The following is a 57,671-nucleotide window of genomic DNA, read 5'->3' on the forward strand; positions in this document are numbered from 1 at the left end:
GATCGGCAAAATCATTAAGAACACAAAAGTGATCATTATCGCGTAATTTTCGTGATCAAAGCTTAATGAGAATAAGCGATCAAAGTTAATGCCATTGGGTGATCAAAGCTGGTGAGAATATGCAAATGGTAAAATAGATGCCTGTATTTATGAACTGAGCTAAGAAGAGTGAAACCGTGATTATGTTGACAATGTTCACTTACTGCTGATTTCAATTGGCTTGCTTTTTTATGGCTTAGATAGAAGAGCTGTTAGCGAAAAGTCGTAAGTTTTAAGCCATAAGCTTTAAGTTTGCGCGGTGTTAAATTAAGCTGCGTAGGTAGGGGGCAACTAAACCCAACGAAATAATAGCCTATGAGTCTGCATCAAGGCTTTGCATTATCGGTTTTGTCAAATGTGCCAGAAGTGGTCATTTAGAAAGAATAGAAAAAGTAATATGTACAAGGTCAGGCTTGATCTGACAGTTACCCATCTTATTTATTATCGCAGAGATATTTATTCTGGAAAAATTCGAAAAAATTGAGATTTGATTCTACCAAATTTCAAGCCAACTGATTTATCAATTTTACGCCCCCTAAACTCATGCATATCTAACTCCCGTGCATTTCTTAAAGGTACTTCTACTAATCCTCCTTTATGGATATCAACGTCACCCCATTTATTAATATCAATTTCCATAGAAGAGATAATTATTTGTGAACCAGGGGGCCTATAATCCCAATTAGGAGCGAAGGGCTTTCACTTGGGTTTTCAACCCATTGAGGGATGTACTTATTTAATTGCCAATATTTTTTAACCCTTGCTACTATTGCTGAATCTTTAGGTGGAGTACTAATATCGTAACCAACCCTATCCGAGAAATTAATATTTGATATTCTAACAAACAAAATCTTTTTATTATTAATTAACAAATCTGAAAATTGTAATGGTGTCTCAGCAAGTCGGAATGTTAGTTCGGGCTTTACTCCTATCGGCCTGAAACGCCACTCTTTTTTCTCCTGCTTTTTATTACAAAATGGATCAATAGCAGAAATAAGCGCTGCTTCAACTGTTCGCGCTGTTATTTCATCATAAAAAGGACCTGCAATATGAACACTATAACTACCACTTTCAATTAGTTCTTCTAATGGTTTATTATGTGTTTTAGCTTGATGTGATATGGCGCGTTTTGAGTTTTTTCCATAGCCTACATATTGTATATTCTGCTTTTTATCTTTGTAGATATAAACAAAAAACCCTCCATTCATCTTATCTTTTCCTTATTGAAATTTAATCAATGAGCGTCCTTAGGCGAAGTTCCGCAGCGTGCCATAAACGGACGGTGGCATCATAGTCACTTGTTAGAGCTATTCTAGAGCATACCAGCTTGACGTTTAGCTAACTTAAATTCCATGACTCCTTTAGCTACGCCGTCAACACCAGGAAATAGAGTTGTAGCCGATACGTTGAACTTCATACACCTTAGTAATAATTCACCGGCAGTGTTTGCAGGAAGTGTAAACTTATATACCTTTGCGTTATTAGCCAATAAATTATCAATCAAACTTTTTTCGGTTTCTGGGCAAAACTCATCTGTGTAGAAAGTGCTACTCGGCTCCTTATATAATAAAAACAAACCTTTTTGTGCTGCCAAGTTCTCACTTACACTGCCTGCAGGTGAAACCGTTTCCAAACCGATATTAGCCAGAGTAGTGCTATCTGCATCTAATACCCAAACAGCTAAGCGTTGTTCAGTTTCTACTTTTGAATTCAACACTTGAGAAGCAGCGAAATACATAGCAACAAGAGAACTGCGACTCCAGTCTAATAATCGAGTAGGTATTCCATGATGTTGTGCCATTGCTAATATAGAATGGAATTCTTTATGTGGCCATCCTGCCGTTGAATCAGCATATCGAGCCATCGCTGTCGAATAATCCATTGAACTTCTGAAATCATGGCTATCATACGGGATCGATATTCCTTGCTCATCACAGCCAAATAGGAAACCGTGAAGTAAACTAAACTCAAATTCAATTACCTGCGAGGTTCTCAAATACTCTATTCTTTTTCGATGAAATTTTAAGATAATATCATCTCTAAAAACAGTTGGAGTCAAATTCCATAAGGCGTTTGCATGCCCGCGAAAAATTGGATTCTTTAGTTTATTAGAAAATGTTCCAATTGGTGACAAAAGATCCCAAAGCTCATCAACTCTCGATAGTTCCTGTTCAATGATTGGCACAATTCACCTCATAGTTCTAACAACTTTATCAGATCTGACCTTCCCTATTTTAGCTCGAAAACGTCCTTATTTTATGAACTTACATTAATAGCAAATACTATAAATTATTGCCAGCTATATATTATACCTACTGTAGCTTATTTAAATATGTTGGAAAGGGGAAGTTACCTCTTATTCTTACTAGGCTAATGACGACTTATTTGAACGACTGGTCATCGCTCACAGCCGATCTTCGCAAAAGTGCCATTTGCAGACATTCAAAAAGAAACTGGCAAAAAGCAAGACGCGACCCTTTTGGTTTTCAACTTCCAAGTAACGGCGAACACACAAGTTTATTGTTGTATTTTAATCGATATTCCGAATTTTTTGACTCTTAGTGTGGCTAATAAAGCATTTTTCGTATGAGTTGGAAGTTTCATTGAATCATCTTTGAGTCTTGACATCATATTCGGCGGACAAAATCATTATGCCACTGCAAGTGTCGTTAAGCGAAACAAAGCCAACGTTTTCAATTTGAGGGCTTTGTTACATTTCTTTCTATAGTTTTATAATTTGAGATATCAGAGTTTTAATATCCACATGTATTTCATCTACCTCCATAGCATTTGCAATGTCATATTTAGAAATTCTATACTTTCCAGTTAAGCAATCTGCGCCTTCAGTTAAGATTGGTTTTGAAGGCAACTCTTGATATGCATGAATAATTTTCTCTGGATCATAAGCACTTAAATCAACACCAAAAATTTTAGCACTTTCTATCACGTCATCTTCAGTGCTTTCAGCTGCTCGTGCAATCGCTTTAGGAGAAAGTAAGTAAGACTCAATATACCTAAACCTCCAAGTTCTTGCTAATAATCCATCTTTATTACAACCTACATTATTCTTATCTAATAAAGACTCTGTAATTGTGTCGAATGGCTGTCCATCTCGATCTCTGAGGCTTATACCTTTTAGACCACTAATAACTCTTTTCAATTGGTTAAATAAATGCTGACGTTCTACATGCTTGCCAGGCCAAGCCCAAACGACTATATCTTGAGAGATCGGGGTACCAATTTTTTTTGCAAAAATCTTTATTGTTTCTGCATCAGAGTTATTTTCAACAAACAGAACTTTTTTTGTTCTTTGTAACTTATGCAATTGAGGAGAAAACTCAGAGCCTAGCCCTGTTATTAGAGCTGTTTTTTGAGATTCTTGACTTAATATTCTCACTTCTCCACCTTCAAATTTCATTATATTTTCAGGCGATTGGGATGCTATAAGCTCTGTAGAGTGTGTGGCGAATAATATCTGCTTATGATATTTCTTCGCTAATATATGCAACTCAGCTAAAAGTGAAAATTGTAATGATGGATGCAAGTGCGCATCTGGTTCATCTAAAAATATAATTTGATAAAGAGGATCTAAGGCCAAAGATAAAACATTTAAGAGTTGGAGAAAGCCGCTGCCTTCCACCATAATATCTCGCCTATTAAATCCTGAATGTTTTATAAACTTAGTTCTAGCTTCGTTATATTTACCTTTCCAATATTCAATTTTGATATAGCTATGATAGTCCTCGTTAAAATCGTGAACTACTAATTCGATATCAAAAAGTCTTCGCATAACCTCAAGTAAATGCTCCCAACGGTCAGTTTCACGAAGATTTATAAGATCTGAAGGTGAGATTCTACTCTTACCAACTAATAGCTCTTTTCTTTTTGTTAGGTTTATTTTAAATAGTTCTAATAATGTATTACGCATTACTGAACCACTTAAACCTTGCCCAACAAGACGTGCTCTCATTGCCTTAGTGTGAAATGGCTCTCTGTTTAAAATTCCTGCAAATGGAGGTATGTAGGCGACTTGAGGTAACTTTTCGTTATCAGATATATTCGATCTAGTCGTCTTTACAAATAGTCGCTCGTTAGCTAAAGATAGAGAAAAGCGTAAATAGCGAGGTTCTGCATGTAAACTATTAATCCATTTAACCTCTAGCCATAATGTATAGCCATCAGGTTCTTTATTACCTTGAGGGTCTGTTTCAGGGTTAACTTTTAAGTTAGTCCATAAATGTTTTAATGAGGGAATATTTAAAGGAAGAAAATCTTCGCTATTAACACCTACCCCTTGTTTTTTACCAAGATGAGAATTTAGTAGACCACTGTCCCCGTGTTCTAGCTTTATAAGGTTCTTACAAAATTCCCACAAGGCGAATGCTTGCATAAAAGTGGACTTACCCGAATTATTCGAACCCGCTAATAAACAAAATCCATTAGGTGTACTAATAGTTTTATTTCTATATTTTTTAAAACGGTGTAATTCTATTTCTTGTATTGTAATGACTTCCAATTATCAACCTCTACTATTGGTTCAGACCACGCGAAATGCAACAGTTAAACCAGAGGGCACTTTCCTTGTTTTCGCGGGAATATCTATATTTTACAGGCTCCTATTAATAGCAAATTGTATTAGTTATTGCTAACTATAAATATTTTTCTTGATATAGGCTATTTTGCCACATTGGAAAAAGCAATTTTTTCGTAATGCCAGCAGAGTGATAATGGCTTATATTAACTGAAACTTGTATGTCCGCTAATCGCTCATACCCGAATTTTTTTGTAGCAAGCTAAGCTTAAAACTCCATAAACACCGGAGTACAACTAATGCACCAGTTAACTATATATCAGCCTAAAGAGCCTTGGAATAAAAATAAGCTTGTAGGACAAAAGTTACCTTTAAAATTACAGCAAATATGGGCTATCCGAATACGACTAGAACTTTTTCATAAAATAAGAGATCTAGCACTATTTAACCTAGCCATAGATAGCAAACTAAGAGGGTGTGATTTAGTTTCACTAAAAGTTAATGACATCGCTCATGGTAAAACAATCCAATCAGGGGCAATAGTCGTTCAAAAAAAGACTGGTATGCCTGTTCAATTTGAAATTACTGGAAATACAAGGAAATCAATTGTGGCGCTCATAGAGCAATTTACTCTCAATTCTTATGATTACTTGTTTAAGTCACGAATTCATTCCTCTGAACACCTTTCAACCCGTCAATATGGACGTATAGTTGATTCTTGGGTCACCTCAATTGGATTAGATAAGACTCAATATGGCACTCATTCTATGAGACGTACCAAACCATCACTAATTTACAAAAAAACTAAAAATTTAAGAGCCTGTCAGCTTCTACTTGGCCATAGAAAACTAGAGAGCACTGTCAGGTACTTGGGAATAGAAGTTGATGATGCGTTAGAAGTATCAGAACAGATCGATGCTTAAATTTGGACCTAAGCCAGACTCGAAGTTAGAGTCTGGCACGTATCAATTGTTATCACTCAGCAACGCCTAAATTTAGCGCGAGAATTTGCTCAGAGGGTTAAAGTCACGCCAGCGCTATTTGCTGGCGATAAGATTTGATTGTTAGCTGTATTACTTTACAGGCTACCTGATGACCATCTATTTTTTGCTTAGCTTCAAGTCCGTATTTTGCTCCTTGATCTCAGCGATAAAAATTGAATTATTGGCGACAGCCAGTTCCAGCGCACGCTCAGATGCAATTAACGCATCAGGTAAATTCTTATTCAAACTGTAAGCTGTTGCTAAACTATCCCACAGTATCTCTGAATTAGGAAAAGTCTCAGTACCTTTTTCCAAAATTTCAACGCCCCATGCTGGCTTATCTTCATACGTAGCTTTGAGCCCATAAACATTATACTGATGTGCCGATAAAGGGAATGCATAACCGAACTCTTTAGCTTTATCCTCATAAAATTTTATTAGGTTCGACAGAGGCATGATATCAATCTCAGGTACCGCATTCCAATCAGAAAAAATAGCTTGTAACCCTTTTGCCATTCCTACTACGGGAGTGGTGTCGTGTGTTTCATCGGGGAACCTTGCGTACTTATAATAAAGCCCTGATTTTGATTTTTTTTCCAATGCCAATAACATGCGTTCAAAAGCTTCGGGCATTTCGTTCGGCTCACTTGCCATACTTAGAAACCATCGAAAAGTTTTTGCTCCACTGGTTGAGTGCTTCTTTTCAAAGTCTGTAACTATTGTAGCTTCATCCCACCAAAGACTTGGGCTAATGGATATCGCAGCATTAAATTTAGTATTACCTTTAACTGCAAGGTAACTGGTATATAGACCAGAAAGTGAGTGGCCTGCGATAACATAATAAGGCGCAACTCTATATTGCTTATTAAGTTGGTTTAATAACTCTTCTTGTAGGAAACGCGTGAGTAAGTCAGCTTTACCGGCTCGACCGACAAATGCATCAGGCTCAGTATGAGTAAAAAATGCTAATCTATTTTTTAGACTTACACCTACAACAATCATTTCCGGTATTGCTGCATAAGTGCTGTAAAAATGCGCGCTAGCTGCCGCGTGATTGAATTGAGTGGCGCCATCTAATACAACTAGTACAGGGTATGAAAAGTTATCAGAATGTCGATAAGTGTCTGGTAACGATATCTGAACGGTAACGTCTTTTCCTAGGAACTCAGAATTTATACTCAAGCGGTCATACTGCGCAAGAGCTTGAGTAGAATTTAAAAAAAAATAAAACGATTAATATAAATCTCATTGGATACCTTTAAAGTTAACGGCTTATTCAACACCATTTAGATGGTTTATAACACACGAAAACAGCGGTTAATAATGTTATCAGACAAAATTCGGCTCCTACTCAAAGAAGTAGGAATAAATTTAACTTTTTCAGTGTCTGCTTTTCGCTCGAGGCGGCCTTCGCCAAAGTGCCATGAGCAGACATTACTAACGGCTAGTTAATTAGTGAGTAACGTCACAGTGAAATAATACCATTATGTCGTAAACACTAAATTAAAATCGCACCTCATGAGAACATTTCTTAAACAGTTGCCAGTTTTAACATTAAAGAAAATGAAGCATACATTGAAAAAACCACTGGAATAAATACTTCAATTAACATCCGAATTCTAACTACTGATTTTACTTTAAGTACTGCACGATCTACTTCAACTTCAATATCTTGTATAAAAATATGATTTAAAAGACTTTCCTCTGACCTCTTTTTTTCAGATTCTATAATTTCAGAAATTTCACTAAATTTATAAGTTATTCTTTCTGAATAAATAAAAGTTAAAAAGTTTATTAGGAAGTAAATTACCACAGCACATAATAAGGTTATCAGTGCTGCTTGGTTTGAAGGAGTAAAGCTAATACCGAATGCTGTTATTTTATCAGGGATTAAACCGACGTTTCCGACTAAAACCCCTACGAAAGAGCTAAGCATGAGATATTTTCGAGATAATCTAGTGCTTTCATTTAAAGGTTCTTTCAATTTTTCTTGAATCGTTTTCAACATTAATCCTCATGAAACTGCTATCACCACAAACACGCGACCAATACCAAAGCTTTGTTTTTGTGTGAATATTTATCGCACGAAAACGAAGTGGAGAGTGCTGGGTGCTCCGCAGTGCTTTGTCTTGTTATTCCCTTTAGAATTCTATTTTGGGCTGTATAAATGATTTTCTGTATGGTTTGCATTGACAATTTTTCTCGAACATAGCCTTAGTAGTACTATCTAACTCCAACTCCTTACCAAGTATTGATTTACACCATTCGCAATCTTCGTTTGTTAACGCACTAGACAAGGAAAACTTTTTAACCTCTGCCTTAATGCATTTATATAGATTGTCATCCCACGCTCTGGTTATCGTTGCCTTACAGTAGATTACATTAATAGCAGCATTGATCTTTTGAGCCTGCTCTCTAGGAACTCCAAATATTCGAGATATATCTTCGACTTCAAGCTTACTTTCATGTAGCAGGTGTTGCATTACTATAGAATATTTATCTTTTGATATTAGCTCACTGGCATTAAGTTCTTTGTTGAAGTAAGCCTCTACGCCTTCAACTTCTAGCTTTGGATTCTGTGTATTTTCCTTTGGCTTGCTCTGAAACAGGGATACTATTTTCTTTAACACTGCTCTTCTCCTTTTTAGGCATACGCTGCGTCATTCTATTTTAGGAAAAACGTGATGTCAGATTTAATGCGCTTGTTAGGCTTTTTTCCAAAAATCTAGGTTTTCTTGGTTGAGATAACCTAATTTGTCAAGCCTATCAATAGGTACATTATATTTCGCAAAATAATAATTATGCATAGTATTTTCTATACACAACTTATCGTAGCGCTTAACTGTTGCAGCTAAACGTAATAAATTAAGGTCCGCCAACCCCATAATTTCTTGTCCCTTAACACTAAGCCATTGGTTTTTACCTTCACATTTATCAGTTTTTAAAGGTAAATAATCTTTATACGTAGATGTAAAGAACTCTAGTAACAACAAATCTCGATATTTATATTGGTATTCATCATTAAAAGTGACTGAAATATTGTGCCTATTTAGACCTTCGTCAATATTTTCTTCCCACTTATTTAAAACAACTTGCAGTGAATTTCTTTGTGATTCTAAGCTACTTTGTTTTAATTGTTCTTGTTGTACAGATAGAGTTTTTAATAGTGCTACAAATGCCAAAGCTGAAATTAACGGAGCAATAGTGCCAGATAAGTAAGCGCCATAAGAAGCTATAAACTTTGTATTAGTTGATAAAATTGGTAAACCTAAAAACGGTAAAATAATCAATAACAGTGCTGTAATCAAACCAAAACCAATTAAAAATTTATAAAACTTCATTACATTGCTCCGAAAGTCTAAAAGCCCTATCAGAGGCCACATTCCCTATTTTAGCGCGAATACGTCCTTATTTCATGAGCTTCTATTATTAGCAAATAGTGTAACTTATTGCCAGCTATAAATATTATGCTTTTTGTAGGTTTTTTGAATATGTTGAAAAGAGGAAAATGTCCTCTTAATATTGCTTAGTTAATGACGACTCACCTGAATGACCGGTTATCGCTCTAAGCCGTCATTCAGTTTTAATCATTCATCGTTGGGTTTCGTTGCTCTCAACCACAGTCTAAGGTGATAAATTTAACTCCGAACTGTTTTGGCTTTTCCTAGCGCCTAGAACCTCCAGCCTAGTAACTTTTCCTTTAATGCTTAATGACTCGCTTGCAGGCAATTAAGCCACTCATCGGGTTCAGCTAAAATAAACTCTAGATGACAATTTTCTTTGGTGGTTATTTTGATTCCAGCGGTGGTGATAGGGATTAAACCGCCGGCTTTAGCTGCGCATTTTTCGACATGGGAAATATTATTAAGTTTGATGGCATAACAACCTAAGTTAAGTTGTTTATTGAGGGCTTCAAAATGCAGCAGGTTATCAGTAAGAGTAAGGCGGCCATCAGCTTTAGCAACACCCAGTTGTAATGTTGCATAACAACGTTTTAGCTGGGTGATTTTAGATTGTGTAGCGCTCATTATTCATTCCATCGATTTTTTTATTTTATTGAGTGTATGTTGCTAAATTAAATGTGTCAATTATGTAAAGTAAATGTTTTTAATTGTTGTTTTAAACAATGCTTTACAGAAAGTTTTTAGCGCGGTGGTGCATTTTTTGTTGTTTATTAACAAGTACAAAAGCAGCTACGACTAATACCATTTGAGTGGCTAGCGCGCACAGCGTTAACATCAAATCCATACGGTTATCAGCGCGTTGCACTAAGCTTAATTCGATAAACCACGCTATGGCGAGCATTAAAACAAGTGAGCCATGTAAATAACGTTGCAGAGTTATTTTAAACTGAAGGTGCTTCCATTGACTAAATATAAGCAGCGCTAAGCTAATTAAAGGGATCAAAAATAGGCTAATAAATGCAATGACTAAAAGTGGTTGCCATGTGCTATTTGTCAGTTGCGTGGTATTTATAAAGTAATCGTTACAACCCGTTAAAAGTGTAAAACAAAAAAGTAGGCTAATTAATTTTATTGGCAATGTTGTTATCGTCATGATTTATATGTGTTCTATTGTTAGTTATTAAGCCTTGCTTTATATAAGTAAGGCTTAATGGATGGTTGTATTTAAAAATAGTCTAAACGTAGGTGTTGTTTTAGCTTAATTAAGCATGCGCCATAATTAACTCTTTTGCGTTAGCTTTGGCTGTTTTACTGATGTTATCACCACCAAGTAAACGGGCAATTTCATCAATACGGCCATGTTTACTGAGTGGCAACATTTGTGTAAAGGTTTCGCCATTGGCAATTTCTTTGGCCACAAAAAACTGCTGATGCCCCGAGCTGGCAACTTGCGGTAAATGGGTTACGCAGATAACTTGGGTCGATTTGCCTAATTGACGTAAAAGCTTGCCTACAGCTGCTGCAGTTGGTCCAGAAATACCTACATCCACTTCATCAAAAATAAGCGTTGGCGTAGTGACTTTTTGCGCAATAATAACTTGTATCGCTAAACTTATACGCGACAGCTCACCGCCAGAGGCGACTTTAGACAGTGGTTGTAATGGCTGCCCGGGGTTGGTTGATACTAAAAACGCTACATTATCAAAACCTAAGCTGTTTGGTGCTTTTTCAGGTTGTGGTGTAAGGGCGATTTCAAACACACCATTTTCCATTGATAAATGCGCCATGCTTGCACTGATCAATGTATTTAATGTCTGCGCGGCCTCATGACGGCTTTCGCTTAGGGTTTGCGCAGCTTGCTGATAAGCTGCTAATGCTTGGTTAATTTCACCTTCAAGTTGCGTTAAACGGGTAGAGTTATTACTAATCGACTCAAGCTCTTGTGTGATACTTTGGTGAAACTCAACTAAGTCCTCTGGTTTAATATGGTGTTTACGTGATAAATCCATCGCACCACTTAATCGTGTTTCAACGTCGATTAGTCGGCTCGGATCAAGTTCAGCTTGCTCTGCATAATTACGAATTTCACGACTCGCTTCCTCAACTTGCACAGCCGCTTCTTCGAGTAAAGCAGCCACACTAGCTAGGCTTTCATCAAACCCGGCAAGCTCAGCAAACTGCTGCGCGCTATGTTGTAATAGGGAACAGGCATTTTGCTCGTCATTTTCGTATAAGCTTTGTAACTCTCGTTGGCATGCTTCAATAATAGTTTGGCTGTGGCTGAGCTTATAATGCTCGGCTTCAATTTGCGAAAATTCATCTGGTTGTAAAGCAAACTCATCAAGCTCAGCTACTTGGTACTCTAATAATTGCTTTTGCGCTGCTTGTTGCAACTGGGCTTGTTCGAGCGCGGTAAATTCTTTTTGTAAGTTTTGGCAATTACGATAATGCTGGCGCACTGCTTCAACCAGAGGTTGATGACCTGCATAAGCGTCTAATAGCTGGAGTTGATGTTCGCTTTTAAGCAAATATTGGTGAGCATGTTGACCATGAATAGAGATCAAGTACTGACCGATTTCTTTTAGTTGGGCTGCAGTGACTGGGGTGCCATTAATATAACTTTTGCTGCGGCCATTTTTACACACCACACGACGAAGTAAGCACTCTTGCTCATCATTCGATAGCAAATGCTGTTCTAAAAACTGCTTAGCCAAGGGGAGGTTGGTTAAATCGAAGGTGGCGCATATTTCAGCGCGCTCAGTGCCTGGGCGAACAGCTGAGGCTTCGGCACGTTCACCCAAACATAAAGATAAGGCATCAATAGCAATAGATTTACCGGCACCTGTTTCACCCGTAATGGCTGTCATACCGCTTTGCCACTCGGTGCTTAAATTGCTTACAATTGCAAAATTTTTAATCTCTAACCCAGTTAACATACTGTTCATCCATCCAGTCAATTAACTGTTAATTTATACAGTGTTTTGGGTTTTTGCAAATTAATTTTTAATGTCGCTATCTAGTTTATTACTTACTCACTGGTTGATTTCTCAAAATTAGTTTCAGGATCAACAGGTTTGACATAATCTTCAGGATTCGCAGATAAATCATCAGTGCGTAAAACTTTAATCATGGATGGTAAAAGTTCATGGTAAAACGTTTTATTGTAAGCAACGCCGGCTATGGGTAACTCAGCCACAAAAAAATCTAAGCGTTCAGCTAGTGCATCTCGTTCACCTGTTACATAAGTTTTTGCCAACTCACTACTAATCGTGCTGATCAATGACTCGTTTATGCGTTCAAGATACAATAAGTTTTCGTCAGTATGAGGTTGTACGACAAAGAAATTACTGGCAATAACTTGTATTCTTGGGATGTATTTAGGACGAATTATTTTTGCGTCGCAGTACTCATTTAATTTTATTTTTAACTGTTGAGTTACTTCTTTAACGCGATTATTGAATAGCTTTTTTTGCGCTTCAAGCGCTTTTCGGCGATTATTTTCAATCACCAAATAGCTGCCAAGCAGCGTTATCAGTAATAATAAAGCAAAGAAAACAACATACGTCATTTCGGTTTGATTTCCCTTGAAAAGGTAATAAATGAATTCAGCTTATTTTGCTCTAAAGTCTGAATGAGCGCAATAAAATTAATATAAACGACTACCCCAGTTGAGCTTAGTGCGAAGTACATGATAGTAAGAGTAGTCTTTGGGGTGGATCAGGCGTAGTTTCTTATCTGCTTTTTTAATTATCACTTCATCGCCAGGCAATACAGCAAGCACCACATGACTATCGCAGCTGACTTGTAAGCTGTCGGTATTCTCTAAGCTGAGCTTTAAGCGTACTTCGTTATCGGCATCAACCACTAATGGTCGGCTTGATAATGTATGCGGAAACATCGGCACTAATGATATTGCATTTAGTTCTGGGGTCAAAATGGGCCCGCCACCCGACAGCGAATAGGCTGTTGAGCCCGTAGGGGTTGAGACAATTAAACCATCAGAGCGCTGAGAAAAAACAAAATCGTTATTAATGAAGGCTTCAAATTCAATCATGTGAGCGACTTTATCGGCATGTAAAACGGCTTCATTCACTGCTGAGTTAGCACTTTTTAATTCACCATGGCGATAAACTGCAACTTCTAATAAAAAGCGTTTTTCTTCAATATATTGACCACTTAATACTTGTTCTAAACTAGCTTCAAAGCCTTCTGGGTTTAAATCTGTTAGAAAACCTAAATTGCCTCTGTTTACGCCTATAACAGCAACATCAAATCGGGCTAATACCCTTGCTGCGCCAAGCATATTACCATCGCCTCCGACCACAATAGCGAGATCGGCACGTTCGCCAAGCTCAACCAGTTTGACTAACTTTTCCTTGGGGACATTGGTTAATTGATGACCGGTTCTCTGCTCTAATAACACGTCAAATCCTAACGCATTTAAAAAAGTGTATAAGCGCTGTAAAGTTGCAGCTGCACCACTGTGATTTGGTTTGCCAATTAAACCTATGGTTTTAAACGGTGATTCCATGATAAACGCATCAATAGTATTAATATCAGTAGAGTAACTCAAAAGTGACAAGTTTGAAAATAACCTTGAAATAAACTCACTACGCCCCGATATCCCCAGTATGCAGCAAGATGTAGATACTATGAATTTAAACCCTCGAGATCAGCAAATATTTTCCGCCGTGATGAGCCTGTACTGTAATGGTGAAGGTCAACCTGTCGCGTCAAGCCGTATTGCCAAACAAAAAGGTATGGCTGTGTGTTCTGCAACAGTTAGAAATGCGATGTCGCGCCTAGAAAAAATAGGCCTGCTGTATTCACCGCATACTTCTGCTGGACGGGTACCTACTAATGCCGGATTTGATTATTGGCTAAGTGAATTTTTCCCTCTGTCGCAGATTGCGCAATATTGGCAGCCTGCACAAGCGCAATTAGTCGAGATGGCGCATGGTATAAGCCAGCGTTATCAAGTATGTTGCTGCGTTGGTCTGCCGCAAGTAAGTTCTCAACACGTTTTTAGAGTTGAAGTATTAGATTTTGACAGCAATGATTGGCTTATTTTACTGTTAGATAGAGCAGGGCAAAGCCATAACATTTGTATTCATAAGCCGGATGATGCCTCTGACACCGTACGTTATCAATTTGCTACTTGGCTTAATACTGTATTCAGTCAGCAAACTTTAATGGAAGGCTTGTACCGTATGCAAGCAATGGCAAATACAGCACCACGAAACTGTCATGATTCGTTAAATCAATGGACCCGTGAGCTGAGCCATAAATTAGGCTCAGATAACAGTATCGTGGTCGGCGAAAATTATTTATATCGGCAAATTGATTGTGAACAAAGCTTAAATATTGGTGTCTCATTTTTGAACTTTGTAGAAGATAAGTTAGCTTTTAAAAATGGTGTGTCGGTTTTAAATACGTCACAATTGCCATTTACTGATTGTGACGAACTGATGGTGATCAGCGTGCCGTATTTTCAAAATCAAGAATATCAAAGTCGTTTTTGTGTAATTTGTCCTAAATCGGCGCAAATTGAAGCAATCATTCAAGAATTTAAATTAATCGAGTCATCTGGCTCTTGAATCTTTTGATTCAATCCCCATAATTACCGCAATTGAAAAGTATTGGAGCACTTAAATTATGTCTGAGCAGACAAAATCACCAGAGCAAGAAGTTGAATTAAACGAAGAACTAGAGCAAATGCAAGCAGACGTTGAAGCGGCTGTAGAAGCTGCTGACGCGCACGAAAGCGAAGAAGTTAGCCCTGAAGCTGAAATTGCTATGCTTTATGCTGAGCTTGAAGATGCGAAACAAACTATCGCAAACCAAAAAGATAGCGTAGTACGTGCCGCTGCAGACGTTGATAATATTCGTCGCCGTGCTGCACAAGATGTAGAAAAAGCGCATAAATTTGCACTTGAAAAGTTCGCTAACGAATTATTACCTGTTATTGATAATCTAGAACGTGCTATTGAGTTCTCAGACAAAGAAAACGAAACCTTAAAGCCATTGCTTGAAGGGATTGATATGACAGTTAAGAGCTTCAACGATGCGGTTGCAAAATTTGGTGTTGAAATTGTTAACCCACAAGGTGAGCAGTTTAATCCTGAATTCCACCAAGCAATGTCGATTCAACCAAGCAATGATGTAACACCTAACACTGTATTAGCAGTGATGCAAAAAGGGTATACATTAAATGGTCGTTTATTACGCCCTGCAATGGTGATGGTATCTAAAGCAGCTGAATAAAGAAGTCGCTTAGTAAAAAAATGCCCGTTAACTACGGGCATTTTTTTTGTTTCTAGCTCGGTGCCAAAGCTGGGCTATTAGTGTTAATACTAATGCGCTGAACATTAAGCTTGAAAATGGTACCGCACTTTGTGCATGCATTAAGGCTAAAATTGGACCGACTAATGCACCGCTGCCAAAGCGCAATGTACCAATAACCGCCGTAGCGGTGCCAGAACGCTCTTCAAACTGCATTAAGATCAATGCATCAGCATTACTAGCGGTAACCCCTAAACTCATCATCAGAGGAGCAATAGCTGCAACAATAAAATACAGCGATAGGTGTAATATGCTAAATGTGAGTAGGGCACTGCCAGCTACAAAGCCGACCGCTAATCCATAATACAGCATTTTTCGTGAACCAATACGTGGTACTAGGCGGGTATTTAAAAAGTTACCAAACATTAGCGCCATGACATTGAAAGCAAATAAAACACCAAATAATTGTTCTGATACTTTAAAGTAGTCAAGGTATACAAAGGGCACTGCGGTTAAAAAGCAAAAAAAGCCGAATGAGACAAACATTGAGCTGGCTATATCTGCTCGGGTATCTTTATTTTTAAATACGGTTTTATAGCTATCGAAAAATAGTGCAAAGCCTTTCATCGGGCTTTTGAAAATAGGGATATCGATTAAGTATATTTGTACCAAGGCTAAAATAACAAAGCTGTAACTGGCCAGTACTAAAAAGATTGTTTGCCAGTGAGATAAGCCCATGATCATTGATCCAACCGTTGGCGCGACTAAGGGCGCTACCATCATGATCATCGATACATACGACATTCCTTTCGCAGTATCTTGTTTATAAATATGACGAATTATCCCTGGCACCACAACGGTTGCTGCAGCACCTGTGAATGCTTGTACTCCCCGCAAAGCCCAAAATAGGTGAATGTCATTACAAAAGGCCAATGCGAAAGAGCTTAAGCCAAACAATGCTAAGCCGACCTTCGTTAACACGCGACGACCAATTTGATCTGCGATTGGGCCAAAAAATAGCATTCCCAGCGCATAGCCAGCTAAATATATGCTTAACGATATTTGTACATTAGGCATTGTGGTATTAAGGTCGTTAGCAATGACTAACATTGCCGGAAGATACATATCGATTGCCAGTGGCGTAATTGCAACAATACTGGCGAGTAAAGGTAATAGAATGCGTTTATTTAAAGAAACCGAGTCCTGCATGACTAACCCATTAAACAAAAAGAGGCTGCTATTGTAACAGCGACAATTAGTCTTGGGTACTTAGTTTGCATGCTAACTATCGCCTTTAACAGAAATATAACGCAACAGATGTTTTTACTGGCAGTCGATATATTCAATTGCAGGCTGGTTTGCTATTCTAAGAACAATTAAATTGTTAGTTAAGAGAATACAATGAAAAAATTAGTTTTGGCTGTGCTTGCCACCGCTGTATTAGCGGGTTGTAAAACATCACCAACAGGGCGTACGCAAATTGCGCTTTATTCTGATCAACAAATGAGTCAGATGGGTCAGCAAAGCTTTGCTGATATGAAAAAGAATCAAAAAATTAATAATAATCCTCAAGTAAATGCGTATGTAAAGTGTATTGCTGACGATGTGATTGCAGTATTACCGCAACAGTACGCAACTCAGGCGTGGGAAGTGGTGGTATTTGAAGACGATTCAGCTAACGCGTTTGCATTACCCGGTGGCTATATTGGTGTGCATACAGGGTTGTTAAAAGTGGCTGAAAATCAAGATCAGCTAGCAACCGTTATCGGGCACGAAGTAGGGCATGTAATTGCTAAGCACTCTAATGAACGCGTATCACAAAGTTCCTTGCTACAAACAGGTATGCAAGCGGGCAGTGCCGCACTTGAAATGGGCAATGTACAATATCGTAACGAAATTATGCAAGGTCTTGGTTTAGGTGCGCAGTACGGCGTTATTTTACCATTTAGTCGCTCTCATGAATCTGAGGCCGACCAAGTGGGTTTAGATTTAATGGCAAAAGCCGGATTTAATCCAAAAGAATCCGTAACACTTTGGCAGAATATGAGTAAAGCAGGCAGTGGTAATACACCTGAATTTATGTCTACTCACCCAGCACCTGCTAACCGCATTAAAGAGCTACAAGCAAAATTGCCACAAGCATTAAATGAGCAAAAAGCAGCAAAAGCGGCGGGTAAAAACCCACAATGTAAGCTGTAATAAACTTTTTTGGTGATATAAAAAAAGCCTGTGAACTGATGTTCACAGGCTTTTATTATTCTAAACGCTAGTTATGCGTTTTCAACAGCAGTACGTGGATCTACGTATGGCATGTTGAAGGCTTCAGCAACTTCTTTGTAAGTTACTTGGCCTTTGATCACGTTAAGACCTTTAAGGAAATTAGCGTCATCTAGTAATGCTTTCTTATAACCTTTGTTTGCAAGGTTAATGATGAAAGGCAATGTTGCATTGTTAAGTGCGAAAGTAGATGTACGTGGTACAGCACCTGGCATGTTAGCAACACAGTAGTGAACAACGTCATCAACGATGAAGGTCGGATCAGCGTGAGTTGTTGCTTTAGACGTTGCGATACAACCACCTTGGTCAATTGCAACATCAACAATTGCAGAGCCAGGCTTCATTGCTTTAATGTGTTCAGCAGTAACTAGTTTAGGTGCAGCAGCACCAGGGATAAGTACGCCACCAATTACTAGGTCAGCTTCAAGTACATGCTTTTCAAGTGCATCAGCTGTTGAGTAAATCGCTTTAACTTTATTACCAAACTGAGCGTCAAGTGCGCGTAGTACGTCAATGTTACGATCAAGTACGACAACTTCAGCACCAAGGCCAACAGCCATTTGTGCTGCGCTACGACCAACCATGCCGCCGCCAATAACAACAACTTTAGCTGGCTCAACACCCGGTACGCCGCCAAGTAGCATGCCACGACCATGGTTTGATTTTTCAAGCGCTTGTGCACCAGCTTGAATAGACATACGGCCAGCAACTTCACTCATAGGTGCAAGTAGTGGCAAACCACCGCGTGAATCAGTTACTGTTTCGTATGCGATACAAATTGCTTTGCTTTTGATTAGGTCTTCAGTTTGTGGAAGATCTGGTGCAAGGTGTAAGTAAGTGAAAAGAATTTGGTCTTCACGTAGCATTGCACGTTCAACGGCTTGTGGCTCTTTTACTTTTATAATCATCTCTGCTGTTGCGAAAACCTCAGCAGCAGTTGCTAGAATTTCTGCACCTGCCAGTGTGTAATCTTCGTTAGTGAAGCCAATGCCCATACCTGCATCAGATTCAACAAAAACTTGGTGGCCGTGGTTTACTAACTCACGAACACTAGCAGGGACCATACCTACACGGTATTCATGGTTTTTTATTTCTTTAGGTACACCGATAATCATAATATTGCCTTAATAGAACGGGATAAAATTTTTCACTATTATATTCATGTACTGGCAGTGTGTCTCACCTTTTTTAATCGGTATTCTAGTGATATAATCTGAAAACACCGTTTAAACAGTACAAAAAACTAGTCGTTATTATGCATGAGTTATTAGACCGTATTGACCGTAAGATTTTAATAGAGCTACAGCACGATGGCCGAGTGTCTAATGTTGAATTAGCTCGACGTGTGGGGCTCAGTGCAACGCCCTGTTTAGAGCGTGTAAAAAAGCTCGAACGCGAAGGTTACATCGTCGGTTATAAAGCCGTGGTTGACCCTGCTAAACTTGGGCAAGGTTTGTCGGTGTACGTCGAAGTGACAATCACTAAAACATCACCTGATGTGTTTGATGAATTTAGTGCTGCAGTTAAAAAGCATGATGAAATTATCGAATGCCATTTAGTCTCGGGTAACTTTGACTTTTTACTAAAAACCCGCGTAAATGATATGTCTGAATATCGTGGTGTATTAGGGGATATTCTGCTCAAGCTACCGAACGTTAGTGAAAGCCGTACCTATGTTGTTATGGAAGAAGTAAAAGGCGAGCAAGGGGTGATTATTCGCCCATATATCGGCTGAATTATGCGCCATTTTTTAGTAACTACTTAAGTTGTATTATTGATACATGCGCGATTAATAAAAACCTGTTCATAATCAGGCCATCATGGTTAAGATAAAGTGCAACAAAAAGTATTTCCTGCTAAGGTATTCCATTGCTAAGAATGAGTACAAAGAAGTACAAAGAAAAATGAGGAATAGCGAGTTATGCGCCTAAACGGTGTACAAAGACTATTAGAAACCGGTTTAATAATTAGCACCTTTGCCGCAATATTTATATTGTGTGCGCTGGTAAGCTTTGATCCTGCTGATCCGAGTTGGTCGCAAACAGGTTATGACAATGTAAGAAACATAACTGGAGCTGCAGGTGCGTGGATCGCCGATATTTTATTGCTGACATTTGGCTGGTTAGCTTATTTTGTGCCAGCTGCACTACAAATATTTGGCTACTTATTATTTAAGCAACCTCATAGAATATTTCAACTCGACTATACAACGTTATCGCTTAGAGTGATTGGTTTTGCATTATTTATCACTTCAGCAACGGCTATCAGTAGTATTAATTTTGATGATATTTATAATTTTTCATCCGGTGGGGTAGTCGGTGATGTGATAGCTTCAGCGATGATGCCTGCATTTAACTTTACCGGTACCTCGATTTTATTATTATGTTTCTTTTTTGCTGGATTAACATTATTAACAGGCGTGTCGTGGGTGCAATGTGTCGATTTTATTGGCGATTTGATCATGCGAGGTTATCGTTTTATTGCCCATCACTTAAAAGCATGGTTACAACGCGAACGCACTGCAAATACTGAAGTTGTAATTGAACAAGACCCTGTTAATGAGCAACAGACACGTAAAGAAACACCCGCCATTCGCTTTTCAGAACCAAAAGTGGATAGTGATAGTGCGGTGTCAAATCAAGACTCTCATCCTGCATTTGATGATTTGGATGACATTCTGGATCAAGAAATTAATTTTAGCGCCATTGATGATGAACCAATGGACACTGCGGCTGCCTTAAATGCGCTTGATCAAAGCCATGTTACTGAGCCTGAAAAACCAGTTACTACTGTGGTTTCGCCAGCAAGACCAATGCCAAAACCAAAGAGTACCTATCAGCCTCCACCTACCGCAAAAGAAAAGTTTGAGCAGCTACTCGAAGAAAAGCCGCCAAGTACGCCATTGCCTACGCTTGATTTGTTAGATAGACCTGATAAAGCCAAAAACCCAATTTCACCAGAAGAGCTTGAAGCTGTATCGAGGTTAGTTGAAACTAAACTCCTTGATTTTAACGTTCAAGCTACGGTTGTTGCCGTATACCCTGGACCTGTTGTAACCCGTTTTGAGCTTGATTTAGCGCCGGGTATTAAAGTTTCTAAAATTACTGGTCTTGCTAAAGATTTAGCCCGCTCGCTATCAGCGGTTAGTGTCCGAGTGGTTGAAGTTATTCCGGGTAAAACCTATGTAGGGATTGAATTACCGAATAAACACCGTGAAATAGTGCGGTTATCAGAAGTAATCGACGCACCAAAATTTGAGCAAAATCCATCGCCACTGACTATGGTCTTAGGTAAAGATATTGCCGGTGAGCCAATCTGTGCTGATTTGGGTAAAATGCCGCATTTACTGGTGGCAGGTACCACAGGTTCTGGTAAGTCAGTGGGCGTTAATGTAATGATATTAAGCTTACTGTACAAATCAGGCCCTGATGATGTGCGTATGATCATGATTGACCCGAAAATGTTGGAACTTTCTGTTTACGAAGGTATCCCACATTTACTGTGTGAAGTGGTCACCGATATGAAAGAAGCTGCCAATGCGCTGCGTTGGTGTGTAGGTGAGATGGAACGTCGTTATAAGTTAATGTCGGCGTTAGGTGTTCGTAACTTAAAAGGTTACAACCAAAAGGTATTGGATGCGAAAGAGGCGGGTTACCCGATTCTCGATCCATTATTTAAAGATACTGATGGTATGAAAGAAGGACCAGACGAGTTAGGTAAGTTACCGAGTATCGTGGTGGTGATTGACGAATTTGCTGACATGATGATGATTGTTGGTAAAAAAGTTGAAGAGCTAATTGCCCGTATTGCGCAAAAAGCCCGAGCGGCAGGTATTCATTTAATACTAGCAACACAGCGCCCATCGGTTGATGTAATTACTGGTTTAATTAAAGCGAATATCCCAACGCGAATGGCGTTTCAGGTATCAAGTAAAATTGACTCGCGTACCATCTTAGATCAACAAGGCGCAGAAAACCTGCTAGGTATGGGTGATATGCTCTATTTACCGCCGGGCACCAGCGTACCGATACGTGTACATGGCGCGTTTGTTGATGACCATGAAGTACATGCGGTGGTGAATGACTGGAAAGCACGTGCAAAACCAAATTATATAGACGAAATTTTAAATGGTGACGCCACTGAGGATATTTTATTGCCAGGCGAAGCCAGTGAAAACGCGGATGAAGAATCAGATCCGCTTTATGATGAAGCCGTGTCATTTGTTGTTGAAACAGGCAAAGTGTCAGTTTCAAGTGTGCAGCGAAAATTACGTGTTGGTTACAACCGTGCCGCACGTTTAGTTGAACAAATGGAAACATCGGGTATTGTAAGCGCACCAGGTCATAACGGTGCCCGTGATGTATTAGTGCCCAATGGTGGAGCAAATTAAATGAAACAAATTAAATATTTAGCCTTAGCAATTAGCTGTTTTTTATCAGCATCAGTATTTGCAAGTGACAGTGCAACGGATGACAGCCAAGCATTACAAGATAAACTGGCCGGTTTAAAGAGTTTTCAAGCGCAATTTGCGCAGCAAGTTAATGACGACCAAGGCCAATCAATTATGCAAGGTGAAGGTACTATCGCCTTGCAACAGCCAATGATGATCCGTTGGCAACAAGCGAGCCCTGATGACACGTTATTTGTATCAAATGGCGATAAAACCTATTACTTCGACAGCTTTGCTGAGCAAGTAACGATTATGAATACTCACAGTTTGATTGATTCAACACCGTTTGTATTACTTACCTCCAAAGATCCGGCGCAATGGCAAAAGTACCAAGTACACGCCACGGATACTGGGTTCAGTGTTACACCTAATAAAGGCGTTGAAAGCCAAGTTGAACAGCTGGATATTGTGTTTGCAGCAGATAAAGTTGGCTTAGCATCATTACTGGTTAAAGACAGCTCAGGGCAATCATCTACGTTTACTTTTAGCGACACTAAAGTAAATCAAAGCCTTGCTACTTCAACCTTTGAGTTTAGTATTCCAGAAGGCGTTGAAATAGACGATCAAAGTCAAGGTGAGTAATTTAGGCTTTAATTTTGGCCCCGATGTGCGCCCACTTGCGGCGCGCATGCGACCAACCAGTTTAGATCAGTATATTGGCCAGCAACATCTATTAAGCCGAGATAAGCCTCTCTATCAAGCTATTTTAGCAGGGCGTTGCCACAGTCTTATTTTGTGGGGGCCGCCGGGCGTTGGTAAAACGACCTTAGCGCAAATTATTGCCAACCATGCCGATGCGGCGCTGATTCAAATGTCGGCGGTAACGGCAGGCATTAAAGACATTCGTGATGCGGTGAGTGAAGCGCGTACTAACCTTGAAGGTCTTGGCCAACGTACCTTACTGTTTGTTGACGAAGTACATCGTTTTAATAAATCTCAGCAAGATGCGTTTTTACCACATATAGAGGATGGTACCTTTATTTTTGTTGGTGCCACCACCGAGAATCCCTCGTTTGCACTAAACAATGCGATTTTATCGCGAGCACGAGTATATGTCCTTAAATCACTGCAAGACACTGATTTGCATCTTGTTATTGAGCGAGCGCTTGCAAGCGATGATGAACTGAAAAATAAAACGGTGGTACTTGCACAAAATGCTAAACAAGCGTTGTGCCAAGCCAGTGATGGCGATGCTCGTAAAGTGCTTAATTTACTTGAGCAGGCGATTGATTTAACCGTAGAGCAAAACGGCCAATACTTAGTTGATGAGCACGTACTCAGTCAAGTATTGCCAACGCATTTAGCCAAGTATGACAAAGGGGGGGATGAATTTTACGATTTGATCTCAGCCTTTCATAAGTCAGTTCGAGGTAGCTCCCCAGATGGTGCTTTGTATTGGTATTGTCGTATTTTAGCCGGTGGCGGCGATCCGCTGTATGTTGCAAGGCGGTTACTCGCCATCGCCACTGAAGATATTGGTAATGCTGATCCGCGTGCCATGGAAGTAGCCCTCAATGCATGGGATATATTTCAGCGAGTTGGACCAAGTGAAGGCGAGCGTGCAATTGCACAAGCTACGATTTACCTTGCTAGCGCACCGAAGAGTAATGCGGTGTACGCGGCGTTTAATCAAGCCAAAGCGGATGCGCAGAACGAGCCAAGTTACCCGGTGCCAGAGCATTTACGTAATGCACCAACCAACTTAATGAAAGACTTAGGCTATGGTGCTGAATATCGCTATGCGCACAATGAAGAAGGTGCCTATGCTGCAGGAGAAAAGTACTTTCCAGAGCAGATAGCCGATAAGCAATATTACTTTCCAACGGATCGTGGCTTAGAACAAAAAATAAAGCAAAAGCTCGACTATTTAAAAGAGCGCGATCATCACAGTGACATAAAACGCTATGACAAGCCTTAAGATATATCTCATGATTGCCGCAGGAGGAGCCTCAGGTGCCTGTTTACGGTTTTTTATTAGTGAAACCATGCTAAAACTACTTGGTAGGGGATTCCCTTTTGGCACGTTGACGGTTAATATTCTTGGTTCATTGTTGATGGGCGTATTATACGGTTTGATAGAGCGCGAAATTATCACCGTTAGCCCCGCTAAAACCCTTATAGGGATTGGCTTTCTAGGTGCTTTGACCACCTTCTCGACATTTTCAATGGATTCGTTGTTGTTATTACAACAAGGTCACTTTTTTAAAATGGCCCTCAATATCACCTTAAATGTGGTGGTGTGTATTTTTATGGCTTGGCTGGGCCTTCAGCTGGTAATGCAAAAAGGTTAAAAACTAACATGTTAGATTCTAAATTATTACGTCAAGATCTCGAGCAAACAGCTGCGCGTCTAGCAGCACGTGGTTACGAGCTAGATACTGCGACTGTCAGCGCACTTGAAGAAAAACGCAAAACATTACAAGTAAAAACACAAGAATTACAAAGTGAGCGTAACAGCAGCTCCAAAGCGATTGGCCAAGCTAAAGCTAAAGGCGAAGATGCACAACCATTGTTAGATGCAGTAAGCAACTTAGGCGCGCAACTTGATAGTGTTAAAGCTGAGCAAGACGCTATTTTAGAAGAGCTCAAGCAAATTTCTTTAGCTATCCCCAATTTACCTGATGAATCAGTACCAGCGGGCGCTGACGAATCTGACAACGTTGAGATTTCAACCTGGGGCGAGCCTAAAAAGTACGATTTTGCAGTAAAAGATCATGTAGACTTAGGACAAGATTTAAACGGCCTTGATTTTGAAATGGGCGTTAAAATTACCGGTTCACGCTTTACTGTAATGCGCGGCGCAATGGCCCGCATGCACCGTGCACTAGTGCAATTTATGCTAGACACGCATACAGATAAAAACGGTTATACAGAAATGTACGTACCGTATTTAGTAAACCGCGACAGTTTATACGGTACAGGCCAATTACCTAAGTTTGCAGAAGACTTATTCCACACTAAAGGTCTTGTAAACGATGACGGTGAAGAACAAGAAGGTTTTAGCTTAATTCCTACTGCAGAAGTACCATTGACAAACAGCGCGCGTGACGAAATTTACGACGAAAAAGATTTACCAATTCGTTTAACTGCCCACACTCCGTGTTTTAGAAGTGAAGCTGGCAGTTATGGCCGTGATACTCGTGGCCTTATTCGTCAGCACCAGTTCGATAAAGTTGAGCTAGTACAGCTGGTAAAACCAGAAGATTCAATGCAAGCATTGGAAGAGCTAACAGGTCACGCAGAGCAAATATTACAAGCGCTAGAGCTACCATACCGTAAAGTAATTTTATGTATGGGTGACATGGGCTTTGGCTCAGCAAAAACCTACGATTTAGAAGTATGGTTACCAGCGCAAGATACCTACCGTGAAATCTCATCATGTTCAAACATGGTTGATTTCCAAGCGCGCCGTATGCAAGCACGTTTTCGTCGCGCGGGTGAGAAGAAGCCAGAGTTACTGCATACACTCAATGGCTCAGGCCTAGCAGTAGGACGTACTTTAGTGGCTATCTTAGAAAACTACCAACAAGCGGATGGTTCAGTAGTCGTGCCTGAAGTACTTCGTTCATATATGAACGGCCTTGAAGTAATTAAATAAGCTTTAGAGCTGTAAGCTTTAAGAAGAGAAGCCGCTGTTTGTAATGAACAGTGGCTTTTTTGTAAGTTCAATTTATAGGTGCAAGGTTAAAGGCGAGCGAAAAAGTTAGTTAACTTGAACTTTGGTTAAGAGATTTACTCAGATACTTATTAAAAGTATTAATATTATTTTTATTCTCCTAAGCTCAGGTTAGTTATCTAGGGTGATTAAAAATCATTTAAAAGAGTAACGTAAAATGCGTTTTAATACCGACGTATATTGCTTAAAAAATCCACCTGTGTTGTAAGCAATACCATGTTTTTTTAGTACGGCTTGCACCTTAGGAGCAACTTCTTGATAGCGCGATGATGGCATGTCAGGAAATAAATGGTGCTCTATTTGACAGCTCAAATGCCCCGTTAATATATGAAACCAATTAGCGCCGTTAATATTTTATGAACCTAAAACTTGGCGATAATACCACTGACCTTGAGTTTCATTTACGCAGTCTTGCTCGTTAAAGGTTTTAGTTTCTTCGGTAAAGTGACCACAAAAGATGATGGTTGATGTCCACAAATTACGAATTAAATTAGCAAGAAAATTACCAGCTAAAACCCACAAAAATAATGGACCAGCTAATAGCGGGAATAACGCGTAATCTTTAGTTAACTGGCGCGCACCTTTACTAAAAAAGCGTCGTTTTAACATCGCGTGAGACACGTCAGTTTCGCGGCTTTCTTTCTTTTTACCCATAAATACACGCTCAGCTGCCAGCTCATGGTATGACACACCCCATTGAAACAATACAGTTAAGTTTATATAGGTAATAAACTGCCATATATTTTTCAAACGCCATTTAAAGTCATTACTCAAGCGTAGCAAACCATACCCAAAGTCACGGTCTTTACCAATAATATTGGTGTAGGTATGATGCTCAAAGTTATGCACGCGGTGCCAGCTTTGGCCATCACATGCTATGTCCCATTCATAGTGTTGGGAGTTAAGTTGTTTGTCGTTCATCCAGTCGTATTGGCCATGCATGACATTGTGACCAATTTCCATATTATCAAGGATTTTAGCTAATGCGAGTAGCAATACTCCCGCAACCCATAGCAATGGTTGAATAAACCCAAGCATTAATAGAATACGTCCGCTCCATTCACATAGGCGCTGTTTACGTACAATAGAGCGAATATAGTCGGCATCTTTTTGACCCACTTTATCAAGCGTCTGCATTTTTATAGCATCTAATTCGCTTGCTAGTTGCTCATAGTTAATAGTTTTCATAATTGTAACTCCAAATCACTAACAGGTTGGCTGACACACAGTTGAATGAGCTGTTCGCCGTTATCTGATAGTTCACCAGTTTTTAAATTACGTACCACGCCAGACTTTTTAATACATTGACACTGATGACAAATTCCAATGCCACAGCCGTGTTTTACTGGCAGCTGTTTTGCTTCAAACTGTGTTAGTAGCACATCAGTATTTGTTACAACATGTGCATGGTTATTAATTTTAACATTAAGTTGGCCTGCGTTATGGGTGCTTGGCAGGGCTAAACCGAAAGCTTCTTGGTTATAATTTAATGCGTGTTTTTTAGCAAAATCACTGACCGTTTGCATAAAGGTTAAAGGACCACAACAATAAACATCAGGTTTTTCTGCGAGGTTAATATGGCTGGTAATCTGATTTGATTGTTCGCGGGTTAATAATAAAAATGAAAAGTGCTTAAATCGCAGAGCCAATTCGCTAAGTTCATCAACACATTGATGTTCAGACGTTTTTGCGTAATACACTAATATGACATTGGTGGATATTTGGCCAAGATGTTCGTCAAGCATAGCGAGTATTGGCGTGATACCAGAACCTCCCGCGATAAAAGTGACTGGTGCGCCAGTGTTTTTAAATATAAATTCACCACTTGGCGCGGTGATACTACACCACGAACCAGCTTGCAGTGTTTCTTTAAGTAAACCAGTAAAGCGCCCGAGTGCATTTGTTTTAATTAGTAAGCGCACAAGCCCAGTGTTTTTAAATTGTTGAGCGCTTGAAGCAATAGTAAAAACACGCGTTAATAACCGCCCATTTATTTCAACTGTTAAGCTAATATGCTGTCCAGCAATGTGAACAGGCCATTGTTTACTTGGCTTAAGTTGAATACTTAAATATTCACCCTTGTGTGATTCTGTATGGATCACTTGTGCTCTAAATTTGCCTGCACGCCATGCAGGTTTAAATACCTGCATAATTGGTTCTATATAACCTGCAAAACTTTGATGGTGTAAAAACCATTTTGAAAATTGGTCTAATGCCTGCGTAAACATCGTCATTACATCTCTTTCTAAACCGAGTGCTTATTGGCCTGTGTTTTCTTTATTTAAGGGTAAGCACTGCAATAATTACTTTAATAATTTGAGCGTACACCTGTAAGTTCAAATTTCAGCGCACAAGTGTACCTTGAAATTTTTGATTTTCAATACGTATAGAGTAATTATTCTATTGTTTTTATTTGTAACTTACGTAAGGCACGTTAAATTGCGGAATATAAAATGATAAGCATAGAATTATTTAAAGCTTCAACTATCTGATTTTTAGTATTTATATTTCATGTGGTTATAGAGGCACTTTTAGGCTGCAAACTTATCAACCTGCAATGGTAACCAAATAATCATAATGTTAAAGCGAGCCATGAATATCTGTTGCATTCAACCTTTTTTCACCTTGTGATTATTTTTCAAAATGGTTTAATACGGCTAACCATATTCCTTTAATAAAGCTTTGGTTATTTGGACTTTTTAGGTTTACGCGACAGCAAATCACACGAGTAATTATTGAAGTTGAAAAAGACTAAGTAATTGAATAAAAATAGTAATTAGACTATGGTTGATATATTAATAATAAATAAAAATGAGCAATTCTATAGGCTCCTTTTGTATCTACAAGGATTGAGTAAGTGCCTAAGTCAGTATCAATTACAATCAGTGATGAGTTTTCCAGAATCAAATTACTAAAAAATAGAACGCCAGAAACATCTGAAGAAGAAGCAAAAAATGCATTTGCTCTTTTATCTGAATATAGAGATGGTGGAGTATACATAGCAAATTATTCTGGGTCGAGTGAGTGGGAAAGGCACCCAATAGGTGACGAGTTCGTTCAGGTTCTCGGTGGTGAAACGACCTTGATTCTTTTAGACGGGGAAATCGAGCAGCGCAATACATTATTTTCAGGTCAAATGTTGGTAATTCCAAAGGGGGTTTGGCATCGTTTTGAATCACCTAATGGCGTTAAAGTAATGACTATAACACCACAACCTACCGAACACAGTTTAGAGTTGCCAGTTGGTATGTAATGACGGTGTTATTGATGTCGAGTATTTACAATAAATCCCGAACTGTCGGTATTTCATTTGTCTTACTGCCAACTGTTTGGTGGAATAACGTGAGACCTGCCTCACAATTAACTGCTGAGACAAGGTGTGATTTATCAGCAATGTGTTTACTTGCTCCGTGAATAGTTTTGCCATCGAAGGCAATGATAGGATGGGCTGATTTAACGCGGTTTTGATTGACCCAGCTGTACATCGGCAGTAGTAATAAGTCAGTATCAACAGCTCTAAAAATCCGAGCAATACTATGTCGAGTGGGTATATCATTTTCGAAAGAGCGAAATCCCCTTAACTGATCAAGCTTACTATCACCATATACATCAATGTTTTACCAGTTTCCCCCCCCGATTTGACGGCAGTAATAATCAGAAAAAGCACATCAAATAAATTATTATGCTGATTTATATGTGAACGATTGTCTTTGACGAGCTCTAAATGTGAGAAGAGTGACATAGTAAGTTTAAGATAATGAAATTTATGTATTAGGTCATAAATAGTGTTTATTTACAAAGTGTGATCCCCGCATGACTCAATAGGTGAGTTATGCGTTAGCAGAAGGACTTGCCTCGTGAATATTTATTCATGTTTTATTAATCATATAAATGTATAATCCAATTAAGAAATTTCAAATTATATTTTGACTTTTCTTAACCGCTCACTGCATTATTGAAATAATGATTACATTTAAGAAGGAATATGAGTAGTCATGGATAACTATATCAACAATATCGTTTTAGCATCTCCTAAGCAGTTATTAGAACGCTTTCAACAAAGTAAAACTGACTATGACACAGAATTTCACATTATAGTCGCTGACAGGTACAATAATCGCTATTCTGGTTTCTTTATAAAATATGACCCTGAAATTAAAATGGTATTGCTAACTGATAAAGAGCGTGAAATTTCTTTTATTGATACAGATAGTATTGTAAATATTTCTATTTATGATTTCGCAAAGCATGAGCGCTTTTTATTAGGCCAAGAACCGATTAAACTAGTATCTCCATTTAAAGCAGATGATATTGAAACGTCTGTAACTTTAATTAAGTCTGCGCTTAATAACACTCATGGGCTTGACTTTAATTTCACTATTGATGAAGTGTCAGCTGAAAACACTGACAAAATTAAAGCTATTCTAGAAGTGCTTGGTGATACTCTTATGGCTGTTGCTAATGATGACTTCAGTAAAGAATATATTAGTCAAATAACCGATTTTTATATTAAAAATGAGCCAAGAGATGGCGTTCGCTTTAAAAAAACGAATTCTACAATTTTGGTGAGATTCAATTTTGAAGGTGAGCTTCCGGCTGAACTTCAAACAAAAATTGAAAACGGAATAAACAACGTATTCTGATTTATTCAAATTTTTATGTGTACTTTTCAACTCAAAATAAGGAATGATAATGGGACTTAAAGAGAAAAAAGCAGCAAGAGATTTCCAAGAAAACAACCTAGAAGATCTAAAGAAAAAAGTTTTTGATGCTGCAAAATTTGAATTTGAAATAGAAATTGATTGGGATAGTTTGTCAGTTGATAATTATGCTCATCTTTATAGTCAGACTTGGACTCAAATTTACTTCGAGCCAATGATTATTGCGTTCAGCAAAATGTGTGCTGATAGCTTTTCTCAAGAAGCAATTCAAGACGATTTGAAAAAAGTTGTTATTCAAAATATTGGTGATATCAGCAATGCCAATAAATACTCTTCATATAGCAATGGCGTGTTGACATTAAACCATTCATCAATTGCCAATGCAGAAAACCAAATTGAAGATCGCGCAAAAGCTCTACAAGATACTGTAGAAAATGCTCTTTAATTAAAAGTAAGCCATGTGCATAATGATTTATTAGTTTATGTGCATGGTTTTTTTAGCGAAAACACCTCAGTAAATATATTCTCATCAAATTACCCGTGCATTTTATGATGCTATAGTCTGTTCTTAGAACACAAAGGTTGTTTAACTATTTGCATAGGAAACGGCGATAAAATATGGTGACATTTTAAATCTATTAACCTTGTAATGGTCAAAATATTAGAAGCTTTGAAAGCTGAAAATACTAATTGATATGGTTTTTCTGTAATTTTAAATCCAAAGCTGAATAGGCGAATAATTTTTGATGATTATAATTAAGTATTTTATTTGTTGTGGTTCATTAGAAATACCTTTAATTAGTGCCGATTAAATGGCCTCTGCAGAGCTTTCAAGTACTGACATTATGTTCCTGTGATGGGATAGATAACGATCGGAATATACAAAAACAAGAGAACAGGTATTTCTTTTTCCTTCACACCTGTAAAATATAATAATCCTCATTTCTAATGCGGTGGCAACCAAAATGATATGGAAAAATATATTTTTTCCCGCATTAAATCAGTTAAAGAAAAACCTTGTCATCTCAACAGCACACTGATTGAATAATCTGCTTACTTTGGCGATATCAACATGAGCTTTGCATCTTTCCCGTCGGTTAACACCGCGATATTACCCTCGGCTGTAACAAATACATCCCGCAAACGTCCAGTTACCTCTGGTAAAACATGAGTCTGGGTAAATTCACCATTCGCTAAATTAACGCTGTAGAGCTTTTTATCGACCAGCGTAGTGATTAGCACATGCTGTTGTAGTGAGGGAAAAGCTAAATGCTTTGAGCCATAATAAGCCATGCCAGAAGGGGCGATTGAGGGCGTCCAATCAACCGTTGGTTTAGCCATTCCAGGGTATTCTCTAAACGGTGAAATACGTGCTTGTGAGTAATCATCTCCGTTGGTGATCACCGGCCAGCCGTAATTGGTGCTTGGGGTTAAATAGTTTAGTTCGTCGCCGCCTGCGGGGCCGTGTTCGTGGCTAACAATTTGCTGTGTATCGTAATCATAAACCAAGCCTTGCAAGTTACGGTGCCCGAGTGAGTACACAGCATGAGCAGCAGGATTTTTGTGATTAATAAATGGGTTATCGTTTGGTATCGTGCCGTTTAAGTTTATGCGTAATGTTTTGCCAAGTTGACTGGTCATAACCTGTGCTTGCTCACGGTAGTCAAAGCCATCGCCACTTGAAAATAATAAGGTATTATCGGGTAGGACAAGAGCGCGGCCAGAGTAATGCTGCGGTGTGTCTTTATCTGTGGCAACTTTATAAATAATTTTTGGCGTTGAAAATTGCGCACCATCAAACGTAGCTTTGGCAATAACTAGCCTGTTTGCATCAAGCTCACCTTGAGCGTAAGTGAATATAATTTCTTTTGATTCACTGTAATTTGGCGAAAGCACTATATCGAGTAGGCCGCCTTGGCCTGCAACGTATAAGCCCTCGAAATCTAGTTTAACTCGGGTTTGTTGGTTGTTTTTAATGATAACAATATGACCATCACGTTCTGTGACTAACCAGGTATTGTTTGGGAGTTTAACCATGCTCCACGGTGAATTGAGTCCCGTTGCTAAGGTATCAGCAGTGTATTGCTGTTTTGGTAACTCGGCACTGGCGTTACAAGAAAACGCTAAAAGCGAGAGTAGAGTAATACAACGTAGAGATTGTTTACCCTGCAAGCCTTTGCTACTGTAAGAAAAAAGTTTCATTTTAAGTTGAGATAACCATGTCGTTTTTAACACGTATACTCCCTTCATTTTTAGTTTCTTGGTTACTTACATTTACACTCGCTAGCTTGTTTCATAGTCAATACGTTGTCAATCAATTAGTTAATGTGGGTGTTGTGGTGGGCTTTAATGACCGTGTTAACTTAACCCTTGAAGATTGGCTCGGCTTGCTACCGACCTATGGCGCTATTATTGCTATTGCACTTGCCATCGCGTTTTTGGTTACCTGGCTTATTGCTAAAAAAGTTAAAAAACAAGGTGCGCAATTATTTGTAATTGCGGGTATTGTGGCGTTTGCTACGGCTTTAATTGCTATTGAGTCAATTATGAATATTACTATTATAGCGGGCGCAAGAGGCTGGGGTTTTTATATGCAGCTGCTTGCAGGGGCTGTAGGGGGTTATGTTTTTGCTAAGTTGAGCAATGGTTGTCATAGTAAAAATGAACTCATCTAGTTTTACACAGAGATAATCATTAAGGTTTTTAATTATTCTTTAAGATTTGATGCACAGCGGATGCAAAGCTATAGAAATAACCTGAGGCCTCACCTTTGTAGCTTTTCAATTAATTGAGGCTTGAACTTGTTGGTTGGTATTGTCCTTGTTGCATAAAATCTTCTAAAAACCATGCAGCAAACTCATGTCGGCCTTCTACATCGGCTTTGCTGTAAATATCGGACGCTTGTTGACGAACGGTTTTTTCTTTTGTGCTTCTTAGTGCGCTTATTTCTTTAAAGCTTAAGCCTTTAAGTAACAACATCGCGACTTCTTGCTCACTGCGGGTCAATGTCCACTGTGAAAATTGGGTTTGAATAACACCACTGTATTCATGGCGCGCATCCATCATTGCCTGTGATATGTTTTTAAGTTCTTTCTTTCAATGCACTAATTCTTGTTTCAGCGCATTAATATTGGCAGTACGCGCACGAATATCGCTAATTAAGTAAATAGCACAGGCTGCAGAAATGACGACGATTAAGCCCTCAGAAAAAATATGCCACTGCGGCACCCCTAAATGTATATCCGTTAGTACATCAAAAAAGTTTAGCACCATTATTATTAACAGGGTGGCTGCTATTAACTTGTCTCTCATTAAAACCTCTATTATCAATGCTTTATAAATACAATGGACAAATGTACCATAGCGTAAATTTCGCTTTTTTTGGGTACGTTAAGGCGTTTGCCTGATGATTTAACAGCATAAAAAAGTCATGGTTGATTCTATAAAATTAATCAAATGTGAACAAACGAAATGCTGTTAAATTCTACAAAAAAAATGCGTCATTTTTTGCGTATTCAATATACGTTATTTTTTTTCTCTACGGTGGCTTTATTAACTTTTAATCCTGTGTTTGCTTCGCAAAATTTAGCACCTGTAGGGCTTTCTTCACTCAGTGGTTTTGATGTTGAGTTTGCGCCGATTCAAAAAACAGAGTTTATTAACGGGCAAAGTTTAATTGGTGAAGTCAATTTCAAACCCGGGGTCAATTATACGGTGCTGTTTGCGTTTGATGTACAGCAGGTTCGTTACTTATACCCTAACGGCAGTATGGTGGAAAAAGGCGCCACTATCGCAAGCGTTGAGGGCAGTGATGTACACCATTTTTTAGATGCCTATCAATCAGCAAAAGATATGCTCGCTATTGCTAAAAGCCATTACGACATAAACCAACAGCACTTAAAAAACAAAATAATAAGAAGCTCTGAATGGGTTGAAATCACAAAAAGTTATTTTGAAGCCAAGCTAAACTTTGAACATATGCAACATCAAATGGCATTTTTAAACATTGATGAAAACGTGACCTTAGTGAGTCCAAAAACGGGCATTTTAAAACTCACCAATGAGTCGGGAAACCGTGTGATGGGTGACACCGCGTTTGATATTATCGATGCAAGTAGTATTCGCGTTAAGATTAAAGTCCCTCTTAGTTTTACCAACACGTTAGCGCATTTTAAGCTGTCACAACATTGCAGCTTAAATATTGAGAGCTATGACAGTATTGCAGATAAATACCATCAAATTGTGTGGGCGACACCAAGCTCAAATGAGTGCCAGCTGACACTGGGGCAAACCATCAAAGTCACACCGGTAAATAAATTAACGGGCTTTAAAATAGCAAAGTCAGCGGTGTTTGAATTTGAAGATGTTAATTACATTGCTTTGAAGTCTGGCGATAACCTTGAGTTACTACCGATTGAGCTCAAAGGTTCACAAGGCAAAGACTATGTATTTACTGCCAATAAAAACCTAGATGATCAGCAGGTACTAATAAGCTCGGTAAGTGCGCTACAAGGTATGTTGCTTCACTTAGGGAGAGAGTAAATGTTAAACCAGCTTATTAAATTTTCACTTACTCAGCGTTTGTTTGTTAGTATTTTTGTTATTGTTGCTATGGCCATTGGCGCTAAATCTTGGTTAAGTATTCCGGTGGATGCTTTTCCAGAAATATCACCCACTCAAGTTAAAATAGTTTACAAATTACCCTGCATGAACGCCCTTGAAATAGAATCGCAAGTAACACGGGTGATTGAAACCGAATTACTGGGTATTCCGTCACAGCAAATGCTGCGCTCTACCACTAAGTATTCTATTACTGATATTACCATTGACTTTGAAGAGGGCACCGACATTTATTGGGCCCGTCAGCAAGTTAATGAGCGTTTATTAAATATTTTACCCACCTTGCCCTAATATTAGTGGCGGCATGGCGCCAATGAGCACGCCTTTGAGCGAGGTGTTCATGTTTACCATAGAAAGTACTCACTTATCGCTGATTGAAAAAAGAGAGCTTTTAGATTGGCAAATTCGTCCATTACTGCGCACTGTAACCGGCGTTGCTGATGTAAATAGCCTTGGCGGCTTTTCAAAAACCTATGAAATACTTCCCAATACTTTATTGATGCAACAGCATCAAGTCAGCTTTGATGAAATGAAGTTAGCAATCACGCAAACGAATCAAAACGGTGGCATAGGGCGCTTAGAAAAAGGCAACGACACCTTAATTTTGCGCACTGAGGGTAAATACACCGATATAACCGCCATTGAAAATACCGTGATTAAGTCCACTCAAAATAAGGTTATTCGGTTAAGTGATATTGCCACGGTACACGTTGGCAGTTTAACCCGTTATGGCGCAGTCACTAAAAACAGTGAAGAGGCGGTACAAGGGCTTATAATTGCGCTTAAAAATAGTAATACAGCGCAAGTTGTTGAAGATGTAAAAGATAAACTTCGCACCATTGAAGCGTCATTACCGCAAGGCACAAAAATTAATGTGTTTTACGACCGTTCTAACTTAATAAATACCGCAATTAGCACCATTACCAGCGCACTAGGCCAAGCGATTATTTTAGTGATAGTGCTACTTGCCTTGTTTTTAGGTGATATTCGCTCTTCATTGGTGGTGTCTTTGTCTTTACCTATGTCGGCATTGCTGACATTTATAATGATGAAGCAGTTTGATTTATCGGCTAATTTAATGAGTTTAGGTGGCTTAGTGATTGCCACTGGTATGCTGGTGGACTCATCGGTAGTTATTGTTGAAAACATAGTGAATCGGTTGGCTAATAATCAGCACCTCCCTCGGCTGCATGTTATTTATCGCGCCTGTAAAGAAGTCGCGGCGCCAGTGTTCTCAGGCACAATCATTATAATTATCGTGTTTTCACCGCTATTAATGCTAACAGGGTTAGAAGGCAAGTTATTTACCCCAGTGGCGCTCACTATCGTGTTTGCCATGCTTAGTGCGCTGTTGTTGTCGTTAACGGTTATTCCAATTTTAGCCTCATTGTTATTAAAAAATGAACCCGTAACCCAGCCTAAAATGGTCACATTATTACAAGGTTTTTATACTAAAACACTTGCCCGTGCAATTAAAAAGCCGGTGGCTATTAGTGTTATATCGGTCGCTGTTTTAGTGCTCAGTGGGGTGTTATTTCAGGGGCTTGGCAAAAGCTTTATGCCCGTTTTAGATGAAGGCGACATTATTGTGCAACTGGAAAAATCGCCGAGTATTTCCTTGCAAGCCTCGCTGGATATCGATAAACAAATTGAAGCCACACTGTTAAAAAACACCCCAGAAATCGTACAAATTGTTGCCCGTACCGGCTCCGATGAACTCGGGCTTGATCCTATGGGGTTAAACGAAACCGATGTATTTATGGAATTAGCGCCAAAAGATACGTGGCGTTTTGACTCCAAAGCGCTGCTAATCGAGGATATTCGACAAACACTTGCGCAATTTCCAGGGGTAAATATTGGCTTTACTCAGCCAATACAAATGCGGGTATCAGAAATGCTCACCGGTGGCACCGGTGATATTTCGATTAAAGTATTCGGTAATGACATTGCGACACTTGCCTCATTAGCTGAAAAAGTCACTGCACTTGCCACTAATATTGACGGCGCAAGTGATGTGCAAATGGCGCTTATTGAAGGGGGTAAATACGTAAATATTAAACTTATTCCTGAGGTTGCCAGTCAGTTTGGTTTAACCACCGAAGGATTAAGCGATTATTTAAAGTCGCAATTAGAAGGCCTACAGGTATCGGTACTGCAAGAAGGAAACCGCGTGATCCCTATTGTGTTTAATGCACAAAAAGGCGAAAGCGCAGCACACTTTGAGTTATCGTCAATGAGCGCATTAAAACAAAAGTTAATTTTAATGCCCGACAACAGCCTACTGCCACTTGAAGAGGTTGCTAATATTAGCTTTAAAACGGGGCCATTGTTAATAGAGCGAGAAAAAGCAAAGCGCTTTGCGTCTGTAAGCGTTAATGTGGATAACCGCGATGTGGTTAGTTATGTGAATGAACTGGAAGCTAAAATTAATAGCAGCATAAAATTACCCAGTGGTTTTACCTTGTCGTTTGGTGGCGAATTTGAAAGCCAGCAACGTGCAACACAAAACTTGCTGGTGCTTATTCCGGTGGCATTAATACTGATTTTCATTATTTTATTTACCACGTTTAAATCGTTATCTAAATCAACGCTGATAATTGCTAATATTCCGTTTGCGTTAATGGGGGGAGTGATTGCCCTATTTATTAGTAATGAATACCTGTCGGTGCCTGCATCGGTTGGTTTTGTTGCTTTACTTGGCGTAGCGGTACTCAATGGTATTGTGATGATCAGCTACTTTGAGCAAATGAAAATGTTTTCTGCCAATGTAACGCAGCGCATTTTAGATGGCGCAAGCAGACGCCTTCGCCCAGTGTTAATGACAGCCACAACCGCCATGTTTGGTTTACTGCCACTGGTATTTGCCACCGGCCCTGGCGCTGAGATTCAAAAACCATTGGCAATTGTGGTTATTGGCGGGTTAATTACCTCTACAATTACAACACTTTATTTATTACCTATCTTTTATGGTTGGTTGGAGAAAAAACATGGCTGAACAGTTACTTTTTACCCTAAATGTACCCACAAACATAAAAGATGAAGTGGTTGATATATTAATTGGCATAGAGTGCATTACCGGCTTTAAATTAAAAAACATTGAAGGCTACAGTAAAGAGCACAGTGAATTTGATATTGCCGAGCAAGTAGAAGGGCATCGCAGTTTTTATCAGTTTGAGGTGCATATATTATTAGCGCAGCTGCAAACAATTAAAACGGCATTAAGCCCTGTGTGCCAATACACCCCATTAAAATATTGGGTTACGCCTATTGTTGAAAGCGGGCACCTTAGATAGTGTAGTTAGAATTATAGGCTGTTGCTTCGAGCAGCCTCTTTTTATAACTAAATACAAAATAGCTAAAAAGAGGTCACAATATTGCTATAAGTTAATATTGTTCGAAAAAGTTATTAGTGTAGATCTAGCAACTTTACTATGCCATTGCTAAAGCGCTATTTAGCAATGCTGGCTTTTTCATTCGTGCTTAGGCTTGGTTCGCAATATGCGTTATCTACAGGCTCTAGAGTTACTTTACCTCCAGCATTTACTACTACACATTGCGTATTTTTATCTAGTTTGTGCTTTTGAATAACAGTAAAGTCACCTTCGTTAGCTGCGTATAAGTTGTACTGGTATGCGGTATTTCCGCCTTCAAACAGGGCAGTAAATAAGCCCCCGACGAGGCCGCCAATAATTGCGCCGCCTACCATTTCTTCAGTATTACCATCTAGGTTGTCAACGAAGCCGAAGCCTGCGCCTGCTGCGATGCCTGTACCTACCTCAGATGATAGCGTTACTTGCTGCATTGACCCTACAGTAGCGTAATAGCGTTTAACCATTTGATTTTGATCATTACGGTCAATGCCTTGTGATGCACAGCCGGAAAGTAATAAAAAGATGAGTAAGCTTTTTTTCATGAGATGATTCCATTTATGTTCATGTCGATAAGTTATTATCATAGCGGTCAAAATTGAAAAAATATGTGTGGGCTTTGTGTGTTGTTGTTTTAAGTTGTAAGAAAGTGTGGGTAACCTTGTTTGCGACATAGATAAGTTAATGCGTTGTTTAGGCGAGAATTCAATAATACTTTTGCTGGTATGGTTTTATTTTTATTTATGAAGAGCGGGATAGTTTTAGCAAATTAATTGAGTAGGTATGTACTTTATTACGACACACAATAGCAAACTCATGCTTGCTATTGTGTGTTGTAATTAAATAATAAATTCGTAAATTCGTAAATTCGTAAATTTTTACATTTGATTAGTTAAATAGTAAATCGTAATACAAGGTTATTGAGTTGCTCTGCTAATTTTGCAAGCTCAGTACTAGAAGCATTCGTTTGCTCCGAACCATCAGAGCTTTGAATTGATAAGTCGCGAATATAAACTAAATTTTTATCTACTTCCCTTGCAACGGTTGTTTGCTCTTCAGCAGCGCTAGCAACAGTTATATTTTGATTACTAATTTGACTTATCAAACCGGTTATTTCGCTAAATGCCGCTCCTGCATCATTTGCTATCAGCAACGTACCTTCAGCTAGTTGATTACTGTTATTCATATTCACAACAGCTTGGCTTGTCTCAGACTGAACAGTTTGAATCATTTGCTCAATTTCTTTAGTAGATTCTTGTGTTCGATGAGCAAGAGCTCTTACTTCATCAGCTACGACAGCAAAACCGCGACCACTCTCTCCAGCGCGTGCAGCTTCGATAGCGGCATTTAATGCTAACAGATTTGTTTGATCTGCTATCGCTCTAATCACATCAAGTACTGACTCTATATTTTTTATATTTGCGGCTAAGGTGGTAATACCAGCTGCTGAGTTTTGGATCTCTGAAACCAATGAACCTATTGCTTTGATGGTTTCGTTTATTTTAGCCTGGCCTAACTGTGCTTTTTCATCCGCAACCTCAGCATTGTCACTCGTAGAGTTTGCACTACGCGCAACCTCTTCAATGGCTGCTGTTAGTTCATTAACCGCCGTAGCTGCCTGCTCTAGCTGATCTCTTTGTTGGGTTGCAATTTGTGTAGACTGGTTAGTCACAACCGTTAACTGTTCAGAGGTTGTAGCCAGTTGCTGAGACGAACCACCAATTTGTGAAAGTGTTTCGCGTAATTGATTTTGCATGTCAGCTAATGCTTGAAGCATTTCACCTGCTTCATCGCTGTGAGGATCATTAATTCTTTCAGTTAAATCGCCTTTAGCCACGCGTCTTGCAACTGCAACAGCATAACGTAACGGGAGTGTTAAGCTGCGGCTGTAAAAGAAAGCAATAACACTAAGCAACACTAAAGTAATCACAATGCCACTAATAAGTGCCGCTTTTGAATTGAGGTATGTTTGCGTTGCTTCATCATTTATCTGATTAGCTTTAAGAATTTGATATTGAGATAATTTCTCTAATTCAGATATTAACAGCTCAGCAGCGGGCATAAATTTTTTACGTCGAAAAGTTAACGCTTCTTCTTCATTTTGTTGCTCATAAAGTCGAAACAACTTAGTAAATGTTGCTGTAAATTCATCATGCAAATTTATAACGTTATCGAGTTGTCTACGCGCCTCATCTGAACGAACTAAAGCTGCCATGCGTTTTTCTGCACTTTTATAGTCACGTTCTTCTTTGTCTAATTGTCGTTGTATATCATTTCGTTCTTGTTGAGTTTTAGTGTCAGAAATTTCAGTAATCAATAGCTGTGTATGCAGTGAATATCGTTCTAATTCAACCGCTGTTGTGAGTGCAGGAATTCGATGCAGGCTAATGACATCTGATATAGAGTTCAATTGTGATAATTGCATAATGGAAAATACCCCCAGAATCAGAGTAATCAAACCCAAAATCCCAAATGCCAAGGCTGAACGCATGCCTATTTTTATATTTCTGATCATTTTTTACCTATATAAATGTTTTTTATTTGTTGCAGTATTTAATAGCATGCTGCAATAACCGGGTGGATTTGTGTACTGATAACGATCAGTTCTAAATATCATTCAATGATACTTTTAAATGAGTGTGATCTAGTAATGTGGTTGTCATTGATCTATTTAAAACTCTTTAATTAGCCTAAAAAGTAACATTATACAAAAATACTTTTTTAATGCTTTGTAATTAGATTTTACGGGTTTTAGGCTCCATATAAAAATAATTAATATGAGTCGTAACAGCCATATTTAAGACATCTAAATTTGATTTTTATCAAAGTTAATTTTAATTGTACTATTATATACTATGGTTTGACGTTGTTTCTATACCTGAATTAAATATAATAATTAACTGAATAAGTTACTTTTCTAAATACATTACTGCTTACAATTTGATTGCAATTCATTACCTTTGTTAAATTAATAGTTTCTTTATTGGTTTTTATTTGATTTCTTTAACAGAATCACTGCTAAAGTAAGTTGCCCATCTATGCTATTGTTATTGCAAGAAAATTTTAGATAAGTTTCCTCAATATAAAACGGTGCATAGTATTGTGTCTGATGTGCATGTTTATTAGTGAAAATTGAACCTATAAGCTTGATTTATATGTGCAAGGTTTGCGGGGAGTTATGGAGGCAAGCCTGTAAAAAGCGGTTTTCTTAGATAAAAATTTTTTACCATTATTTACTAACAGGTTGCGTGGAGCGCATACTTTGTTTAGTAAAGTATTTATAAGATAGTTACCCAACAATCTATAAATATTAATTTTTATGGTTTCTATATGACAATTAAAAACGAGGATGTTACAAGATGAAATTAGTTACGACTATATGTTTTACTTTGACGATGTTATCAGGCTGTATCGTTGTACCAACTAAGGACATGTCAGCAGTCAATAAATGTGAAATATCTTCTGACCGTAAGACATTAAAAATAATTAATGGCTTTGAGGATACCAATACCTACTATTCAATTAGTGGGATATTATTAGTCCCTATTACAGGCGTTGTATCTGGCGCCTATGTAGCAATAAATAATATATATCATCTTGGCGAAGAAAAAATTGTTTGTGGAGCTGCTAAAGAGAGCACATAGCAGAGGCTATAATGCAAAAAAGCTTGTTAAAGTGAGCCTGTAACAGGCTCTTCTTAACCGGTAATGTAAAACTTAAACCACTTGAATAATTTGATCTTGACTCAAACGTGATTTTGGAAGCTTAGCATTATAGTCGGTTTGTGTTTCGTGATAACCAATGACAAGTGCGACTTCACAAATATAACCATCTAACTCATCCGCAAAAAGTTCACTAATTAGCTCGCTATCTACGCCTTCCATTGGTGTTGAATCAATACCTAAGCGCGCAACAGCATGCATAGTATTACCAAGTGCAAGGTAAGTTTGTGTTTTGGTCCATGCGGCATTATTGCCAGATGCGTCAGTATTTAAGTCAACAAATGCGTATGCGCCAAAGGCTTGCTCGCGATTTTCTGCTGGCGTACGGCCATTGGCGATATCAGTGTCAATCACTTTTGCATAATCTTCTCTGGTGTATTTCGGGTTGTAAGCAAACAAAATAATGTGTGATGCAGTTTTAATATGCGGCTGATTAAATTGAAACTTGTTAGCGAAAGTATCATGCATACGTTGTTTTGCTTGCTCAGACTCAATAACAATGAATTTCCATGGCTGCGAATTAATTGATGACGGAGATAAACGCATGGCTTGATAGATCACAGCTAAATCTTCTGCCGATACACGTTTAGTTGCATCATATTTTTTTGCTGTGTAACGCGCTTCTAAGTCGGTAATAATCGGGTGTGTCATAATTGGTTCCTGTAGCGAATAGCTTTATTTAATCAAAGCCGTTGAATGAGGCAGATGATAGCGCTTGCATTACTTTTGATAAACAGCATAATTATTGAATCATTATCAAATATATTTAGATAATATGCAGATTGACGATTTAAAACTTATTTTGAAAGTCGCTGAATTTAAAAGTATTACCCTTGCAGCGGCAAAACTTGATATGCGTACAGCAACCGCCAGTGCTGCTATCAAACGGGTGGAATCAACATTAGGTGTAGACCTATTTGTGCGTACAACACGTCATCTAAGGCTTTCTGCCGCAGGGGAGCGCTATATCCCACAGTGTGAGCAAGCAATAGCGATACTTGAGCAAGCTCGGCAGAACCTAAAAGGCGAACATGATGAGATTGAAGGTGAGTTAAGGGTTGCATTATCTTCTGATCTTGGCCGTAATTTAGTTATCCCTTGGATTGATGAAATTATGGATAGTTACCCGAAGGTGAGCCTGCGCACACATATTAGTGATAGTAACGTGGATTTCTACCGAGATTCGGTGGATATAGCACTGCGTTATGGCTCGCCAACTGATGCCAATGTTTACGGGTTTAAAATTTGTAATATTCCACGTTTATTATGCGCCTCACCTGACTATATAAAACGTTATGGTGCGCCTATGTATCCAGATGATTTAGCACAGCATCAAGGGTTATTTTATCAACTGCAAGATATTATCAATAACGCGTGGGAATTCACCGACGGGCAAAAAAAATACAAAGTAAAAATGCAAGGCAAGCGTGCCTCTAATGATGGTGATTTAGTCAGGCGCTGGTGTGTTGCTGGCAAAGGGCTTGCCGTAAAATCGGCATTAGATATTGCTGATGATCTACTTAACGATAGGGTAGTTACAGTGATGAATAATTACCAGCATACCTGTGGTGAGCTGTGGTTAATTTGTCCAAGCCGTCAATCAATAACGCCTGCAGTGCGTTTATTGCGTGATGTATGCAGAGAAAAAGCACGTACGATGATAAGCCAACTAATTGATAAAGGTATACTTGAACCTAGTGTTCTGGAAAATTAATTACCTAACACACTCTGCAATAAAATCAGTCAATTCAACATCAAAAGGGATTGACTATTTTTTTGCAGAGGCATTTTTATTTATATTTTCTACGATTTCGTTTAAAGATAATTCCTTCAACGTTTTTTGATTCAAATAAAAAAGCCCGAACTGTATACAGCTCGGGCTAGTTGGTTGGGATATAAAATTTTATAAAGGTGAGCGGTTTATTATAGTATTCACTTTGCTATGAATTGATTCACCATCTACCAGCGCTTCTTTTCCACGCCATTTACGAATTAATCGTTTAGCATCTTCTAGTGCGACATATTGACATGGGATCAGGATCAGCGTGATCACCGTGGCAAATAACACACCAAAGGCCAATGATACTGCCATTGGGATGACAATTTTAGCTTGTAAGCTGGTTTCCATAATGATTGGTAACACGCCAATAAAGGTAGTGATTGAGGTGAGCATAATCGCTCTAAAACGACGTGCACCAGCTTGCATTACTGCGTCTTTTATTGCTACGCCATCAGCACGTGCTTTATTAACAAAGTCCACCATTACTAATGAATCGTTCACAACAACACCGGCTACAGCAATGATCCCGAAAATTGATAAGCCACTCATTGTCATGCCTAAAATCATATGGCCAAACATGGCACCAATAACCCCAAATGGGATCACTGACATAATAATCAATGGTTGTGAGTATGAGCGTAGTGGGATTGCCAATAACGCGAAGATAATCATCATTGAAAGTGCAAAATCACGCACTTGCTCAGCAACGCTATCCATTTCTTCTTGAATACGTCCAGCAACACTACTTTGTACGCCTGGGTAGTTCTTCAGTAGTGCCGGTAAGTACTCATCACGTATTTCTTCAGCAATGGCAAAAGGTTCAACTTGGTCGGTATCAACCGCAGCCCATACGTTAACAGTACGCTTTGAGTTTTCGCGGCGAATACGGTTTACACCATCAACCAGTTTTACATCGGCAATTTCAGCCAAAGGTACTTCTGCGCCACTAGGTGTAATGATACGAGCACTGGCGATATCGCTGATCGAGTTACGAGCTTCTTCAGGGTAGCGGATCATTACTTTCACTTCCTCGCCGTCACGTAGAATACGCTGTGCTTCAAGGCCGTAGTAACTAAAGCTGACTTGTGAGGCAACATCGGCAAGGGTTAAACCCATGCTGTACGCCAGTGGTTTTAAGTCAAGCTGTACTTCATCTGTAGCGCTTTGCATTGAGTCATTTACATCACCCACACCTTCCATGGTGTTGAGTTTTTCTTTAAGTTTTGCTGCTACTTCTTTTAATTGTTTGGCATCCTTTCCTTCTAGGCGGAAGCTCACATCACCGTCGTCTCGACCACCATTCATAATACTGTCTTGAATGGTTAGTGTTTTCACGCCAGGTAAAGGAGGCATTTGTTCACGCCATAGTGCGCTCAATGCAAAGGTATCGATAGGGCGTAACTCAGGATCAATTAATACTGCCATAATACTGGCATCGGTACGTCCACGTAAGCTAACTGAAAGATCGCGTACCATGGCTGTGCCATATTGCTCTTTAAGTTGTTTATCAACATTGATAATAACTTGCTCTATTTTTTGCGCAGTTTCTAGGGTTGCTTGTTCAGACGATGCTAAGTTCATTTCGACTGAAATACGTGGAAAGTCATGAGGAATTTTAGGGTTCGCTACAAACTTCACTAAACCACCGGCAAACATCCCTGCACTGACAATTAATACACAAATAAAACCAATAATTACGGTATAACGATAATGAATACAATGACCAATAAATGGCGTGTAATAGTTATCAACAAACCGTTTTAAACCGCCATCCATCACTTTACGGAGGCGATGTAATGGGTTTTTCGGATTTGGTTCTCGGTGTTTCATTGCTGCTATGTGGGCTGGTAAAATAAGTTTTGATTCAATCAGAGAGAAAATCAAACACAGAATAATAACCCCGCCAATGGCTTTTGAAAACGCAGCACCAGGGCCACTTGCTAAAGTTTGCGGTAAAAAAGCGGCGATGGTAGTTAAGACACCGAAGGTGGCAGGCATTGCGACGCGTTTAACACCACGTACTACGTTATCAAGAGAGTGGCCATGCTTTTCAATTTCAGCACTGGCTGATTCACCTACGACGATGGCGTCATCAACCACAATACCTAGCACTAATATAAAGGCAAATAGTGATGCTAAGTTGATGGTGACATCTAAAAAGCCCATCGGCATCATTAAAAACGCGCCTAGGAATGACACAGGTAAACCCATCATTACCCAAAATGCTAAGCGTAGGGGTAAAAATAGCGCAAGTACCACCATAACCAATAGACCACCCCACACCATGTTGTCGATCATCATGTCTAATCGACCCTCTAGGTAGTAGGTTAAATCGACAATCGGCGTGAGTTTAACACCCGCTGGAAGTTGACCTGCTTTATCATTAAGGTACTGCTTAAGAACTTTTGCAACTTTGGTAATATCTTGATCTTTTGAGGCATTTACTTCAAACGACAAGGAATTTTTACCATTGTATTTAGAGTATTGTAAGCCTTCTGCAAAGCCATCGTTAATGGTTGCTACATCGCCTAAATACACTTGTGCACCATCAGGTAGTAATATTAATGGCAGTTTGGCAAATTCATCACCTCGGTAAGCTTGTTTTTCAACCCGCATCGAAATATAGCCGTTTTCAGAGCGAATCTGACCTGCAGACATATTGGCTGAAAAAGCACGCACTGCATTCGCAATGTCTCTAAAAGTTAAACCATACTCACGAAGTTTATCAGGGCTAACTTCAATACCAATTTCATAATCAAGGCCACCATTAAATTCAACTAAGTTAATTTGTGGCAGTGCTTGCAGTTCGTCTTTGATATTGTTGCCAAGTTCTTTGAGCTGATAATTGCTCATGTCACCGTATAAGGCGAGGATCATTACTTCTTGCTCAAACTTATCATGGCGCACAATAGGACGCTCCATGTCTGCAGGGAAGGTGTTGATTGCATCAACCTGCATTTTTACTTCATCGAGCACTTCTTTAGTATCATATTTTTCTTCAATTTCGATCCACGCTTGAGAATAACCGCGGTTTGAATAAGTAATCTTCCGTTTAATACCCTCTAGGCCTTCGAGAGCTTCTTCTACCTTGATGGTGATGCCTTCTTCTACTTCTTGTGGGGCAGCACCTGGGTAGACAGCTTGGACGCTGATCCAGTTATTTTCAAATTGTGGGAACATTTGTTTGCGAATAGAAAACGCGGTTAAAATACCACCCACTAAAATAAAAATCATTAATAGGTTTGCTGCAACAGGGTTGCGAGCAAACCAGGCAATTAAGCCTTTTTCGCTATGGATGGTCATGCTCTATTCCTCTTTCAGTGCAAGTTGAGTTGCAGCTGCAGGTTTATCAGAGTCATTTAGCTTTACTTGCATGCCTTCGGTTGGGAAATCTAAAGCCGAGGTGATCAATTGCTCACCATCATTTAAGCCTTGTGAAGCGATGACCATGCCATTTTGCTCTCTAATAATATTAAGAGATTTGAACGAAAGAGTTAAATCATCATTCATTACCACTATTTTACCGTTTTTCACTAAGTGATGAGGAACGATAATCGCATTATCAAGCTCGCGGCCAGAAATGGTCGCATTGATATAAGAGCCAAAGCGCAGCGGTTGCTCACTGGCATAAGGTGTATTAACTTGCGCCACTAAATAGCTCATACGACTTTTTTGATCAATAACACCTTCGCTGCGGACAATTTTTGCCTGCCAAGTAGTTGGCTTACCAGCATAGTCTGCACTGAGTGTTACATTCGCGCCGATACCGCTATCGATTAGGTATTGTAATTCTTTATCTGCCACAGGAAGGCGAATTTCAGCCACTAAGGTTGAACTGAGAGCGCCAAATTGGCTTCCAGGATTAACTACGCTGCCTAAACTAATTGCACGTTCAGAAATAATCGCATCATAAGGCGCTTTTATGTATGTGCGCTCTAAATTACGTTTTGCGCGTTTTTCAGATGCCTGTGCTGCACGGTAACGCGCTAGTTTTTCGGCTAATTGTGGTTTGCGTAAATATAATTGAGATGGGATCATTTGATTTGAATCGTCTTTTATTCGATCCCACTCTGCCTGTGCTACATGAGCTTGCGCTCGCTCAATTTCTAGATCAGAGCTGGCTTGCGCCATGCCTGCTTGGGCTTCAATTAACGCAGCTTCATAATCATTTGGATCTATTCGTGCTAGAATATCGCCTTGTTTGACAAATCCACCTTGCACAAATTGCTCAGAGACAAATACCACTTGACCGCTTACTTGCGCAACCAGTGGGGTGTGATCTTTTGCTTTTACTACACCATACGATTTTACGTCTAGCGTAATTGCATCAAGGTGAACTGCGCTAACTGATACCAGAGGGCGTGTATCTTGTGCTGGCTTTTCTTCTGGCGGTTGTTTCATTGCTGAAAACGCAACCGCAAGACCTACACCGGCGACTAATACGGCAATAGGTAGAATTATTTGTTTTTTAGTAGCCACAGGGCTTTCCTCATAATTAGGTGACACAGCAATTATAATGAATAAAGTGTTTACAAGGCGTATTAAGATGTAACAAGTCATTACACAATTAACAAATTAGCGAAATAGATTACAAAAGGGGCAAAGATGAATACATCACCAATGGCGTGTCGACTCGGGTGTGGGGCTTGTTGTATCGCACCAAGTATTAGCTCACCGATTCCGGGGATGCCTAATGGCAAAAAAGCAGGAGAGCGCTGCATTCAGTTAGATAACAACAATTTATGTAAGTTATTTGGTGATGAAAGGCGGCCAAAAGTATGCAGTGATTTTAGTGCGACGATTGATGTGTGTGGAACAACGAATGCGCAAGCGCTGCAATTAATTACCGAGCTTGAACAAATGACATAAAAAAACCGCATCTTAAAAATGCGGTTTTTATACATATTTTTTATTTACCAGCTATAAGTTGCAGTTAGTGTGTATTGCTCACCGCGCCCAGGTGTGCCTGGAATTTCCTCAAACGATTCATCCCAAAGGTTATCTGCTGCTAAAGTAATAAAGAAGTTTTGCAGTATCGGTGGCGTTACTTTTAACGTCAGCTGAGTAAACAAGGCTTCATCATCAGAGCGTCGCAGCGCATTTTTATGCTGTTTACGCCATTCATTATCAATCCGAAACTCTAATATATCCGTCGGGCTCCATACAGCACCAAGAGTTAAACGGTGATCAGGGAAGTTTAAGGCATAAAAGCTTGCATCGACATCTGGCGAGCCATAGGTTTCTGATTTATGGAGGTAGGTGTAACTGGCTATAATTTCAGTATTTTCAAATTGCTTAGTGGCTAAAAATTCAAGGCCAGCGGTATCAATATCAACCGGTTCGGCAAAACGCGCTGAGGTTGAATCAAAGCTAAATGTCCAGTCAGTTAAGTTATTATCTTGGCGGTAAAAAATAGCCGAATTAAGCTGCCAACTTTGTTGTTCTAGTAATAAACCCAGTTCTAAGTTTTTGGTGGTTTCACGCTCAAGGTTATAATTACTTCTAAACAATCCACCAGAGTCATTGCCACCAATAGCAGTATAACCTGCAACTTGACTGGCCTCAGCGTAGGATAAATAAAATGTCCGCTCAGTGGCGTTACTATTAATTGTATTGAATGTGATATCACCTATCAGCGATAATTGTGAGTCATCGCGGTTGGTATCATCGAAGGCTGCGCCTAAACGCACTGTTAGCTGCTGATTGTTCTCAAGAGCCATAGTGTATTCTGGCAATACACTGATTTTATAATAGTTACGCGAAGTAAAGTTATTCTCAAGCGTGGTTGATTCAATGGAATCTTCAATAAATTGTGCTGAGTAGTTTAGTGAGAACACATCGTTTTGAGCATGTCGCCCGGAGATGGCGAATGATTTAACTTCTGTTTCGTGAAAAGCTTCAAACGCGCTTGGGTTTTCACGAGAGTAAATATAATGGTCGTTATTTTTTCGATAATAAGCTGATACTTCAAACTCACTGTTTGTTGCATAACTTTGTTTATGGTTAAGCATTAACAGTTGCGTTTCTAAGTCTTCTGTTTCATTCACGCCAAATGGGGTATAGAGGTTCGGCCAGCCAAAAAATTTCTCTTGTGAGCCAAAAAATAAATCAGTTTGTGAATCTGCACTCGTTAATTGCACACGAGCAGTAGCGCGATTAAAATCATGATCGCCAAAATCAATAGAGCCATCGCTTTGTGAATGAGAATATTCACCTTCAAAACCTAGGCGCCAATCGGCGATTGTATCTAAAGGGATACTTTTACCAGCATGAACACTCTGTAAATTAAAGTCGTTAGTGCCGACTCCTACAGATACACTGCCACCAGTGGTAATTGGCTTCCAACCAAACGACACAGTACCTACTGAGCTATTTACACCGTAAAGTGCATTATCAGCACCGGTCAATACACTTGCGCCAGTGAGCATTTGCGGTGCAATAGGAATTTCTGCAAAATAATGGCCTGATTGCGGATCGAGTAAAGTTGCACTGCCGACTCTAAAACCGGTGTTTTCAAAGATACCGCCACGAATAGTAACATCAGCTTGTGCTTCTGCCATGTTACGCGATTGCAAATCAACACGAGGGTCATACTCTAAATTTGATATAGGTGAGTCAAAGGTACCTACTGGTAACGTATTTGCTGTAGGGGATGCCTCGATTGTTATTTGCTCAATGGTTGTCGATTCTTCAGAGTCATCTGCCGCATAAGCAACACTGGATATGCTGGCAAGTACTGCGGGTATAATAAGGTGCGAGGTACGGTTCATGTTGTTTTTCTCATATTCTTTATGTGCGATTGCGCTAAAAATTAAAGTCGTAACACTTTTTTATAGCGTGATAAAATAGCAAAATTAAACAGTCACGATTTTTGGCGCTATTGTACATTAATTCGAAAAAACTGCATTTGATGATCATTCTTAAAATGAAAGCATTACACTGTCTTTGCTTGTTAAATATATTAGGTCCCTCTATGAATGAAAAACAACCAGCTAACTTTTATGCTCGCCAGCAAACTATTTATTTTGCGGGAGGGTGTTTGTGGGGCGTGCAAGAGTTTATGAAGCACTTACCCGGAGTAGTTATTACAGAAGCAGGGCGGGCTAATGGTACAAGTGATAATACACAAAGTGAGTACGATGGTTATGCAGAGTGTGTCAAAGTCATTTTTGATACTGATGCTGTCACGGTTAATAAACTAATTGATTATTTCTTTGAAATTATTGACCCATACAGTATTAATAAGCAAGGTGATGATGTGGGTGAAAAATACCGCACGGCTATTTATAGTGAAGAGCAAAGTCACTTAACGTTAGCAAGCGATTATATCAGCCAACGAGATGATGCCGACAAAATAGCTGTACAGGTTAAACCGCTAACAAATTATGTCCCCAGTGATGCTGAGCACCAAGACCGACTAACTAATCATCCAGATGATTACTGCCATATACCGCTAGATTTACTGCATAAATATAAGGCGGATTAGCATTTACTAATTTAATAAACCTGCATAGTTTAACTTTCATAAAAAATGCTATGTATAATTAATTATAAGAAGGACTTATGAATCTAGTAGAAATGTTGAAAGATCATTCTAGTGTAGTTGGCCAAGGCCAAGCAAGAAAAAAAGTTTATGAGCTAGAAGCAAGATTAAATATTGATTTACCAAAAGATTTTTTTGATTATCTGGTAAACTTAAATTATGCAGAAATATTTGATGAGCCTATTTATGGGATTAACCCTGAGATAAAACGTTTAGATATTTACGAACAAAATAAGCACACTGAACATTTTAGATATGGGTTTCTTATGGTCTTTTCAAACGATATAGATGGTACTATTTATATTAGACCCGATACAAGCAATGTATACAATGCTAGCTTTACTAGTCCTATAGCCAATTCGTTCACAGAATTTGTGGCGAATGTGCTAAAAGAGGCATAAGACTTACAAAAAAGCTCACTAAATAGTGAGCTTTTTTGAATGCTAATTTAAAGTGTTATTTTAGTTTTTCTGGTGGAAAACCACTTAAAATTGTTGCAACGGCTTCTTGCACTGCTTTGTTACGCTCTTCAGGTGTTTGTTTCTTCTGAAGGCGACCTTCACGAGCACCACGCCAAACAAGCTGGTTAGAGGCACGGTCAACAACATCAATCACTAAAGTGCCCACATCATATTCATGGGTTGTTGTTTGCGTGTTATAACCCATGCCCCAGTAGTTCCAACGTGCACCGTAACCTACATTAAATGTATCAACGTCAACTTTAGTATCAACAGAGGCATGATAGTTAATTAACACATCTGCTGATGCTTCATCGGCAGGTGTCATACCGTTTGCTTGTAATTGTGCATTTACCGCTTCACGCACACGTTTTTCCATCAATGGGCTGATTTGATAGTTACCAGCGTCAGCCAAGGTTGCTTGTGGAAACCAAGCAAACGTTTTGTAGTTACCAAAGTCCACAGATTTGTCGTAGTCAATATCAGGCGTTTTTGCACACGCTGCTAGTAGTAATACAGCAGCTGCAATTAGTATATTTTTCATGGAGTTTGCTCCTTGGCAAATTTAATTACTATTCGTTTGATAACATAACATAGAATTAATTCAAGGAAATGTTATTTTTTACCTGTAATTTGTGTACAAAGTAGATGTTGATCAGTCTAGTCGTCCTTGACTGAATGATGCATTAATTTACACAAACGTGGCTATTGTCTTATTCATGCTCTACTTCTATCCAATCCTTTTCATCTACCCAGTTCTGGGCGCCGTCTTTAACGGAGCGAATTGGCACAATATAATCACAGCTAATTTGTGGTTTCACCGAGGCAAATATTGGCACAAAGCCAAAGCTGAGTGCGGTTTCTATAATTGCTTTTTGATTTTGCGGATCGATATCGGCCGCTTCATCAATATAAATCGGGATGCGGTATAAGTTTTGCTCTTGGTCGCTTAATAAGTAGCGGATAAACAACATACCGCATAATAATTTTATGGTGATACGCGTACCGTTTGAGCCAGCCGAATCAATTTTTTCAAAATGCTCGGTTTCGCCTGCACGGTTTACTACTTCAAAGCGAATATCAAATAAGTCAGTAAGGGTTAAACCGGCTTTATCAGAGGCAAGTTTAATTAAGTGATCTTTTGCTTCGTTGACAGCACTTTCACTGTAGGGTTCTTGGCTGAGTAAATCCAGCGTATCACCTTGTTCAAACTGATTTGAGGTACTGATAATGGTATCAATACTATCAACCAACATTTTGCGTGGTATCACGTTAATTTTAAATGCTTGTAAGTTTGAAATACGATGCTGACTAATGCCTTTATTGAAGCTGTTCATTTCACGGCGCAGTCTGTCTAAATCTTCACGCAGTCCCTTAATCGTCGCGGCTACTTCTGTGAGTGCAACCCGGGCTTGGCGTTCAACCGCATCACGTTCGTTATCAATATTATGGAACGCGCCAATCAATTTCTGGTATTTACTAAACTCGTCATTTTCGTTATCAAATTTGGTAATACCGGCATTGTAAATATGCAAATAGGTATTACGAACGTTGATATCAAAATTACGCAGCTCTTGGCAATCTTTATTAAAGTGATGAACTAAGTCACTGAGATTATCAAAGTCAATTTGCACATCAATCATATACGGGGTGACTTTACCGCTATATAAATCCAGCGTGTGGTCAATTCGTTCAGATTTCACTTGGCGTAGGCGCTCGGCTTGGCGTGAAATTAAATCTTTTTTCGATTTAATAATCGAGCGTCGATCACTAATTGAACCGCTGTTATTTTGAATATCTTGTAAGTAGCTATCAACTTGCTCGCGTTCAGCCAATAATTGCTCTTTTAAGAGTGTTTGTGCATCAATAGATTGCAGCATAACCTGGAATTGTTCAAAGCGTTTAAGTGCGCTTTCTGCTGCCATGAGTTCATCGTATAAGGCATCTTTTTCTTTTTGTTTGTCGGCCACATTGGCGGCCACATCACGCTGTTGCTTAAATTCATTGAGTGACTGTTCTAGGGCGCTGAGTTGCGCAGTAAGTTGCTCTTTATTTTCACCGCTTTGCATCTGCACCGGTGAGAGTTTTTTCAGCTTGATGGTCGCGCCTGGCAGGGTAAGCACGCCGCCTTTCACGTTATCTGATAATTGCTCTAAAAATGCACCAAAGGCATCTTCATCAGTGATATCTATATCACCATTACTGGTGGTGGCAAATGACAGAATGTCAGGGTTTAGAATACGCGAGATCTCTTCAACTTCTTTAAGTGATAAATCCTCGCGCATACGGGTAAATAAATTAAACTCAAGATTTTTAAGCTGTAGCTTTAAGCTTTTGATCTGCTTTTGTGTTTCACTAATACGGTAATCAAGAGTATGCAGGCTTTGCCCTTGTGCACTGTTGATAGAATGCGATAGTGACTCGTAATCTTGCTTTAATTGACCAAGGCTTACTTTTAAGGTTGCCATGTTAACCAATTCAAATTCAGATTTTAGAGCACCAAAGTCTAAAAACCATTGCTCTATTTGTGTTTGCCTGCGTTCAATATCGCGCGATTGTTGTACATAAAGTTGTTGTTTTTGTTCAAACTCGTGCTTTTCGTGTTCAATGTCTTCAAGGGCAACATTAAGCTCGCTCAATTGCGCCTCTTGGTAGCTATCAAAATCGATTAATGCTTGGTCAATTTTGGGGGCGTATGCGGCTAATTTACCTTTGAGTACGGTTTGGTTTTCAAGCATTGATTCAAGGGCGCAGATAGGCTCTTGCATCGACTCGAGTGCTTTTAGCTCACGTTTTGCGCGGTTTACTTTATCAAAGGAGCGACGCCATACTTCATAAAAATCGACCTTTGAGTTTGACATGTGGCGTTCAAATACGCGTAACATAAAGCGCTTTACGTCGGCAGCGCCTAATTTATGCAGGTTCAAAATACGGCGGAAAATTTCTTTATAAATTGCCGAATCTTGCACGTTGTTAAGCGGGATCATCTTTAAGTTAATGTCGCCATCAAATGGCGTGGCACCACCCGTTAATAGTGCGTTGAGCTCTTGCGCTTTAAGCTCAATAGGGTTAAAGCCTTGCTCTTTTAAATGATTAAACAGTTTAGTGAACTTAATGATGGTTTTACCTTGAGTATACTGCTCAAGATCAAGCTTGCCTTGGTAACAAAAAAACTGATGTGCGTAACCGGCAATTTTACCAAGCCCAGCTACACCAATCACCACCGGGCCATGGGGTAGGTCGGCTTCGAGTAAAATATAGGATTGATCTGACGAAAAATAAAATTTACGGGTTTCGTCTAAATCATGACCGTCCCATTCTGTTAGGCGTAAATCATTAATAAGCGGAAATTGCAGAGCATTGATCACCGAGCTTTTACCGGTGTTATTTGGTGCACAAATTGAGCTGCTTTTATCAAGCGGGATCACACATTTGGCATAACCGGCGGTGTTTAATAATGCCAGCTTACTGAGGCCGTATAGGTTTTTCATTATTCGTCCTCTCCAATATAGGTTTCTTCGTTTACTTCCATTAAGGCATCAATATAACGGTAGATAGGTGCTTGCAGCATAAAGCCGCCTTCTACTTCACGGGCAAGGCCAAGTCGAATCATGCGTAAGTACACGTCTTTACGTAGGTCTGATCCTGAAAAAATTTCGAGTTGATCAAATAAGTGCTTGTTCATTTGCACTAAAGTTTGCATCAGTTCTAAATCATTCACTTCATCAAATAAGGCACGCATTGGGTCTTTACCTGAGTTTGCATAGTGCTCAATTAAGATATAAATGGTTAAGGCAATCGCGCGGGAAATTTTCCCCATATTGGGTGTACTTTCATCACTGGCAAAGTAATAAAAACCACGGCTGTCATGTTGTAAATCGTGGCCAAGGGCGCTGAATAATGCGCGGTAATGATCAATTTGTTGATCAAGCTCTTGCCACATTACGGTGTCTTGTTCGCTAATGTGATAGCCGGTGACTAATTTTTTATTAATTGCTTGTAGATGACTAAGTTCATCTAAATTTATCTGTGTCATAACGGTTACTCATCCACTGTTGGTGTTTGCTGAGAGTCAACAGGCTTAGAATTAAAAGGGAAAAGAGAAAAATGTTGCCCGGCAATTTTCACGCGCATTTTTTCATCACTTTGATTGATTTCAATATCGCTGTCACTTACCAGCTTTTGATATAAAAACAGCATTTCGTCGGCTTCAAGGTCTGGGTAGCTTTTCTCTAAAAAGGTCAATAATGGTTGTGGCTTTTTACGTTTAGCATTGAAGCGTTTTTTAAAGTTTGCTTTAACATTATTGTAATCTGGAATATTGGGCGTAACAAAAGCAGGCACATCTTGTTGATCAGGAAGTTCGTATTCACTGTGTTCAAACTCAACAAGTGCAGCCATATAAGCGACCATATGGCGCTGTTGCCCCAATGAGAACCGCTGCGTGTCAGAGACAAAATGTGGTTGTACGGCGCTGAGCATATTATCAACGCCATTTTTACGTACTAAACCAAGTACTTTAGCTGCTTGACGAGTGATCATATTATTACGGCGCAACTCTTCACGCAGTGGCATTAGCATATCGGCACTTTTACGCAGGCTTTCGCGACCAACTAAATGCATTTCTAAAATTCGGGTACGTAATCGTTCAAGCATGCGTTTATCTTGATAAGCTTTACCGCTGCGTTCAATATATTCGATTTGCGTACTGATTTGTGTTTCGATGGTATTAAAACAAGCATGAAAATCGCCACGAATATCGACCATTTCAAGCATTGGTTCAATGTATTCATCGAACGCTTCAATCACCGCTTGATAACGCTTTTGTAATGATTGCAACGCATTATTAGCTTTTGCTTGTTCAACAATATTTAAAATGGCATTTTCGTTGTGGGCAAATAGTTTCATTATTTTACGCACCCGATCATCCATAATACGGCTAAAACGGCGCATCTCGTCGTAGTCTTCAATACTACCGGCATTGTCTAAACGGTTACCCAAACGGGCTAAATCTTCAACCAGCACGCTAATTTCTTGCGCCAAGCCTAAATGTTCTTCCTGCAATAAAAAAGTGGCAAAATCTGCAATTGCACGGTTAATTTCAAGTTGTGACGATTTAGCCAAGGGAATAATAATATCTTGGTTTAAAAGGCGGTTGGTTTCTTTGTAAATGCGCTCATTTGACCACGTAGGTTGTTTTTGTTTGATCGCATTTTGCACGTCTTTTAGGCTGAAATCAGCCATTTTAAAACGTTTAAATAGCAGCTCTAACATTCCCCAGTGCTCTGTTAGGGTATTTAGCAACTTTTTAGCTGGGATCATAAAACTCCAAAAATCCTAATTTATCTTGTAAAGCCGGCTTGTTAGGCCTCAGCGATTAGTCGTAGAAAAGCAAATTGACAATAGTTTTACACATTCTTTGGTGCTAGACTGCGCGCCGTGTCGTCCTGCGGCTCATAACATACAATTTTTACATTTTTATAAAGGTTGTTCAAACACCATGGTAACTGCAATTATCCTAACCCTGATAACGCTAGCATTCGTGCTCATCGTTATAGAGGATATTATCCATGTAAACAAGGCCAAAACCACGCTTTTCTTTGGTACTTTATGCTGGATTATCTTATTTATCTCGCCGCTTCACGGGCAAAGCCCCGAAAACGTACAACATCAACTTGACCACAATATTTTAGAGATTGCCACACTCTGGTTGTTTTTAATGGCTGCAATGACCTTTGTAGCCTATTTGAACTCCAAAGGTTTTATCCAAAATATTGTGCATAAGATAATGCCCAGTGCTATTAGCGAACGCAAACTGATGTTTTTGATTGGCGGGTTCTCCTTCTTATTTTCGTCGATTTCAGACAATATCACAGC

Annotated in this window: 49 protein-coding genes and 4 pseudogenes (1 of these 53 running past the window's edge); 23 read left to right on the forward strand and 30 right to left on the reverse strand. The window is 39.2% G+C overall.

The window, feature by feature from the left end:
• Positions 1-495: 495 nt before the first annotated feature.
• The 4 genes from H5186_RS18920 to H5186_RS18935 all read right to left on the reverse strand — a co-directional run bounded on the left by H5186_RS18920 (position 496) and on the right by H5186_RS18935 (position 4,555).
• Positions 496-678: a hypothetical protein gene (locus H5186_RS18920; protein WP_182762025.1), complete on the reverse strand. Its 183-nt coding sequence runs from the start codon at positions 676-678 to the stop codon at positions 496-498.
• Between the two features lie 11 nt (positions 679-689).
• Entirely contained in the window at positions 690-1,247 is a 558-nt protein-coding gene (locus H5186_RS18925) for a hypothetical protein (protein ID WP_182762027.1), read from the reverse strand.
• 104 nt (positions 1,248-1,351) lie between these two features.
• Positions 1,352-2,224 (reverse strand): FRG domain-containing protein, encoded by an 873-nt coding sequence (locus H5186_RS18930; protein ID WP_182794793.1) that lies wholly within the window; start codon positions 2,222-2,224, stop codon positions 1,352-1,354.
• 537 nt (positions 2,225-2,761) lie between these two features.
• A complete protein-coding gene (locus H5186_RS18935; protein ID WP_182794794.1) occupies positions 2,762-4,555 on the reverse strand; it encodes an AAA family ATPase in 1,794 nt (597 codons plus the stop codon).
• A gap of 314 nt (positions 4,556-4,869) precedes the next feature.
• On the opposite strand from H5186_RS18935, the gene H5186_RS18940 reads away from it, so the two are divergent.
• Positions 4,870-5,493, forward strand: a complete 624-nt coding sequence (locus H5186_RS18940) for a tyrosine-type recombinase/integrase (protein ID WP_182794795.1) — start codon at positions 4,870-4,872, stop codon at positions 5,491-5,493.
• A 177-nt stretch (positions 5,494-5,670) separates the two neighbouring features.
• On the opposite strand, the gene H5186_RS18945 is transcribed toward H5186_RS18940, so the two are convergent.
• From H5186_RS18945 to nadK, 9 genes are all read right to left on the reverse strand, one after another.
• A complete protein-coding gene (locus tag H5186_RS18945; protein ID WP_310737093.1) occupies positions 5,671-6,735 on the reverse strand; it encodes an alpha/beta hydrolase-fold protein in 1,065 nt (354 codons plus the stop codon).
• Positions 6,736-7,084: 349 nt separating this feature from the next.
• Complete coding sequence (locus H5186_RS18950; RefSeq protein WP_182794796.1) at positions 7,085-7,561, reverse strand: hypothetical protein; 477 nt, start codon at positions 7,559-7,561, stop codon at positions 7,085-7,087.
• A 133-nt stretch (positions 7,562-7,694) separates the two neighbouring features.
• Positions 7,695-8,183: a hypothetical protein gene (locus tag H5186_RS18955; RefSeq protein WP_182794797.1), complete on the reverse strand. Its 489-nt coding sequence runs from the start codon at positions 8,181-8,183 to the stop codon at positions 7,695-7,697.
• A gap of 75 nt (positions 8,184-8,258) precedes the next feature.
• Positions 8,259-8,894, reverse strand: a complete 636-nt coding sequence (locus tag H5186_RS18960) for a hypothetical protein (RefSeq protein WP_182794798.1) — start codon at positions 8,892-8,894, stop codon at positions 8,259-8,261.
• 366 nt (positions 8,895-9,260) lie between these two features.
• Entirely contained in the window at positions 9,261-9,581 is a 321-nt protein-coding gene (locus tag H5186_RS18965; protein WP_182794799.1) for a hypothetical protein, read from the reverse strand.
• Positions 9,582-9,684: 103 nt separating this feature from the next.
• The gene (locus tag H5186_RS18970) at positions 9,685-10,110 is read right to left on the reverse strand and encodes a hypothetical protein (RefSeq protein WP_145242198.1); all 426 of its coding nucleotides are present in this window, start codon (positions 10,108-10,110) and stop codon (positions 9,685-9,687) included.
• 109 nt (positions 10,111-10,219) lie between these two features.
• Positions 10,220-11,893, reverse strand: a complete 1,674-nt coding sequence (recN, locus tag H5186_RS18975) for a DNA repair protein RecN (RefSeq protein WP_182731954.1) — start codon at positions 11,891-11,893, stop codon at positions 10,220-10,222.
• Positions 11,894-11,985: 92 nt separating this feature from the next.
• Positions 11,986-12,525, reverse strand: a complete 540-nt coding sequence (locus tag H5186_RS18980; RefSeq protein ID WP_145242202.1) for a hypothetical protein — start codon at positions 12,523-12,525, stop codon at positions 11,986-11,988.
• 78 nt (positions 12,526-12,603) lie between these two features.
• Complete coding sequence (gene nadK, locus H5186_RS18985) at positions 12,604-13,488, reverse strand: NAD(+) kinase (protein ID WP_182719393.1); 885 nt, start codon at positions 13,486-13,488, stop codon at positions 12,604-12,606.
• Positions 13,489-13,588: 100 nt separating this feature from the next.
• Here nadK and H5186_RS18990 point away from each other — a divergent pair, with 100 nt between their 5' ends.
• Together H5186_RS18990 and grpE are read left to right on the forward strand one after the other, a co-directional pair.
• Positions 13,589-14,554, forward strand: coding sequence for an HrcA family transcriptional regulator (locus tag H5186_RS18990; RefSeq protein ID WP_145242204.1), 966 nt, complete (start codon positions 13,589-13,591; stop codon positions 14,552-14,554).
• 58 nt (positions 14,555-14,612) lie between these two features.
• Positions 14,613-15,221: a nucleotide exchange factor GrpE gene (gene grpE / locus H5186_RS18995; RefSeq protein WP_182719388.1), complete on the forward strand. Its 609-nt coding sequence runs from the start codon at positions 14,613-14,615 to the stop codon at positions 15,219-15,221.
• A gap of 27 nt (positions 15,222-15,248) precedes the next feature.
• Here the strand turns inward: grpE and H5186_RS19000 are convergent, their stop codons facing one another.
• Positions 15,249-16,448, reverse strand: coding sequence for a Bcr/CflA family efflux MFS transporter (locus H5186_RS19000; RefSeq protein ID WP_182768140.1), 1,200 nt, complete (start codon positions 16,446-16,448; stop codon positions 15,249-15,251).
• A gap of 192 nt (positions 16,449-16,640) precedes the next feature.
• Between H5186_RS19000 and H5186_RS19005 the strand changes: the two genes are divergently transcribed.
• Positions 16,641-17,438 carry a M48 family metallopeptidase gene (locus tag H5186_RS19005; protein ID WP_182794800.1) on the forward strand — a complete coding sequence of 266 codons (798 nt, stop codon included), beginning with the start codon at positions 16,641-16,643 and terminating at the stop codon, positions 17,436-17,438.
• 71 nt (positions 17,439-17,509) lie between these two features.
• Here the strand turns inward: H5186_RS19005 and ald are convergent, their stop codons facing one another.
• A complete protein-coding gene (ald, locus tag H5186_RS19010; protein ID WP_149982720.1) occupies positions 17,510-18,631 on the reverse strand; it encodes an alanine dehydrogenase in 1,122 nt (373 codons plus the stop codon).
• 140 nt (positions 18,632-18,771) lie between these two features.
• Between ald and lrp the strand changes: the two genes are divergently transcribed.
• The 6 genes from lrp (at position 18,772) to serS (ending at position 25,564) form a co-directional block, all read left to right on the forward strand.
• Positions 18,772-19,251, forward strand: coding sequence for a leucine-responsive transcriptional regulator Lrp (gene lrp, locus H5186_RS19015; protein ID WP_145242214.1), 480 nt, complete (start codon positions 18,772-18,774; stop codon positions 19,249-19,251).
• Between the two features lie 186 nt (positions 19,252-19,437).
• A complete protein-coding gene (locus tag H5186_RS19020; protein WP_182731956.1) occupies positions 19,438-21,906 on the forward strand; it encodes a DNA translocase FtsK in 2,469 nt (822 codons plus the stop codon).
• A complete protein-coding gene (gene lolA, locus H5186_RS19025) occupies positions 21,907-22,548 on the forward strand; it encodes an outer membrane lipoprotein chaperone LolA (RefSeq protein WP_149982719.1) in 642 nt (213 codons plus the stop codon). It abuts the gene before it with no gap.
• Entirely contained in the window at positions 22,541-23,884 is a 1,344-nt protein-coding gene (locus H5186_RS19030; protein ID WP_182719386.1) for a replication-associated recombination protein A, read from the forward strand. The genes lolA and H5186_RS19030 overlap by 8 nt, the downstream gene beginning before the upstream one ends.
• Positions 23,885-23,894: 10 nt before the next feature.
• On the forward strand, positions 23,895-24,257 hold the full coding sequence (crcB, locus tag H5186_RS19035) for a fluoride efflux transporter CrcB (RefSeq protein WP_392352509.1): 363 nt from the start codon (positions 23,895-23,897) through the stop codon (positions 24,255-24,257).
• Between the two features lie 8 nt (positions 24,258-24,265).
• Positions 24,266-25,564, forward strand: a complete 1,299-nt coding sequence (gene serS / locus H5186_RS19040) for a serine--tRNA ligase (RefSeq protein ID WP_145242225.1) — start codon at positions 24,266-24,268, stop codon at positions 25,562-25,564.
• A gap of 213 nt (positions 25,565-25,777) precedes the next feature.
• Here serS and H5186_RS19045 read toward each other — a convergent pair.
• Both H5186_RS19045 and H5186_RS19050 read right to left on the reverse strand, forming a co-directional pair.
• A pseudogene (locus H5186_RS19045) lies at positions 25,778-26,830 on the reverse strand (fatty acid desaturase family protein).
• On the reverse strand, positions 26,827-27,870 hold the full coding sequence (locus H5186_RS19050; protein WP_182794806.1) for a flavin reductase family protein: 1,044 nt from the start codon (positions 27,868-27,870) through the stop codon (positions 26,827-26,829). Before H5186_RS19050 ends, H5186_RS19045 begins: the two are co-directional and overlap by 4 nt.
• 629 nt (positions 27,871-28,499) lie before the next feature.
• Here H5186_RS19050 and H5186_RS23330 point away from each other — a divergent pair.
• Positions 28,500-28,895: a cupin domain-containing protein gene (locus H5186_RS23330; protein WP_182762042.1), complete on the forward strand. Its 396-nt coding sequence runs from the start codon at positions 28,500-28,502 to the stop codon at positions 28,893-28,895.
• A 28-nt stretch (positions 28,896-28,923) separates the two neighbouring features.
• On the opposite strand, the pseudogene H5186_RS19060 reads toward H5186_RS23330, so the two are convergent.
• Positions 28,924-29,384, reverse strand: a pseudogene (locus tag H5186_RS19060) (ISAs1 family transposase); the annotation flags it as partial.
• Between the two features lie 253 nt (positions 29,385-29,637).
• Between H5186_RS19060 and H5186_RS19065 the strand changes: the two are divergent.
• Positions 29,638-30,285, forward strand: a complete 648-nt coding sequence (locus tag H5186_RS19065) for a hypothetical protein (RefSeq protein ID WP_182719384.1) — start codon at positions 29,638-29,640, stop codon at positions 30,283-30,285.
• A 49-nt stretch (positions 30,286-30,334) separates the two neighbouring features.
• Entirely contained in the window at positions 30,335-30,748 is a 414-nt protein-coding gene (locus H5186_RS19070; RefSeq protein ID WP_182719383.1) for a hypothetical protein, read from the forward strand.
• 608 nt (positions 30,749-31,356) lie between these two features.
• Here H5186_RS19070 and H5186_RS19075 read toward each other — a convergent pair.
• The gene (locus H5186_RS19075; protein ID WP_182794801.1) at positions 31,357-32,538 is read right to left on the reverse strand and encodes a PQQ-dependent sugar dehydrogenase; all 1,182 of its coding nucleotides are present in this window, start codon (positions 32,536-32,538) and stop codon (positions 31,357-31,359) included.
• Between H5186_RS19075 and H5186_RS19080 the strand changes: the two genes are divergently transcribed.
• Positions 32,523-32,978: a hypothetical protein gene (locus tag H5186_RS19080; protein ID WP_182719381.1), complete on the forward strand. Its 456-nt coding sequence runs from the start codon at positions 32,523-32,525 to the stop codon at positions 32,976-32,978. The genes H5186_RS19075 and H5186_RS19080 overlap by 16 nt on opposite strands.
• A 109-nt stretch (positions 32,979-33,087) precedes the next feature.
• Here H5186_RS19080 and H5186_RS19085 read toward each other — a convergent pair.
• A pseudogene (locus H5186_RS19085) lies at positions 33,088-33,615 on the reverse strand (helix-turn-helix transcriptional regulator).
• 159 nt (positions 33,616-33,774) lie between these two features.
• Here H5186_RS19085 and H5186_RS19090 point away from each other — a divergent pair.
• The 3 genes and pseudogenes from H5186_RS19090 (at position 33,775) to H5186_RS19100 (ending at position 38,216) form a co-directional block, all read left to right on the forward strand.
• Positions 33,775-34,845 (forward strand): hypothetical protein, encoded by a 1,071-nt coding sequence (locus tag H5186_RS19090; protein WP_182794802.1) that lies wholly within the window; start codon positions 33,775-33,777, stop codon positions 34,843-34,845.
• Positions 34,846-37,918, forward strand: a pseudogene (locus tag H5186_RS19095) (efflux RND transporter permease subunit).
• On the forward strand, positions 37,911-38,216 hold the full coding sequence (locus H5186_RS19100; protein WP_182719379.1) for a DUF3240 family protein: 306 nt from the start codon (positions 37,911-37,913) through the stop codon (positions 38,214-38,216). Before H5186_RS19095 ends, H5186_RS19100 begins: the two are co-directional and overlap by 8 nt.
• Before the next feature lie 155 nt (positions 38,217-38,371).
• On the opposite strand, the gene H5186_RS19105 is transcribed toward H5186_RS19100, so the two are convergent.
• Positions 38,372-38,836 carry a hypothetical protein gene (locus tag H5186_RS19105; RefSeq protein WP_182719378.1) on the reverse strand — a complete coding sequence of 155 codons (465 nt, stop codon included), beginning with the start codon at positions 38,834-38,836 and terminating at the stop codon, positions 38,372-38,374.
• A 347-nt stretch (positions 38,837-39,183) separates the two neighbouring features.
• The gene (locus H5186_RS19110; protein ID WP_182794803.1) at positions 39,184-40,806 is read right to left on the reverse strand and encodes a methyl-accepting chemotaxis protein; all 1,623 of its coding nucleotides are present in this window, start codon (positions 40,804-40,806) and stop codon (positions 39,184-39,186) included.
• 844 nt (positions 40,807-41,650) lie between these two features.
• Here H5186_RS19110 and H5186_RS19115 point away from each other — a divergent pair.
• A complete protein-coding gene (locus H5186_RS19115; RefSeq protein ID WP_145242251.1) occupies positions 41,651-41,935 on the forward strand; it encodes a hypothetical protein in 285 nt (94 codons plus the stop codon).
• A 72-nt stretch (positions 41,936-42,007) separates the two neighbouring features.
• On the opposite strand, the gene H5186_RS19120 is transcribed toward H5186_RS19115, so the two are convergent.
• The gene (locus H5186_RS19120) at positions 42,008-42,664 is read right to left on the reverse strand and encodes a nitroreductase family protein (protein ID WP_182719128.1); all 657 of its coding nucleotides are present in this window, start codon (positions 42,662-42,664) and stop codon (positions 42,008-42,010) included.
• 124 nt (positions 42,665-42,788) lie between these two features.
• Between H5186_RS19120 and H5186_RS19125 the strand changes: the two genes are divergently transcribed.
• Positions 42,789-43,727 (forward strand): LysR family transcriptional regulator, encoded by a 939-nt coding sequence (locus tag H5186_RS19125; RefSeq protein ID WP_182794807.1) that lies wholly within the window; start codon positions 42,789-42,791, stop codon positions 43,725-43,727.
• A gap of 189 nt (positions 43,728-43,916) precedes the next feature.
• Here H5186_RS19125 and H5186_RS19130 read toward each other — a convergent pair whose 3' ends face one another.
• Together H5186_RS19130 and H5186_RS19135 are read right to left on the reverse strand one after the other, a co-directional pair.
• Positions 43,917-47,096: an efflux RND transporter permease subunit gene (locus tag H5186_RS19130; RefSeq protein WP_149982707.1), complete on the reverse strand. Its 3,180-nt coding sequence runs from the start codon at positions 47,094-47,096 to the stop codon at positions 43,917-43,919.
• A 3-nt stretch (positions 47,097-47,099) separates the two neighbouring features.
• Complete coding sequence (locus tag H5186_RS19135) at positions 47,100-48,272, reverse strand: efflux RND transporter periplasmic adaptor subunit (RefSeq protein WP_182794804.1); 1,173 nt, start codon at positions 48,270-48,272, stop codon at positions 47,100-47,102.
• Between the two features lie 126 nt (positions 48,273-48,398).
• On the opposite strand from H5186_RS19135, the gene H5186_RS19140 reads away from it, so the two are divergent.
• Positions 48,399-48,662 carry a YkgJ family cysteine cluster protein gene (locus H5186_RS19140; RefSeq protein WP_145242261.1) on the forward strand — a complete coding sequence of 88 codons (264 nt, stop codon included), beginning with the start codon at positions 48,399-48,401 and terminating at the stop codon, positions 48,660-48,662.
• Between the two features lie 44 nt (positions 48,663-48,706).
• On the opposite strand, the gene H5186_RS19145 is transcribed toward H5186_RS19140, so the two are convergent.
• Entirely contained in the window at positions 48,707-50,563 is a 1,857-nt protein-coding gene (locus H5186_RS19145) for a TonB-dependent siderophore receptor (RefSeq protein WP_182768161.1), read from the reverse strand.
• A gap of 203 nt (positions 50,564-50,766) precedes the next feature.
• Between H5186_RS19145 and H5186_RS19150 the strand changes: the two genes are divergently transcribed.
• Entirely contained in the window at positions 50,767-51,279 is a 513-nt protein-coding gene (locus tag H5186_RS19150) for a peptide-methionine (S)-S-oxide reductase (protein WP_182740673.1), read from the forward strand.
• A 77-nt stretch (positions 51,280-51,356) separates the two neighbouring features.
• The gene (locus H5186_RS19155; protein ID WP_182785016.1) at positions 51,357-51,737 is read left to right on the forward strand and encodes an SMI1/KNR4 family protein; all 381 of its coding nucleotides are present in this window, start codon (positions 51,357-51,359) and stop codon (positions 51,735-51,737) included.
• A gap of 55 nt (positions 51,738-51,792) precedes the next feature.
• Here the strand turns inward: H5186_RS19155 and H5186_RS19160 are convergent, their stop codons facing one another.
• The 4 genes from H5186_RS19160 to H5186_RS19175 all read right to left on the reverse strand — a co-directional run bounded on the left by H5186_RS19160 (position 51,793) and on the right by H5186_RS19175 (position 57,116).
• A complete protein-coding gene (locus H5186_RS19160) occupies positions 51,793-52,338 on the reverse strand; it encodes a DUF4136 domain-containing protein (RefSeq protein WP_145242267.1) in 546 nt (181 codons plus the stop codon).
• A gap of 169 nt (positions 52,339-52,507) precedes the next feature.
• Positions 52,508-55,285 (reverse strand): ATPase, encoded by a 2,778-nt coding sequence (locus H5186_RS19165; protein WP_182719133.1) that lies wholly within the window; start codon positions 55,283-55,285, stop codon positions 52,508-52,510.
• Entirely contained in the window at positions 55,285-55,830 is a 546-nt protein-coding gene (locus H5186_RS19170; RefSeq protein ID WP_149982697.1) for a condensin complex protein MksE, read from the reverse strand. The genes H5186_RS19165 and H5186_RS19170 overlap by 1 nt, the downstream gene beginning before the upstream one ends.
• A 5-nt stretch (positions 55,831-55,835) precedes the next feature.
• Positions 55,836-57,116, reverse strand: coding sequence for a hypothetical protein (locus H5186_RS19175; protein ID WP_182794805.1), 1,281 nt, complete (start codon positions 57,114-57,116; stop codon positions 55,836-55,838).
• Positions 57,117-57,294: 178 nt separating this feature from the next.
• Here H5186_RS19175 and nhaD point away from each other — a divergent pair, with 178 nt between their 5' ends.
• Positions 57,295-57,671: the 5' end (the start) of a sodium:proton antiporter NhaD gene (gene nhaD, locus H5186_RS19180; protein ID WP_145242276.1), read on the forward strand. It continues 871 nt past the right edge of the window; the window shows 377 of its 1,248 coding nt (coding positions 1-377); the start codon lies at positions 57,295-57,297; its stop codon lies off the right edge, out of view.

It is taken from the genome of Pseudoalteromonas sp. SG41-2, assembly GCF_014164535.1.
Taxonomy (GTDB): domain Bacteria; phylum Pseudomonadota; class Gammaproteobacteria; order Enterobacterales; family Alteromonadaceae; genus Pseudoalteromonas; species Pseudoalteromonas rhizosphaerae.

Bases quoted from the DNA above. Each gene is read 5' to 3' on its own strand.
- ald (WP_149982720.1), bottom strand. From the start codon at position 18,631: ATGATTATCGGTGTACCTAAAGAAATAAAAAACCATGAATACCGTGTA.
- H5186_RS19165 (WP_182719133.1), bottom strand. From the start codon at position 55,285: ATGAAAAACCTATACGGCCTCAGTAAGCTGGCATTATTAAACACCGCC.
- H5186_RS19150 (WP_182740673.1), top strand. From the start codon at position 50,767: ATGAATGAAAAACAACCAGCTAACTTTTATGCTCGCCAGCAAACTATT.
- H5186_RS19020 (WP_182731956.1), top strand. From the start codon at position 19,438: ATGCGCCTAAACGGTGTACAAAGACTATTAGAAACCGGTTTAATAATT.
- H5186_RS19175 (WP_182794805.1), bottom strand. From the start codon at position 57,116: ATGATCCCAGCTAAAAAGTTGCTAAATACCCTAACAGAGCACTGGGGA.
- H5186_RS19155 (WP_182785016.1), top strand. From the start codon at position 51,357: ATGAATCTAGTAGAAATGTTGAAAGATCATTCTAGTGTAGTTGGCCAA.
- crcB (WP_392352509.1), top strand. From the start codon at position 23,895: ATGATTGCCGCAGGAGGAGCCTCAGGTGCCTGTTTACGGTTTTTTATT.
- H5186_RS19145 (WP_182768161.1), bottom strand. From the start codon at position 50,563: ATGAACCGTACCTCGCACCTTATTATACCCGCAGTACTTGCCAGCATA.
- nadK (WP_182719393.1), bottom strand. From the start codon at position 13,488: ATGGAATCACCGTTTAAAACCATAGGTTTAATTGGCAAACCAAATCAC.
- H5186_RS19140 (WP_145242261.1), top strand. From the start codon at position 48,399: ATGAATACATCACCAATGGCGTGTCGACTCGGGTGTGGGGCTTGTTGT.
- H5186_RS18970 (WP_145242198.1), bottom strand. From the start codon at position 10,110: ATGACGATAACAACATTGCCAATAAAATTAATTAGCCTACTTTTTTGT.
- H5186_RS18950 (WP_182794796.1), bottom strand. From the start codon at position 7,561: ATGTTGAAAACGATTCAAGAAAAATTGAAAGAACCTTTAAATGAAAGC.
- H5186_RS19120 (WP_182719128.1), bottom strand. From the start codon at position 42,664: ATGACACACCCGATTATTACCGACTTAGAAGCGCGTTACACAGCAAAA.
- H5186_RS18960 (WP_182794798.1), bottom strand. From the start codon at position 8,894: ATGAAGTTTTATAAATTTTTAATTGGTTTTGGTTTGATTACAGCACTG.
- H5186_RS19065 (WP_182719384.1), top strand. From the start codon at position 29,638: ATGGATAACTATATCAACAATATCGTTTTAGCATCTCCTAAGCAGTTA.
- H5186_RS18940 (WP_182794795.1), top strand. From the start codon at position 4,870: ATGCACCAGTTAACTATATATCAGCCTAAAGAGCCTTGGAATAAAAAT.
- H5186_RS19090 (WP_182794802.1), top strand. From the start codon at position 33,775: ATGCTGTTAAATTCTACAAAAAAAATGCGTCATTTTTTGCGTATTCAA.
- H5186_RS19100 (WP_182719379.1), top strand. From the start codon at position 37,911: ATGGCTGAACAGTTACTTTTTACCCTAAATGTACCCACAAACATAAAA.
- H5186_RS18920 (WP_182762025.1), bottom strand. From the start codon at position 678: ATGGAAATTGATATTAATAAATGGGGTGACGTTGATATCCATAAAGGA.
- H5186_RS19160 (WP_145242267.1), bottom strand. From the start codon at position 52,338: ATGAAAAATATACTAATTGCAGCTGCTGTATTACTACTAGCAGCGTGT.
- H5186_RS19000 (WP_182768140.1), bottom strand. From the start codon at position 16,448: ATGCAGGACTCGGTTTCTTTAAATAAACGCATTCTATTACCTTTACTC.
- H5186_RS19080 (WP_182719381.1), top strand. From the start codon at position 32,523: ATGTCGTTTTTAACACGTATACTCCCTTCATTTTTAGTTTCTTGGTTA.
- H5186_RS18990 (WP_145242204.1), top strand. From the start codon at position 13,589: ATGCAGCAAGATGTAGATACTATGAATTTAAACCCTCGAGATCAGCAA.
- H5186_RS19050 (WP_182794806.1), bottom strand. From the start codon at position 27,870: ATGTTTACGCAGGCATTAGACCAATTTTCAAAATGGTTTTTACACCAT.
- H5186_RS18980 (WP_145242202.1), bottom strand. From the start codon at position 12,525: ATGACGTATGTTGTTTTCTTTGCTTTATTATTACTGATAACGCTGCTT.
- H5186_RS19115 (WP_145242251.1), top strand. From the start codon at position 41,651: ATGAAATTAGTTACGACTATATGTTTTACTTTGACGATGTTATCAGGC.
- H5186_RS19130 (WP_149982707.1), bottom strand. From the start codon at position 47,096: ATGACCATCCATAGCGAAAAAGGCTTAATTGCCTGGTTTGCTCGCAAC.
- H5186_RS19170 (WP_149982697.1), bottom strand. From the start codon at position 55,830: ATGACACAGATAAATTTAGATGAACTTAGTCATCTACAAGCAATTAAT.
- H5186_RS19005 (WP_182794800.1), top strand. From the start codon at position 16,641: ATGAAAAAATTAGTTTTGGCTGTGCTTGCCACCGCTGTATTAGCGGGT.
- recN (WP_182731954.1), bottom strand. From the start codon at position 11,893: ATGTTAACTGGGTTAGAGATTAAAAATTTTGCAATTGTAAGCAATTTA.
- serS (WP_145242225.1), top strand. From the start codon at position 24,266: ATGTTAGATTCTAAATTATTACGTCAAGATCTCGAGCAAACAGCTGCG.
- lolA (WP_149982719.1), top strand. From the start codon at position 21,907: ATGAAACAAATTAAATATTTAGCCTTAGCAATTAGCTGTTTTTTATCA.
- H5186_RS18965 (WP_182794799.1), bottom strand. From the start codon at position 9,581: ATGAGCGCTACACAATCTAAAATCACCCAGCTAAAACGTTGTTATGCA.
- H5186_RS19070 (WP_182719383.1), top strand. From the start codon at position 30,335: ATGGGACTTAAAGAGAAAAAAGCAGCAAGAGATTTCCAAGAAAACAAC.
- H5186_RS19110 (WP_182794803.1), bottom strand. From the start codon at position 40,806: ATGATCAGAAATATAAAAATAGGCATGCGTTCAGCCTTGGCATTTGGG.
- H5186_RS19105 (WP_182719378.1), bottom strand. From the start codon at position 38,836: ATGAAAAAAAGCTTACTCATCTTTTTATTACTTTCCGGCTGTGCATCA.
- grpE (WP_182719388.1), top strand. From the start codon at position 14,613: ATGTCTGAGCAGACAAAATCACCAGAGCAAGAAGTTGAATTAAACGAA.
- lrp (WP_145242214.1), top strand. From the start codon at position 18,772: ATGCATGAGTTATTAGACCGTATTGACCGTAAGATTTTAATAGAGCTA.
- H5186_RS19125 (WP_182794807.1), top strand. From the start codon at position 42,789: ATGCAGATTGACGATTTAAAACTTATTTTGAAAGTCGCTGAATTTAAA.
- H5186_RS18925 (WP_182762027.1), bottom strand. From the start codon at position 1,247: ATGAATGGAGGGTTTTTTGTTTATATCTACAAAGATAAAAAGCAGAAT.